Here is a 44889-nt window from a genome sequence, read left to right on the forward strand (position 1 = left end):
TGGGGGCCGGGGGCGGCCCCGCTTGGTTTCCACCCCCAAAAACGCTCGCTGGCACGCCAGCTCCCACACGTATCGTTGAACCGACACCATTTCGTACTGAGCCTGACTCGCTACACGGGAGAATGATCATGCGTATCGGATTGGTAGGTTACGGCCGTGGCGGCCGCGTGTTTCACGCACCGCTGCTGGCCAGCCTGGGCAGCGCCCAGTGGGTGGGCGTGGTGACGCGCTCGGCCGAACGCCGCACGCAACTGGCGGCAGATTACCCCGGGGTACCGGCCTTTGACACCCTGGCCCAGTTGGTGGAGGCGGGCGTTGATGCGGTGGTGATTTCCACCTCGCTGAAGGGCCGCCCGGCACTGGTGCTGGAGGCCATCGAGCACGGTGTGGCGGTGGTCAGCGACAAGCCTTTCGCCGCCGACGCCCAGCAGGCGCAGGTACTGGTGGACTCCGCCGAGCGCCAGGGCGTGCCCCTCAGCGTGTACCAGAACCGCCGGTGGGACTCGGACTTCCTCACCGTGCGCAAGCTGGTCGACAGCGGCGTGCTGGGCCAGGTGCAGCGCTTCGAGTCGGCGGTGGAACGCTATGAGCCGGATAACCTGGGCAATGACAGCGGCGGCGGCTGGCTGCGTGACCTGGGCAGCCACCTGGTGGACCAGGCCCTGCAACTGTTCGGCCCGGTGACCCGGGTGTACGCCGAATTGGCCCAGCAGCCGGGGCAGGCGGTGGACCACGGTTTCTTCGTGTCCCTGACCCACGCCAGCGGCACCATCAGCCACCTGCACGGCAATGGCCTGCAAAGCGCGCCACGCCCTCGCTTCCGCGTGTGCGGCGAGCATGGCAGCTACAGCGTCGAAGGCCTGGACGTGCAAAGTGAACAGGCCGAGGCCGGGCTGACCCCGGCCAGTGCCGGCGACAACTGGGGCGTGGAGGAACATCGGCGCTGGGGCTGGTTCGAGCAGGGCGCGGAACGCGAGAAAGTGCCGTCGGAACGCGGCAACTGGCTGCAGTTCTACCAGCAGTTGCAGGCGGCCGTGGACCAGGGTGCGGAACTGCCCGTGGACGCCCGCGACGCGGTGCAGGCGCTGGTGGTGCTGGACGCCGCGCGCCGCAGCGCAACCCTGGGTGAGGTGGTGAAATTATAGGATGCAATAAAATTCTAAATTCATTTGATATGGAATTTATTTTCTACTAGAGTCAATTGCAGGTTCCGACTTTCACATCCGCTGCCCAACCGGCGCGGCGGATGAAAAAAACCAAGCACAACAATAAAAAGGTGCCGTCGATGAAAACCTTCACCCCGCAAGCCTCCCGGCTGCGTTCCACCCGCACGTCCCCCGTTCGCCGCCTCTGCCTGGCAATCGCCCTGACCATGGCCAGTGGCGTGGCCCTGGCCGATATCAAGGTTGGCGTGGCCATGTCGCAGTTCGATGACACCTGGCTGACCTACCTGCGCGAAGCCATGGGCGCCAAGGCCAAGGCCATGCCCGACGGCGTCTCGCTGCAGTTCGAAGACGCCCGCGGCGACGTGGTCAAGCAGCTCAGCCAGGTGGAAAGCTTCATCAGCCAGAAGGTCGACGCCATCATCGTCAACCCGGTGGACACCGCCGCCACCAAGCGCATCACCGACGAAGCCACCCAGGCCGGCATCCCGCTGGTGTACGTCAACCGCAGCCCCGATGACCCCAACCAGCCCAAGGGCGTGGTGGTGGTAGCCTCCGATGACATCAAGGCCGGCGAAATGCAGGCCCAGTACCTGGCCGACAAGATGGGCGGCAAGGGCAGCGTGGTGATTCTGCTGGGCGACCTGGCCAACAACTCCACCCAGAACCGCACCAAGGGCGTGAAGGAAATACTGGCCAAGTACCCTGGCATCAAGATCGATCAGGAACAGACCGGCATCTGGCTGCGCCAGAAGGGCATGGACCTGGTCAACGACTGGATTACCCAGGGCCGCGAGTTCAACGCGGTGCTCTCCAATAACGACGAGATGGCCATCGGCGCCGCCATGGCGCTCAAGCAGGCCGGTGTCGAGAAAGGCAAGGTGCTGATCGGCGGCGTCGACGGTACGCCCGACGGCCTCAACGCGGTGAAGAAGGGTGACCTGGCCGTCTCCGTGTACCAGGACGCCAAGGGGCAGGCCGACGCCTCGGTGGAGGCCGCGGTGAAAATGGCCCACAAGGAAACCGTGGCGCCCCGGCTCATGGTTCCGTACCAGCTGATTACCGCGGACAACGCCGACCAGTTCAAACACTGATCGCTCGCCCAGCCTGTGGAGTGCACCTCGATGCTTGCCTTTGCCAACGATCCAATCGAACACGAATGCCTGCTGGAAGTGACCGGCGTGACCAAGCGCTTTCCCGGCGTCACCGCCCTGGACAACGTGCGCCTGAGCGTACACCGCGGTGAGGTGCTGGCGCTGATGGGCGAGAACGGCGCCGGCAAGTCGACGCTGATGAAGATCATCGCCGGCATCCACCAGCCCGACAGTGGCGAACTGCGCCTGCGTGGCGAGCCGCTGGTGATGGACAACCCGCTGGCGGCGCAACTGGCCGGCATCGCCATGATCCACCAGGAACTCAACCTGATGCCGCACATGAGCATCGCCGAGAACATCTGGATCGGCCGCGAGCCGCTGACCCCCTGGCACCTGGTGGACCATGGCGCCATGCACCGGGCCACGGCGCAGTTGCTGGACCGCCTGCGCATTTCGCTGTCGCCCGACGACCTGGTGGGCGAGCTGAGCATCGCCGCCCGGCAGATGGTCGAGATTGCCAAGGCGGTGAGCTACGACTCCGACATCCTGATCATGGACGAGCCCACGTCGGCGATCACCGAGAAGGAGGTGGCCCACCTGTTTTCCATCATCCAGGACCTCAAGGCCCAGGGTAAGGCCATCGTCTATATCACCCACAAGATGGACGAGGTGTTCGCCATCGCCGACCAGGTAGCGGTGTTCCGCGACGGCTGTTTCATCGGCCAGTACCCGGCGCACAGCCTCAATGGCGACCAGTTGATCACGCTGATGGTAGGCCGCGAGCTGACCCAGCTGTTCCCCCAGCGTACCCAACCGCTGGGCCCGGTACGCCTGGCCGCGCAGAACCTGGGCCTGGCCGGGGTGTTCGAAGGCGTGTCCTTCGAGCTGCGGGCCGGTGAAGTGCTGGGCATCGCCGGGCTGATGGGGGCAGGGCGCACCAACATCGCCGAGACCCTGTTCGGTATTACCCCCAGCACCCAGGGCGAGATTTTCGTCGACGGCAAGGCGGTGCGCATGAGCGACCCGGGCCAGGCCATCCACCTGGGCCTGGCGCTGCTGACCGAGGACCGCAAGCTGACCGGGCTGTTCCCGTGCCTGTCGGTGCTGGAGAACATGCAGGTGGCGGTGCTGCCACACCATGTGGGCCACGGTTTCGTCCACGAGAAGACCTTGCGTTTGCTGTGCGAAGACATGTGCAAGCGTTTGCGGGTCAAGACCCCGTCGCTGGACCAGTGCATCGACAGCCTCTCGGGCGGCAACCAGCAGAAGGCCCTGCTGGCGCGCTGGCTGATGACCAACCCGCGGGTGCTGATCCTCGACGAACCCACCCGTGGCGTCGACGTCGGCGCCAAGGCTGAAATCTACCGCTTGATCGCGCAACTGGCCGACGAAGGCCTGGCGGTGATCATGATCTCTTCGGAACTGCCGGAAGTGCTGGGCATGAGCGACCGCGTGCTGGTGATGCACGAAGGCCACATGACCGGCATCCTCGACCGCGCCGACGCGACCCAGGAGCGCATCATGCACCTGGCCTCCGGCGTGACCGCAGCGGCACCCAACCCTGCCGCGTCCGCGCACGCCTAATAGGAACCTTGCCATGACTACCCTGACTGAAAACAAACCTGTCGCCGCACCGCCCAGCCGCTCGCGCCGGCGCATGCCTACCGAGCTGAGCATCCTGCTGGTGCTGATCGGCATTGGCCTGGTGTTCGAGGTGTTCGGCTGGATCGTGCGCGACCAGAGCTTCCTGATGAACTCCCAGCGCCTGGTGCTGATGATTCTGCAGGTGTCCATCATCGGCCTGATCGCCATCGGCGTGACCCAGGTGATCATCACCACCGGTATCGACCTGTCGTCCGGCTCGGTGCTGGCGTTGTCGGCCATGGTGGCGGCCAGCCTGGCGCAAAGTTCCGACTACGCCCGGGCAGTGTTCCCGCACCTCACCGACCTGCCCGTGTGGGCGCCGGTGATCGCCGGCCTTGCGGTGGGGCTGCTGGCGGGGGCCATCAACGGCAGCATCATCGCCATGACCGGCATCCCGCCCTTCATCGCCACCCTCGGCATGATGGTCTCGGCGCGCGGCCTGGCGCGCCTGTACACCGAAGGCCAGCCCATCAGCATGCTCTCGGACAGCTACACGGCCATCGGCCGCGGGGCCATGCCGGTGATCATCTTCCTGGTGGTGGCGGTGATTTTCCACATCGCCCTGCGCTACACCCGCTACGGCAAGTACACCTACGCCATCGGCGGCAACATGCAGGCGGCGCGCACCAGCGGCATCAACGTCAAGCGCCACCTGATCATCGTCTACAGCATCGCCGGCCTGCTGGCCGGGCTGGCAGGCGTGGTGGCCTCGGCACGGGCGGCCACCGGCCAGGCCGGCATGGGCATGTCCTATGAGCTGGACGCCATCGCCGCGGCCGTGATTGGCGGCACCAGCCTGGTGGGCGGGGTAGGGCGCATCAGCGGCACCGTGATCGGCGCGTTGATCCTTGGGGTAATGGCTTCGGGCTTCACTTTCGTGGGGGTGGACGCCTACGTGCAGGACATCATCAAGGGCCTGATCATCGTGGTGGCAGTGGTGATTGACCAGTACCGCAACAAACGCATACTCAAACGCTGACTTCGCTGCGGCTTTTTGCCCGCCTGCCACCGCTCCCGGTGTCAGGCGGGCTTTTTTACATTTGGCCACTGGTTGCCGGCCTGTTCGCTGCCATTTCCTGCAAATTATCCGAGCACAATCCACCTGCCGGGTGTATTTTTGGCGTCCGCCATCCACCCGATTGCGTTTATATAACGGTTATTGGTCAAATCTACCGTCAATTCAGTTGCTGCGCGCGAAAACCGGCCTTAGACTGCCGCCCCTCATAAATTGAGTGCCAGTTGGCGCTTGAAGAATTCCGTGAGGTCGGGCCAGGCCCGGTCACACCTTTTGATTCGCCTTAATGCACGTATTTTTTATAGAGAAATCAATGACAAAGGAAAAGTTGCTGGCCATGCCGGCCGATGACTACATGAATGCTGCGCAACTGGCATTCTTCACCGAGCTGCTGCAGGCGCTGAAGGTGGAAACCCACGAGCGCATCGAGCAGAGCCGCATCGCCATCGAAAGCCTGGACACCCCGGCCGACCCGGCCGACGCAGCCTCGGTGGAAGAAGAGCGCCACTGGCTGGTGAACGTCATCGACCGCGACCAGCGTTCGCTGCCGCAGCTGGAGCAGGCCCTGGGCCGCATCGCCGACGAAAGCTTCGGCTGGTGCGACGACAGCGGCGAGCCGATCGGCCTGAAGCGCTTGCTGATCAGCCCGACCACCAAGTACTGCATCGAAGCGCAGGAACGTCACGAGCAGATCGACAAGCACCAGCGCCAGGCGTGATGCTTCGGACGCGGCCTGCGGCCGCTGCTACGGGGCCCCTGTAGCAGCGGCCGCAGGCCGCGTCAAAAGGGCATAACACGCCCACCCGTTGCTCCCAAGTGGTCATAGCCAATTGCCATCACTTGACGTTTAATGACGTCAAAACAACGACAATAGCTATGGAGTACTTGCCATGACGAGAGACGGATCTCTGCTTGACGCTGCCCGGCCTTCAGCCCCGGGGGGCGTATTTGCCTGGCTGTCGCGCGTGCTCAAGCCTGCTGCCGCGCCTTCTGCCGCCACCGCGCCCGACCCGCTGGCCACCTTGACCCGCGACCTGTCGCACACCACCAGCCACAATGCCCTGTCCGCCGCCGGCGTGGCCTTTTCCGTGCGCCAGTTGGCTGCGCGCGTGCAGTCCCAGCTGGGCGCCGCAGCGCAGATCGTCAGCAGCGCCGAGGTGATGATCGGCACCGAGCAGGCCACCTCGCAACTCAGCCAGCAAGCCCTGGGCGCCGCCAGCGAAGCCCACCGCCACAGCGTGGCCGGGCGCGAGGTGCTGGCTGAATCCATCAGCCGCATGCACCAGCTCAGCGAGCGGGCGACTGCCAGCCGCGAATTGATCGAGGCCCTGAGCCAGCGCAGCGAGGACATCCAGCGGGTGACTGCAGTCATCCAGTCCATTGCCAGCCAGACCAACCTGCTGGCGCTCAATGCCGCCATCGAGGCCGCCCGCGCCGGTGAGTACGGCCGCGGCTTCGCCGTGGTTGCCGACGAGGTGCGCGGGCTGGCCGGGCGCACGGCCACGGCCACCGAGGAGGTGGGGCAGATGGTCGCCGACATTCAGTTGCGCACCGCGCAGGTGGTGGAACAGATTCGCGAACTGGCCAGCGACCTCGGCGCCGGGGTGGTGCAGGTCGAACACACCGGCGAGCAGTTGGACACCATCGCGGCGCTGGCGGCAGGGGTGGAAACCCAGGTCGGCGAAATTGCCCGCGGCGCCGAGACCAACCGCGAGCAACTGGGCAGCCTGTTCCAGGCCGTGGAGCAGATGCGCAGCGACCTGGCGGTCAGCGATGGCCAGACCCGCAGCCTGGCCGAGGCCGCCGTGCAGATGGAAGCCCAGGCCGAACGCATCAGCGAACGCCTGGCCGAAGTGGGCATGGACGACTACCACCAGCGTATCTACGACCTGGCCCGCGAAGGCGCGAAACGCATTGGCGAACGGTTCGAGCAGGACGTGGAGCAGGGCCGCATCAGCCTGGAAGATCTGTTCGACCGCCAGTACCAGCCCATCGCCAACACCCAGCCGGCAAAATTCCACACCCGTTTCGACCGCTACGCCGATCAGGTGCTACCGGCGATACAGGAACCGCTGCTGGCGCGTCATGAAGGGCTGGTATTCGCCATTGCCTGCACGCCGCAAGGCTATGTGCCCACCCATAACCAGGCGTTCAGCCAGCCGCTTACCGGTAACGCGGCGCATGACGCCGTGCACAACCGCACCAAGCGCCGTTTTGACGACCGCACCGGGGCCCGCTGTGGCAGCCATCAGCAGCCGTTGCTGCTGCAGACCTACACCCGCGATACCGGTGAGCTCATGCATGACTTGTCAGTGCCGATAACCGTGAAGGGACGGCATTGGGGCGGGCTTCGGCTGGGATATACGCCGCAAAAGGCTCGAGGATAACGGCCTTTTGTTACCGTTGCTGTAACGAAGCTGTACCAGGTTTGGCTGTTTCTTGAGCAATGGAGGCATTAAGATGGCCATATTGTTAGTTTGCTAATGAAATCTCGGGAGGGAAATCATGCAAAGCAAAGTCGATGTGGCCGTGATGATCGGCAGTGGTGTACCCGAAGGCCTCCAGGCCCTGGGCAAGCGCGTGTGCTGGGTGGTGCTGGTGAACGGCGAACGGCGCGGCACCGCCTACGCGAGCCGCGCCGAAGCCGTGGAGTGCCGCGACGCCTGGCTGGCACAGCTGGCGGTAGACCCCAGCCTGCTGCCGGCGCGTCAGGCCTGCTGATGCAGGCGCACGTTCAGTTCGTCGATGGGAATGGCCCAGTCGCCACCGTCGGCACGCAGTTCCTCCTTGAGGAAGGTTGCCTGGCGTTCATTCCAGAACGGCGCATCAATCAGTTTCACGTCGGCGGCCAGCGGGTGCGCGGCGATGAAGCGGTCGATGCTGGCGGGGTCGCCGTCCAGGCCCAGTTGCTCGAATAGCGTACCCAGGTTGGTTTGTTCGGTTTCCATGTCATCTCCTTGGCGGGTGGCGTACCTATTCTCTGAAAGGTTTGCGAGCCAGGAGTTCACGCCGCCGCGAAGCGATGCATCGGCATCAGGCGTCGGTGTCGATACTGCGTGAATCAATATTCTGTATGGGCGCGTCCTGTTGGGGGCGTGCGGGTACCGAGGTGGCCAGGTCGCTGGCGATGCGCGCGGCCATCATGCTCGCCCTGGCGCGGATCAGCGCCAGGTTGCGGTCGGCCACGCTGTGGTATTCGGCGTTCTGCACGGCCATGAACTCATGCTGTTCATGGCGGGCCTGGCTTTTCAGGTTGGCTATCTGCTGATTGTGCTTGCGCGCGCGCCGGTTTGCGGCTACTTGTTGCGCCTGGCGCTTGGCGGCTGCGGCCTTGTCGGCGGCAGCCTCTGCTTCGGCGCGCAGTTTGGCCGGGTCATCAGGGGCGAGGCCGAACAGCGCGGTAACCGGATTGATATCCATCATGGGCGACCACCTCCTTGGGGTTCTATTATTGTATCGGCACTGCTACAAACTCCTTGAGGGCAGCAGTGCGTTCCAATTGCCGGGCTAGCAGGCAAGCGGCGAGGTGGCCACGGCGAAAGCCCAGGGTTCGCCCCGAGTATTGTTCGCGTATGTGAAAAAAGTCGCGACCGGCGGCAATTACCTGGCAACGCGGCGTTTGGCGGTAGCCCCACGGGGCTTCGAGCCGGTACAATGCAACGCCGAAGTCGATAGCCGCGTCAGCCTTGTCGATATTCTCTCGACGGCTTTCCATTGAATCGTGCATATTCGTTCCTTCCCGAGAGGTACTGGCTGCAAACTGCGCTGACCCTCATGGTCGAGCGAGTTGCATAGCTATCGCACTTTTTACTTCGTCACGATGTAGGAAATGGCGCTTTAACCTGCGGCGTATTGCTGATTTCAGCGTTTGGGCAATGGCCGACCTGTTCGCGTGCCTTTTCCTTCAAGGGCAGTCTCTATCTGCGAGCGTCCCAGCCGGGGGCTTTCTTGTAGGCTTGCGCCGCGCGCCTGCCCATGGACTTGTTTTTCATAGTGTTCCGCTCCTTCATCTTCGGGGGCGGACAGGTTCAGTTCAGCTGCCCATGTCATTACCGGCAGTCTTTTCATTTCGAGGATTTTTTAATTGGCAGTAAGCAATCTGGAAATGCACGCTCTGTTCGTGCTGGGCGATCTTCGCGCCAAACTGGTGAAACTCTTTCAATCGCGTTTCGTGTATGTCACCGAGCAAACGGCCGAAGGTATCTACATGGCCGAAATCGACACTGAAAGTGCATTGGTGGTGGACGACAAGCAGCGCCTGGAGCTCAAGGTAGGCGACCACTTCCGCGCCGCGGTATTGCCCAGCCGTGAAGGCGGCAAGTTTGAAATCAAGTTCCGCGAGATCAAGTTGGCGGTGTACGGCCTGGGTGAATATGCCTTCGTCAGCACTGCGGACGGTGAAGGCATCGTGTTCAAGGAAAGCCAGACCGTGGTGATGGTCTTCGCGGCAAAGGAACAACTGCAGGTTGGCCTGGCCAAGACCCTGAAAGCGGCGTCGTCGAAGGCCGCCAAGTGGCGCAAGGGCGAGTTGACCTTCAAGCCCAGCGAATGACCTGGCGGCACTGGTCTACAGTCAACGAGTCATGATTGTAGAGGCTGTGCCCGATGAAACTGATCGTTCCCGTTGTACTCTGGTGCCTGGCGCTGGCGGCGGCGCCTGCGCGCGCGGCCCCGGCGCCCGTGCACTTCGCCGACCTGAACTGGGAAAGCGGCAGCCTGATCACCGAGATGCTGCGCATCATCGTGGAAAAGGGCTTCGAGGTGCCCACCGACACGCTGCCAGGTACCACCATCACCCTGGAAACCGCCCTGGCGAAGAACGACATTCAAGTGATCGCCGAGGAATGGGCGGGGCGAAGCCCCGTGTGGGTGAAGGCCGAGGCCGCAGGGCAGGTCAAGGGCCTGGGCAACCTGGTGGCCGGCGCCACCGAAGGCTGGTGGGTGCCTGAATACGTGATCAAGGGCGACCCGGCGCGCGGCCTCAAGCCACTGGCGCCGGACCTGCGCAGCGTCAGCGACCTGCCGCGCTACAAGAGCGTCTTCCGTGACCCGGAAAACCCTGACAAGGGGCGCTTTCTCAATAGCCCCATCGGCTGGACATCGGAAGTGGTCAACGGCCAGAAGCTCAAGGCCTATGGGCTGACCGACAGCTACAGCAACTTCCGCTCGGGCAGTGGCGCGGCGCTGGACGCCGAGATCACCTCGCAGATCAAGCGTGGCCAGCCGGTGCTGTTCTACTACTGGTCGCCGACGCCGCTGCTGGGGCGCTACAAGCTGGTGCAACTGCAGGAGCCGCCGTTCGACCCCGAGGCGTGGAAGACCCTGACCCAGGCTGACAACCCGGCGCCGAAGCCGACGCGTTCGCCGCCTTCGATTCTCTCGGTGGGCGTGTCGTCGGCGTTCGCCCAGCAGTATCCGCAGCTGGTGACGTTCTTCCAGGGCGTGCAACTGCCCATCGATGACCTGAACAAGGCGCTGGCCACCATGAGCGAGGGGCATCTGCCGCCGCGCCAGGCGGCTACCGAATTCCTCAAGGCCCACCCCGACCTGTGGCGCAGTTGGGTACCGGCGCCGGTGGCCGAAAAAGTCGCGGCCGCCCTGGCAAACCCGTAGCAGCAACTGTACTTGTGGGAGCTGGCTTGCCAGCGAGCCTTTATGGCCCCAACAGCTCGCTGGCAAGCCAGCTCCCACAGTGCATATCCCGATGACGTAGCTGCCGCAGGCTGCGTTTTAACGGCGGCTGCTGACTTCGCCCGGCACCGCCTCGCCGGCCATGCGCTTGCGGAACAGCGCCGTGCGCGCCAGCAGCAGCGTGGTCACCGGCACGGTGATGGCCAGCAGAATGGGGATCAGCCAGGCGTGCAGCACCGGGCTTTGTTCGCGGAACGAAAACAGCAGTATCGACGCCAGCGACACGCACCAGGCTCCAATGGTCGAGGCCAGGGCCGGCGGGTGCATGCGCTGGAAGAAGTCCTGCAGGCGCACCATGCCGATGGCCCCCAGCAGCGCGAACAGGCTGCCCAACAGCAGCAACGCACCTATGGCCACCTGCACCCAGATGGGTAACTCGTTCATTCGATCACCTCGCCGCGCAGCAGGAATTTGGCCAGGGCGAACGAGCCGACAAAGCCGAACAGGGCAATCAGCAATGCGGCCTCGAAGTAGGTTTCGCTGCCGTAGCGGATGCCCAGGGTGAGCATGGTCAGCATGCCCAGGATGTTCAGGTAGTCCAGCGCCAGCACGCGGTCCTGGGCGGATGGGCCCTTGAACAGCCGGTACAGGGTCAACAGCATGGCCACGGCGAATATCGCCAGGCTCAGCACGACGACGTGGTCGAGCAGGGCACTCATTCGAAGATCTCCATGAGTGGGCGTTCGTAGGTGTCCTTGAAGTGCTGGATGAAGCGCGCCTCGTCGTCCAGGTCGAACACGTGAAGCAGCAGGACGCTGCGGTCCAGCGCCAGCTCCGACCACACCGTGCCGGGCACCACCGTGGTGATGGTCGACAGCGCGGCCAGGCCGTTGGCGTCACGCAGGTCCAGCGGCACCTTGACGAACGCCGAGCGCGGCGGCTTGCGCCCCAGGTTGAGCACACCCCAGGCCACCTGCAGGTTGGACATCACCACGTCGACGCCCACCCGGCACAGCAGGCGCAGGATGGTGCCGGGCTTGCGGATGCGCACCGGCAGCGGCCGCAGCGAGGTCATCAGCAAGGGGGCCAGTACCCCCAGCAGCGCCGCCAGCAACAGGTTGCCGGCGCTCAGGGACAGATTCAGCAGCAGCCACAGCAGCGCGCAGGCCAGGCTCAGCAGTGGGGCGGGAAACAGGCGCTTCATGGGCGCACCTCGGCGGCCATCACTGCCTCGATGTATTGGCTAGGGTCGTCGAGCCGCTCGGCGGTGTCCTGGGTAAAACGCAACAGCGCCTCACCCTGCACGGTCAGCAGCAGGCACAGGCCCAGCAGCACAACGATGGGCACGCATTCAAAGCGCCGCAGCAGCGGCGATGGCCGCTCCTGGGGTGTCCAGAAGCGCTGGATGCCGACGCGGGTCATGGCCAGCAAGGTCGCAAGGCCCGAGAGGATGAGCAGCGCTACCAATGCCCAGGCTGCCGGGCTGGCGTCGACGAACAGCACGCGGATCAGGTTCAGCTTGGCGATGAAGCCGGACAGCGGCGGCATGCCGATTACCAGCAACGCGCAGGCAATGAAACTCAGGCCCAGGAACGCCATGGTCCAGGGGATCACCTGGCCCACCACGGCCTTCTGCTCATCGTCCAGGTTGATGCCCTTGGGCGGGTGCAGTGACTCCACGGGGCGTGGCAGCAGGTCGCCGTCGTCATCCAGGGAAATTTCGTTCGCCGAGCGCGAGCGTTCTATCAGTTCGGCCAGCAGGAACAGCGCTGCCAGCGCCAGGGTCGAGCTGACCAGGTAGAACAGCGCGCCGCCGGTGATGGCCGGCACGCCGAAGCCGATGGCGGCCAGCAGGGTGCCGGCCGATACCAGGATGCTCAGGCTGGCCATGCGCTCCAGCCGCTGCGCCGCCAGCACGGCGATGCCGGCCACGGCGATGGTGGCCAGGCCGCCGTAGAGCAGCCAGTCGCCGCCAAAGTGCGCCGAGGCCCCTGCCTGGGTGGAGAACAGCAGCGTCCACAGCCGCAACAGGGTATAGACCCCCACCTTGGTCATGATCGCGAACAGCGCCGCGACCGGCGCACTGGCCGAGGCGTAGGCGGGCACCAGCCAGAAATTCAGCGGCCACATGCCAGCCTTAGCCAGGAAAGCCGTGGCCAGGATAGCCACGCCGGCGTGCAACAGGCCGCGGTCGGCTTCGGGCACCAGCGGGATTTTCAGCGCCAGGTCGGCCAGGCTCAGGGTACCGGTGACGCCGTAGATCATCGCCGCGCCAATCAGGAACAGCGACGAGGCGAGCAGGTTGATGGCGATGTAATGCAACCCCGAGGACACCCGCGCGCGGCCCGAGCCATGCAGCAGCATGCCGTAGGAGGCGGCCAGCAGCACCTCGAAGAACACGAACAGGTTGAACAGGTCGGCCGTCAGGAAGGCACCGTACAGACCCATCAGCTGGATCTGGAACAGCGCGTGGAAGCTGGCCCCGGCGCGGTCCCAGCGCGCCATGGCGAACAGCAGCGCAGCGCTGGCGACGATGCCGGTAAGCACCAGCATCAGCGCCGAAAGGCGGTCCAGCACCAGCACGATACCAAACGGTGCCGGCCAGTTGCCGGGCAGGTACACGCCGATGGCGCTGGTCGGCCCCTGCTGCTGGGCGCCGTGCAACAGCAGCGCGGCGATGGCCAGGCCAGCAAGGGTGGACAGCAGGTTGATGCGTGCCTTCAGGGGCCGGTGCTTCTCGCCCAGCAACAGCATCACGGCGGCGGTCAGCAGCGGCAGCAGGATGGGCGCGATCAACAGGGAGGGCATCAGGTTCATTCCTGGCGCTCCCGGCCGTCCACATGGTCGGTGCCGGTAAGCCCGCGCGAGGCCAGCAGCACCACCAGGAACAGCGCGGTCATGGCAAAACTGATGACGATGGCCGTGAGTACCAGCGCCTGGGGCAGGGGGTCAGTGTAGTGCAGCAGGTCCTGGGGCACGCCGTCCTTGATGATCGGCTCCTTGCCGATGAACAGGCTGCCCATGCTGAAGATGAACAGGTTCACCCCGTAGGACAGCAGGCACAGGCCCATCACCACCTGGAAGGTCCGCGGCCGCAGGATCAGCCACACCCCCGAGGCGGCCAGCACGCCGATGGCAATTGCGATGACTTCTTCCATCAGGCACTCCCTTGCGGTACGGCGATGGGCTTGGGCAGCCCGGTGGGTTTGTGGCTGCGCACCGACTGGTGCGCCAGGGCAGTGAGGATCAGCAGGGTGGAGCCTACCACCACGCTGAACACGCCAATGTCGAAGAACAGCGCGCTGGCCACGTGCACCTCGCCCAGCAGCGGCAAGTGCAGGTGCGCGGTGTGGGTGGTGAGGAACGGATAGCCCAGCAGCATCGCGCCCACCCCGGTGAGTGTCGCGAACAGCAGGCCCACGCCCATCCAGCGCAGCGGCCGCAGGCGCATCTGCGCCTCCACCCACTGGGTGCCGGCCACCATGTACTGGAGGATGAACGCCACCGCCATCACCAACCCGGCGACAAAGCCGCCGCCGGGCTGGTTGTGGCCGCGCATGAACAGGTACATGGCCACCACCACCGCGATCGGCAGCAGCAGGCGCACCAGCACCGCCGGCACCATCATGAAGCCCAGGGCCGTGTCGCTGGCCTGGCGCGGGTTGACCAGGTCGGTGACCACGTCGGGCGCCAGCAGGCGCTGCTGGGCCGGCAGCTGGATGCTCTCGCGCGGTGGCCGGAAGCGCCGCAGCAGGGCAAAGATGGCCAGGGCCGTGGCAGCCAGCACGGTGATCTCGCCCAGGGTGTCGAAACCGCGGAAGTCCACCAGCATGACGTTGACCACGTTGCTGCCGCCGCCCTCGGGCAGCGCCTTGCGCAGGTAGAACTCGGAGATGTGGTTGGGCGTGGCGCGGGTCAGCATGGCGTAGGACAGCGCCGCCATGCCACCGCCGGCGGCCATGGCCAGCACCAGGTCGCGCAGCCGCCGCACCCGTGCCCGGCCTTCGCTGCCGGGCAGCGGCAGGGCGTCTTCGATACGCCGTGGCAGCCAGCGCAGGCCCAGCAGGATCAGCACCGTGGTCACCACCTCCACCACCAATTGCGTCAGGGCAAGGTCCGGCGCCGAGAACCAGATGAAGGTGATGCAGGTCATCAGCCCGCACACGCTGACCATGGTCAACGCCGCCAGCCGGTGGTACTTGGCCTGCCACGCGGCGCCCAGGGCGCAGGCGATGGCTATCAACCACAGGGCGACGAACACCCCCGAGCCGGCTATTTTCGGCCGCAGGCCCCAGGTCAGGCCGCTGTGCAACAGGGGGATCAACCCGGCCACCACGGCCACCAGCACCAGCATGAACAGCTGCGGTTGCAGGCGCCGGGTGGTCAGCCAGCGTTCAGTGCGCCGCGCCAGGCGCATCAGCAGCACCAGGCTGCGCTCGAACAGGCGCTTGCCATTGAAGCGGCCCACCAGTGGCGGCCGTTGGAAGCGCCCGCGCTGCAACTGGCCGCGCAGCAGCAGGTACAGCAGCACACCGGCGCCCATGGCGATCAGGCTCATGATCAGTGGTGCGTTGAAGCCGTGCCAGATCGCCAAGCTGTACTCGGGCAGCTCGCCGCCCACCACCGGCAGCGCGGCGGCGGCCAGCAACGGGCCGACCGACTGCGCCGGAAAGATGCCCACCACCAGGCACAGCATCACCAGTAACTCCACTGGCGCGCGCATCCAGCGTGGGGGCTCGTGGGGTTGGTGGGGCAGGTCGGTGGCGGGTGGGCCGAAGAACACGTCCACGGTGAAGCGCAGGGCATAGACCACGCTGAAGGTGCCGGCGATGGTGGCGATGGCCGGCAGTGCCGCCTCCACCCAGGCGGTGGAGGTGATGAACACGGTTTCGGCAAAGAACATTTCCTTGCTGAGGAACCCGTTCATCAAGGGCACCCCGGCCATGGCGGCGCTGGCCACCATGGCCAGGGTGGCGGTGAAGGGTATCAACCGGAACAGCCCGCTCAGGCGGCGAATGTCGCGGGTGCCGCTTTCGTGGTCGATGATGCCGGCGGCCATGAACAGCGAGGCCTTGAAAGTGGCGTGGTTGAGGATGTGAAACACTGCTGCCACCGCTGCCAGCGGGCTGTTGAGGCCCAGCAGCAGGGTGATCAGGCCCAGGTGGCTGATGGTGGAATAGGCCAGCAGGCCTTTCAGGTCGTTCTGGAACATGGCGCAGTAGGCACCCAGCAACAGGGTGCAGGCGCCAGCGCCGCTGACCATCCAGAACCATTGCTCGCTGCCCGACAGCGACGGCCACAGCCGCGCCAGCAGGAACACCCCGGCCTTGACCATGGTTGCCGAGTGCAGGTACGCCGACACCGGCGTGGGCGCCGCCATGGCGTGGGGCAACCAGAAGTGGAACGGGAACTGCGCGCTCTTGCTCAGCGCGCCGAGCAGGATCAGCGTCAGCAGCACCGGGTACAGGTGGCTGCCGCGGATCAGCTCGCCGGCCGCCAGCACCGCGTCCAGGTCATAGCTGCCCACCACCTGGCCCAGCAGCAGTACGCCGGCCAGCAGGCACAGGCCGCCGGCACCGGTCACCGCCAGCGCCATGTAGGCGCCGCGGCGGGCATCGGCGCGGTGGTGCCAGTAGCCGATCAGCAGGAACGAGAACAGGCTGGTCAGTTCCCAGAAAAACACCATCTGCACCAGGTTGCCGGAAACCACCAGGCCGAGCATGGCACCCATGAACGCCAGGAAAAACGCGAAGAAGCGCGGCACCGGGTCGTCCGGCGACATGTAGTAGCGCGCGTACAAGGCCACCAGCGTGCCAATCCCCAGTACCAGCAGCGAGAACAGCCAGGCGAAGCCGTCCATGCGCAGGGTGAAGTTGAGCCCCAGGCTGGGCAGCCAGTCGTAGGTTTCGCGAATGACACCGCCGTGGGCGATTTGCGGGTACATCAGCGCTACGGCGACGGTGCCCGTGAGGGCCACCACGCCGGCCAGTATCGACTCGCGGTTGCGCGCGTCGTGGGGCAGCACCGCTGCCAGGCAGCTACCGATGAAGGGCAGAAGCAGTAGAACTATCAATGACATAGCGATCTGATCTGCTGGGAGGGATAAAGGATCATACGGTGCCGGGCGGGCATCACCAACCGCGAACCTGTGCCAGAACCTTACAATAGTGGTCTATTTGCCAGCTTTTTCATGACAAAATTTTACAAGCCTTCGGTTTTCGTTGGCGTTGACGGTATTTGTGGGAGCTGGCTTGCCAGCGAGCGTTCAGGGCCCCAACAGCTCGCTGGCAAGCCAGCTCCCACAAGGGGGGTAATGCAATATACTGCGCATATTTCGCCCCAGAGCCGAACGCCGTGCCCCCAGACTCCCCCTCCCGCGCCTCGGTATTGCAGCACGTCAGCCACAATGTGCGACGCCTGCGCCACGCTGCCGGCCTTAGCCAGAACACCCTGGCCGAACGTTCCGGGGTCAGCCGGCGCATGCTGGTGGCTATCGAGGCTGGCGAGAAGAACGTCAGCCTCGGCACCCTTGACCGCGTGGCCGAGGCGCTGGACGTGGTGTTCAGCGACCTGATTCGCGCGCCTGACAACCGCGACCCCAACCGCATCAACGAGCTGGCGTGGGCCGGCAGCCAGCCCGGCAGCAAGGCCGTGCTGCTGGCCAGCGCCCCGGCGCGGCGCGAGGTGGAGTTGTGGGAGTGGTGCCTGGCCCCCGGGGAAATCTATAACAGCACCTGCGACGCCGAGGGCTTCAGCGAGCAATTGTTCGTCTACGAAGGCTGCCTGACCCTGGAAATGGACGGCGAAAGCCTGCAAATCAGCGCCGGCGAGTTCCACATGTTCGCCAGCCAGCGCCCCCATGGCTATCGTAACGAGGGCGAGGTGGCCGTGCGGTTCGTGCGCAACGTAGTGTTTTAAAGCGCTTCTCTGCCCCCGCCTTGTTTCGGTAGCATGTGCACATTCGCGCAAAGGGCAGTGAAAAATGACAGAAATCCCCGAACCTTCCGTGTTGCGCCTGTGCCTGCTGCAATACCCGGGTGCCCAGCCGTCCAGCACGGCCGGGCTGCTCGACCTGTTCGCCTGCGCACGGCAGGTGAGGGCAGAGTTAGGCATGGCGAAAACGCCAGCGGTGCAGGTGGACCTGTTGGCGGACGTGGACGCCGGGCCTGCGCCGGCGGTGGTGTTCGTGCCGCCGCTGGCTGCCGGCGGGGTGCCCGATGCCGAGGCCCTGGGCGCGGTGCTGCGTGCCTTGCGCCGCTGGCACGCTGACGGTGCCATGCTGATGGCGGTCGATAGCGGTGCCTGGTTGCTGGCCATGGCTGGGTTGCTGCAAGGCCGTCGCGCCACCCTGCACTGGGATGCGGCCATGGCCCTGGCGGCCCATTACCCACAGGTGCGCTTGCAGCCTCATGAGCCCATGGTGGATGAGGGCGACGTCGTCACCGCCGCCGGCAGCCAGGCCTGGCAGGAGCTGGGCCTGGCCGTGCTGGCGCATTTTTTCGGTGCCTCGCTGGCGGTGGAAACCCACGCCATGCTCAATGTGCCGCTGCGCGACCAGCCGCTGCCGCCCAGCCCGTTCCAGCCGCGCCTGGACCACGGGCACGCGGCCGTGCTCAAAGTGCAGCTGTGGCTGCAGGACAACCGCGCCATGGGCGTCACCCTGGACGACATGGCCGAGTGTGCCGGGCTTGAGCCGCGTACCTTCCTGCGCCGCTTCCATGCCAGCACCGGCCTCAAGCCCACCGAATATTGCCAGCACCTGCGCATCGCCCGCGCCTGTCACCTGCTGGAAACCAGCCAGCGCAACGTTGACCAGATCGCCGCCAGCGTGGGTTACCAGGACGTCGGCGCGCTGCGCAAGATCTTCCTGCGCGTGACCGGGCATGCGTTGAGCGAGTATCGCGAGAAGTATGGCTTGCGCACCTTGTACCGCCCGATCGCGTTGCGCGGCCGGGCCTGACGGTACATTTTCACGTAGCAGCAACTGTCTTGTGGGAGCTGGCTTGCCAGCGAGCTTTTATGGCCCCAACAGCTCGCTGGCAAGCCAGCTCCCACAGGGGTGGTTATTTCAACGGCTCCTCTATCCGCAGCAACCGCCCCGCATTGCCCAGCACCAGCAGCGTGCTGAGGTTGTGCAGCAACGCCGCCACCACCGCGCCCGCCACGCCCAGCAGGCCGAAGGCCGCGGCGGCGACGATGGCCAGGGTCCAGCCCAGGCCGATGGCGACGTTCACCTGCAAGGTGCGGCGGCACTGGCGGCTAAGGCGCACGCAGGTGCCCAGGCGGCGCAGGTCGCTGCCAATCAGCACGATGTCGGCCGAGGCCAGGGCGATGTCGGCACCGCCGGCGCCCATGGCCACGCCCACCACGCCAGCCTTCAGCGCCAGCGAGTCATTGATGCCGTCACCCACCACCAACGGCCGGAAGCCATTGCTGATTTCGTCGGTCACCCGGTGCAGCTTGTCTTCAGGCAGCGCCTGGGCCACTACGTTGGTAATGCCCACCTCGGCCGCCAGGGCGTTGGCCACCGGCAGGCGGTCACCGGTCAGCAGCAACTGCCGGCCCAGGCCCAGTTCACGCAGGTCGGCCAGCGCCGCAGCGGCTTCCGGGCGCACCCGGTCGGCCAGCAGCAGCCAGGCCAGGAAGCGGCCGTTCAAGGCCAGCCCGGCGATCGGGCCGTCGTGCTCGGGCACCGGCGGCAGGTCCACGCCCAACTGCTGGAACAGCTCGGCACGGCCCAGGGCCGCTTCGCCCTGCGGAGTCTGGGCAATAACGCCCAGGCCCTGGCGTTCGCGCAACTGCTCCAACGGATGGTAGGCATCCTGGGGCACCAGGGTGGCCAGGGCGCGGCTCACCGGGTGGCTGCTGGCGGCGCCAAGGCTGGCGGCCAGGTGCAGCAAGGTCGGCTCGTCGGCGCTGCACTCGGCGGCTACCTGCAGACGCTGCAGGTGCAGGGCGCCGTAGGTGAGGGTGCCGGTCTTGTCGATCACCAGCGAGCTGAGGTCGGCGAATTCTTCGAGGAACGCCGAGCTGCGGATCAGGATGCCATGGCGCGCGGCCACGGCGATGCCGGCAATGGCCGTGGCCGGCGCCGACAGCACCAGCGCGCACGGGCAGGCCGCCACCAGCACGGCGAGCATTGCCTGCGGGTCATTGGTGATGAACCAGGTGACGGCGGCAATCAGCAGCACCAGCACCATGTACTGGCCGGCGTAGCGCTCCAGCAAACGGGTGATCGGCGGCTTCGACTGCTCGGCCTTCTGCATCAGCGCGATGACCTTGCCCAGGGTAGAGTCTTCGCCGGTGCGCGACACTTCAATGCGCAGCAGGCCATCGAGGTTGATGGCGCCGCCGAACACGTCCATGCCCGGTGCGGCCTGTACCGGCACCGATTCACCGGTGATGGGCGCGGTGTCCAGGCTGGCCTGGCCTTCCAGCACGCGGCCGTCGGCCGGCACGCGGTCACCGGCGCGCACTTCCACCTGGTCGCCGGCCTTGAGGCTGGCGTTGTCCACTTCGCGGATGCTGCCGTCGGCGGCGATCAGCCGCGCATGGCTGCGGGTCAGTTTGCCCAGGGACTCGATGGCCTCCTGGGAGCCGATCACGCTGCGCTCTTCCAGCACATGGCCGAATATCATCAGAATCGGCAACAGCGCCGCGGTCAGCAGGTCGCCCGTGGCCCAGGCGCCCAACAGGGCGATGGCCACCAACTGGTCGGTGAGGCCGTGCAGGCTGGGGTGGCGGATGCTGAACCAGGCCGAGCGCAGCACCGGAATGGCCACCAGCAGCGAGGCGACGCCGAAGAGGATCTGCGCCACGCCGTCCTGGGCCGGGTCGAACCAGTGCCAGCCCAGCCCCAGGGCCAGCAGGCCGAGGGCGACCATGGCCAGGGTCAGCTGGCGCGCGGCGCTGCGTTGCTCGTCGACGCTGAGCATGCCGCCGGTGAGGTGGCCATGGGAATGCCCGTGGTGGGCGTGGCCGTGATGATGGTGGGAATGCGCACTCATGGTTGGCTGCCTTGCAGAATCAGACGGGCGTCGTCGTGGGGGTCGACCGTGGTGACCGAACCTGCCTTCTGCAGGATGGCCGGGATGCGCTCACGGTACAGGCGTTGCAGCAGGCCGGGGTCGCTGTGGTCGCGCTGGGTCTGGGCCAGGCTGGCGATGGTGGCGGTATCGGCCTGGGCCTTGGCCAGGCGCTCGCTGGCCTGGGCGTGGGCGACTTGCAGGGTGCGGTCGGCGTCCTGGGTAGCGGCCTGGGTGACCTTGGCAGCGTCGTTGCGGGCCGAAGCGATGTTCTGCTCGGCTTTCTGGCTGGCGGTGAGCACGGCGTTGAAGGCGTTCACTGCACCGTCAGGCAGGCTCGACTGCAGGTCGACACGCTCGATGTGCACGCCAAGGCCCGCGCCTTGTGCCTGCAAGGCGTCGAGGCTGCGGTTGATGCCTTGCATCAGGTCGCCACGCAGGCGCTCGCGGCGCTCGGCGGCCTGGCTGTCGCTGCCCACCAGTTCCGGGCGCGCCACCAGAATGGTGTCGAGGTCGCGGGAGGCGGAAACGGCCACGGCGCTGCGGGCGACCAGGCGGTCTAATGCCGCGGTCATGTTGGCGCTTTGCAGCACGTACTGGTACGGGTCCACCACCTTGTAGAAGATGCGCACGTCCAACTGCACCACCCCGGCGTCGCCAGTCAGCAGGTAGCCGGCACCGGCCACCGCGTCGCTGTTGGGCGAGGTGTTGGCGTCGATGCCGCGGGTCTGGTTCTCGCGCAGCAGGGTTTCCACGCGCTGTTCGATGACGCGGTCAGCCGACGGCAGCATCACCACCTGCTCGAACGGCCGCGGCCAGGCCAGCAGCAGGCCGGCGCTGTGGATGCGTTCCAGGGCGCCCATGCGCAACACCACCGCGCGGCTTTCCGGGCCCACCTGGCGAATGTTCGACACCGCCCAGCCAAAGGCCGCCAGCAGGGTAACGCCGTACAGCGCCAGGAACGTCAGGCGGCCGGCTTGCAGCCAGGGGCTGGGCACCCGTGGTTCGGGGGCGGCACCACTCATGGCTTGGCACCGCTGGCGGCAGCGGGCGCGGGCAGCTGTGGCGGGCCGTCGACCAGGGCGCGGAACGGCGCGGCGTCGGTGCGCAGCACCAGGCGCGTGCCAGAGTTGACGATGGTGCCCAGGGTGTCCAGCGAGCGCAGCAGGTTGTACAGCTCGGGCGAGCCGGCGTAGGCCTTGCCGTAGATTTGCGCGGCTTCCACGCGCGACTGCGCTTCGACGTCGGCTGCCTTCACCGTCGCGTCGGCCTGCAGGATGCGCGCGTCACGCTCGGCGCCGGAACGGATCTCCGCCGCCTGGCGCTTGCCTTCGGCAGTGCGCTCGGTGGCGATGGTCTCGCGCTCGGCGCGCATGCGCTCCACCGTGGCGTTGAGGGTCACGGCGGGCAGGGTCAGGCGCTCGATGCCCACCTGCAGCACACGCACGCCGTAGGTGTCGAGCAGCTGCTTGGCGATCTGCTGGCGCACGTGGTCTTCGAAATCGGCGATCTGCACCTTGTTGGCGTCGGTGTTCACCAGGCTCGCCAGGTCGAAACCGCTGGCCGAGGTTTCCAGCGCCGAGCCGAGGAAGGTGCGGATCTGCCGCGCGGCTTCGTCAGGCTGGTTCTGTACCGCGCGCATGAAGCGCTGCACGTCGGTATTGTCGGCCTGCACCTGCCAGGCCACGTAGGCCTGGACGATGATGCGCAGGCCGTCGCGGGTACCCACGTCCTGCAGGCCGCTGGAGGTGGTGCGCAGGCGCAGGTCCACCGGCACCGCCGATTCGAACGGGATCGGCAGGCGCCAGTTCAGGCCGGGCTCAAGCAGCACGCGCGAAGGGTTGCCGAAACGGGTGATGACCGTGGCCTCGCCGCTGCGCACCTGCACCAGGCAGGCGGTGGCGATGGCGAACAGCACCAGCAGGGCGGCGATGCCGATACGCTTCCAAGGGCGCGACGGCGCGCCAGCGTCGTGGTCATGCCCGTGGTCGTGGTGGCCATGGTCATGATGGTCGTGGCCGTGGTCGTGGCCCGCGTGGTTGTGCGATGTACTCAAAATCAAAACTCCTGCAGGCCGTTAGCGGCGTGGCTGGCCGGGGTCGACCGGCGCGGCGAAGGTTCTCAGGTCCAGGGTCGGCGGCTCGTCCCGGGCAATGCGGTGGTCCAGGATCAGGGCCTTGGCATTGGCCAGGCCCTGGGCCAGCTGACTGAAGTACTGCTCGTCGATGAACGCCTGGCCGGCGCTGTGCCAGGCCTGCAGTTCAGCAGTGAAGCGCAGGTCGGCGGCCTTGGCGGTGCCCAGGTTCTCGGCGCTGGTGGCCTGCGCGTTGTCCGTGGCCATGCTGGCCTCGGTGCGCGCCTGGTTGCTGGTGACGCTGGCGTTGCCGCGCTCGCGGGAAATCAGCGCCTGGGCGCCGATCTGTGCGGCCTGCACGCCGTGGTAGGCATCGGCGGCGCCGGCCGGTGGGTGGATGGCTTCGACCACGGTGGCCAGCAGCTCGACGCCGCTGTCGAGGCGGTCGAGGTCGGCCTGTACCCGCTTGCCGATGTCCTCGCCCAATTGCGCGCGGGCCTCGCCGAGCATGTCGTCCAGCTCGCGGCCGGCCAACTGGTGTACCAGCACGCGGCTGGCGGTGCTGCGGATCAGCGCCGGCACGTCGGCACTGTTGTAGGTGGCGGCCAGCGCGGCCTTGTCGGTAAGGCCGATGCGGTAGACGAAGCGCACGTCCATGTTCACGACCTGGAAGCTCTGCTTGTCACCGGCGGTGCTGGCAATGACCTGGGACTTTTCCGCGCGGTGCGAGGCGTCCCACAGGCGGTTGGCGGTCACCGGGGCGGGGCCGTCGGCGCTGCTGCTGTCATCGCCCGGGCCGCCCTCGTTGCTGGTGGCCAGTTCATGGATGACGCCGTTCTCCACGGTGCGCACCTGGCCGAACGGCCACGGCAGGCCCACATGCAGGCCGGGGGCGTAGACGGTCAGGGGCTTGCCGAACTGCTCGTACACCGCGCGGCCATTCATGGGCACCTGGGTGACGCCGCTCAGCAGCCAGCCGATCAGCGCGATCAGGCTCAGCACCGGCAGGCTGGCGCGGCGCATGAAGCCCAGCGCCCAGATCTGCCGCAGGTCGATGCCGAAGCGTTGCTGCATTTCATCCTGCAGGCGGCGCAGCGGGCGTGGCGGCCAGTTCAGCAGGCCGGCGAACAGGCTGTCGGCGACGATCTGCGGTTCCAGCGTAGGGCGCTGCGGGCTGAATACCGACAGCAGCGCGCGCACCAGCAGCTCCAGCGCGGCCAGGGCCGGCAGCAGGCCGGCCAGCACCGCCAGGCGCAGCGGCCACGGCGCCTCGCCGTTGGCGAAGAACAGGCACACCGCCGCCAGCAGCAGGCTCGCCAGGGTTATGCGCAGTTGTAGCGCCAGGCCCGAAGCCTCGGGCCATTGCAGCGGGTCGGCGGCGCTCAGCTGGCGTTCCAGTACCAGCAGGGCGAAGGCGACCACCAGCAACAGCCCGGCGATGGCATAGGCGGTTTGGCCCATGGCCTGGGGCGCCAGGCTCAGGTTCCAGCCGTAATTCACCAGCAGCAGTGCCACCACGCAGCAGCCCATCAGCCACAGCGCCGATACGCCCAAGCGGTGCAGCCACAGGCTGAGGCTGTCGCCAATGCGGTCCAGCAGGCGGTCGTAGGCGCCGCGCGGTTCGTCCTGCACCCATTCCACGGCGGTCGGGTCCAGGGGCTCGCCGGTTAGCGCGGCGGCGCGCCACTGGGCAATGCGCCAGGCCCATTGGCTGGTGCCCAGCAACGTCAGGCAGCTGGCGCTGATGCCGCACAGCAGCGGCACCCACAGCGAGTCACGGGTGAACAGCTCGACGAATACGCCAGCCACCAGGGCCAGCATCAGCAGTGCCCCCAGCCCCAGCATCAGGCCGAACAGGCGGCGCGCCTGCGAGGCGGCGCGCACGAACCTCGGCAGGGCGTGCAGATCCCCAGCCGGGGCATCCAGATCAACTCTCATCACATCTCCATACGCTCGCACAGGCAGGTGCGCGGCCCGGCCAGGGCCGTTGCGGTTTACCGTTGAATAAAACTGACGCTCAGGCGACCGGGCAGTCTACCCACAAAAAGTAACTGTATAACGCTGGCCGTGAAATTTTCGTCCCGTGCCCGCGCCAGCACTGTTGCCAAGGCAACAGCGGCGCAACAGTTTGCTGGCCAACAGTAACCCCGTGCCGCCCCGGCATAGGGTCACGCCCCCGCAAACACGGGGCATGGCGGTGCGGCACGCACTGTGCAATGAGCCCTGCATGAAGTGTATGAATCTTTGTTCAGTTTGGAGAACTGCATGTCGCGTGAAATCCGCCTCAACGCCTTTGACATGAACTGCGTCGGCCACCAGTCGCCCGGCCTGTGGGCACACCCGCGTGACCGTTCCTGGGAGTACAAGGACCTGGCCTACTGGACCGACCTTGCGCGCATTCTCGAACGCGGCAAGTTCGACGGCCTGTTCATCGCCGACGTGCTGGGTATCTACGACGTCTACCAGGGCAACGGCGACGCCGCCATTCGCCAGGCCACGCAGGTGCCGGTCAACGACCCGCTGCAGCTGATTGCGCCCATGGCCATGGTCACCGAGCACCTGGGCTTCGGCCTGACCGCGTCGCTGTCGTTCGAGCACCCGTACCCGTTCGCCCGGCGCCTGTCGACCCTGGACCACCTGACCAAGGGGCGCGCCGGTTGGAACGTCGTCACCTCGTACCTGGAAAGCGGCGCCAAGAACATCGGCCAGGCCGCGCAGACCGAGCACGATGCGCGCTACGACTACGCCGAGGAATACCTGGAGGTCTGCTACAAACTGTGGGAGGGCAGTTGGGAGGACGGCGCCGTGCTGCGCGACCGCGAGCGGCGCATCTTCAGCGACCCGAGCAAGATCCACCCCATCAACCACCACGGCAAGCACTTCCAGGTGCCCGGCATTCACCTGTGCGAACCCTCGCCGCAGCGCACGCCGCTGCTGTACCAGGCCGGCGCTTCCAGCCGTGGCAAGCAGTTCGCCGCCGAGCATGCCGAGTGCGTGTTCGTCGCCGCGCCGTCCAAGGTGCTGTTGAAGAAGACCGTGGCCGACATCCGTCGCCGCGCCGCCGAGGCCGGGCGCGACCCGCGCAGCGTGCTGATCTTCAACCTGCAGACGGTGATCGTCGACGAGACCGATGCCAAGGCCCGCGCCAAGTTCGAGGAGTACAAGTCCTGGGTCAGCTACGAAGGCGCCATGGCGCTGATCAGTGGCTGGACCGGCATCGACTTCAGCCAGTTCCAGCCCGGCGAGGCCCTGCGCCATGTGAAGACCAATGCCATCCAGTCGGCGGTGGAAGCCTTCAGCACGGCCGACCCCGACACGATCTGGACCCCCAACGAGCTGGCGGACTGGGTGGGCATCGGCGGCTTCGGCCCGCTGTTCGTCGGCGGCCCCGAGACCGTCGCCGACCTGCTTGAGGAGTGGGTGGCCGACACTGACGTCGACGGTTTCAACCTGGCCTACGCGGTCACCCACGAAACCTTCAGCGACGTGGTCGACCACCTGGTGCCCGAATTGCAGAAGCGCGGCGTGTACAAGACCGAGTACCGCCGCGGCACCCTGCGCGAAAAACTGTTCGGCGCAGGCGCGCGGCTGCCTGGCAATCACCCGGCGGCGGGCTATCGAAAACCGTGAAGCTGTTTATGATGTTCCCGGCAACCCCACTGCTAACAGTGAGCACCCCATGCAAGACATCCTGATCATCGGCGGCGGCCTGTCCGGCACCCTGCTGGCCGCGCAACTGCTGCGCCAACCCGGCCAGCGGCGGCTGCGGGTGTTCGAGCCGCGGCCCGAGCTGGGCCGCGGCGAAGCCTACAGCGCCACCGAGCTGGGCCACACCCTGAACGGCAATGCTGCGCGCATGAGCGTAGACCCCGACAACCCCGATGACCTGACCCAGTGGCTTGGTGCGCACATCGCTGCCGGTGGCTGGCCCGAGTCCGATCGCCAGCACGTGCCGGTGGCCGAGCTGTTCCCGCCGCGCGGGTTGTTTGGCGTATACGCCCAGCAGCACCTGGCGGCAGCGCGGGCGATCGGCGCCGCGCAGGGTTCGACCCTGGAGCATGTGCGCACTGAAGTCGTCGACCTGCAGGTGCAGGCCGACGGCGTGCGCCTGACCCTCGCCGACGGCAGCCAGGTGCAGGGTAGCCAGGCGGTGCTGGCCACTGGCATGTTCCCGGCGGCGCGCACCCGCCAGCGCCAGTCCAGCGGCCTCAACGCGGCGGCGGTGGACCCTTGGGACGTGCAGGCCATGGCTGGCCTCGACCCCGACGGCCGGGTGCTGATCATCGGCTCCGGGCTGACCATGGTCGACGCCGTGGTGTCACTGGAGCAGGCCGGGCACCGTGGGCCGATCCAGATCTATTCGCGCCATGGGCTGCTGCCCCAGGTGCGCCGGCAGCCGCCTGCCTGGCCAGACTTCCTGGCCGCCGACCACGCCATCGCCACGCCGTTGCAGGTGTGGCGTGCGCTGCGCCGGCAATGCCGTGAAGCCCAGGCCGCCGGCATTGACTGGCAGGCGCCGCTGGACACCGTGCGCGCCCACATTGGGCGGCTGTGGAGCGGTGCCAGCGACTGGCACAAGCGCCAGTTCGTGCGCCATGCGCGGCCGTGGTGGGAAAGCCATCACCACCGCTCGCCGCCGCCCAGCGATGCGCTGCTGCAGCGCTTGTTGCACGAGGGCAGGGTGCGCATTGACGCCGCGCAGCTACTGGGGTTGGCACCGGCCGAGAACGGGCAGGTGGGCATCCGCCTGCGTGACCGTGGCCAGGCCGCCGAGCGTATCGACACCGGCGTGGCGCTGATCAACTCGACGGGAATCGAGTACGACTGGCGCCGCGTGGACCGGCCACTTCCCCGACAGCTGCTGGCGCGCGGCCTGATCCGCCCGGGGCCGTTGGCGCTGGGCATTTCGGCCCAGGCCAACGGCGCCGTGCACGCCGCCGACGGCCAGGCTTCGGCCCGGCTGTTCGCCATGGGCCCGCCGTTGCGTGGCCTGTGGTGGGAAAGCACGGCGGTCACCGACGTGGCGCTGCAAGCCAAGGCCCTGGCCAGGACGCTGGTTACACCATCTCTGTAACAGCAACTATCTTGTGGGAGCTGGCTTGCCAGCGAGCTTTTATGGCCCCAACAGCTCGCTGGCCAGCCAGCTCCCACAGGATGTAACAGCCGCGAAGGATGGATTATGAAACCGCAGGCCCGTTGCCGATCTGCCACACGAACGGCGGTTCGGTGCCATTGATCGCCCAGTCACCGACGATGCGCGCCTTGTAGATGGTGGGGTTGTGCGAGGACACGGTGCGGGCATTACGCCAGTGGCGGTCCAGCGATTTGCCGGTGCGCACGTCCGAGGCGCCGAGGGCGTTGAACAGCGTAGTGGTGGCGCGCTGGATCAGTTCGGTGACCGCGACCTGGGCGCGCGCCGATTCCAGCTCGGCGTCGACGTTGGCCTGGTGCTCGGCGGCGGCATCATTGCCGAACCGGGCCAGGTAGGCGCGCTGCGTCGGTTGGGTAGCGCGCAGGGTGGCGGCTTCGGCGGTGTATACCCAGGCGGCTATTTCACCCACCACCTGCTGCACCTGGGCATCCTGGCTCACCTGCGGCGCGTTGCCGTGGCTGTAGATGCGCCGGCGCTGGCTGACGCCCTGGGCCACGTCGCGCAGGGCGGCGCGGCCGATGCCTGACAGGGTGGCCAGCAGCACCAGCTGGTAGAACGCGGTCTGGTACTTGAAGCGGCTGGCGAAATCGAACACCTGCTCGGCCTCCACCACTGCGTCCACGAAGCGCGAGCTGCCGCTGCCGGTGGTGCGTTGGCCGAAGCCGTCCCAGTCGTCGGTCTGGACAATACCCGGCTGGTCGGTGCGCACCGCGGCGATCACGTCGGTGCCGGTGTCGCTGCGGCGCGCGAACACGTCGATCCAATCGGAAAACAGGCTGCCGGTGCTGTAGAACTTCTCGCCGTTGAGGCGCCACTGCTCGCCGTCCGGGCTGACCTGGGTGATGACGTCGCCGATGCTCACCGCGCCGATCTCGGTCCAGGCGCAGCCGACGATGTCGCCGGCCACGAAGCGCGCGAACCAGCGGTCACGGGCCGGCGAGGGCGTGGCGTTGAGGCGGTCCTCGGCAAACGCGAAGTGCCCGCGCAGTGCCTGCGGCACGTTGGCGTCGGCCTCGGCCAGTTCAATCAGCAGCTCGAACAGCTGTGGCAACGATGCGCCGCCACCGCCGTATTCCACCGGCACGCGCACGGCGCCGAAGCCGGCTTCCTTCAGCCAGCGGATCGGTTCGAAGGGCAGGGTGCGCTGCTGCTCGCGGGCCACGGCGCCTTGGGCGATGCGCGCGAAAACAGGCCGGAAGCGTTCGGCCAGGGCGTGGTAGTCGGTGCCGGTGGCCAGCGGGTTGATGATGTGATGGTCGGTCATGGCAGGGGTCTCTGGTTCGATGCTTGGGTTGTTGCAGGCTTCATGCCGACCGCGGCGGCGCGGTGTGCGGGGCCTTTCAGGCGCGTTGCGCGGCGCCGGGTGTTGGCCCGGCAACAGTGCATCAGCAATCCGTTGGCAGCCGGTCACCGGCGGTGCCAGCAGCATCAACGGCGAGCGCGTGGGCGCGGGGGTCGAGGCGGCTGGCATGGTTGCTGCTCTGCTTGAGTTCAACGTCCTGCCGAAGAGTGAACCGACATGAGCCATCCCGAACCCGTGAAATTTGCCTACTGGGTGCCCAACGTCAGTGGCGGCCTGGTGGTGAGCAAGGTCACCCAGCGCACCAGCTGGGACATCGACTACAACCGCAAGCTGGCGCAGCTGGCCGAGGCCGCCGGCTTCGAGTACGGCCTCACGCAAATCCGCTTCACCGCCGGCTACGGCGCCGACAACCAGCACGAGTCTGTGGCGTTCAGCCACGCGCTGCTGGCCGCCACGCAGAAACTTAAGGTGATCGCGGCGATCCTGCCCGGCCCCTGGCAGCCGGCGTTGGCGGCCAAGCAGCTGGCCACCATCGACCAGCTCACTGGCGGGCGCATTGCGGTGAACATTGTCAGCGGCTGGTTCAAGGGTGAGTTCACCGCCATCGGCGAGCCGTGGCTGGAACACGACGAGCGCTACCGCCGCTCCGAGGAGTTCATCACTGCCCTGAAGGGCATCTGGACCCAGGACAGCTTCACCTACCGCGGCGACTTCTACCGCTTCAACGACTACACCCTCAAGCCCAAGCCCTTGCAACAGCCGCACCCGGAGATTTTCCAGGGCGGCAGCAGCCGGGCGGCGCGCGACATGGCTGCGCGGGTGTCGGACTGGTATTTCACCAACGGCAACACGGTGGAAGGCATCAAGGCCCAGGTCGATGACATTCGCGCCAAGGCCGCAGCCAACGGCCATTCGGTGAAGGTGGGCGTCAACGCCTTCGTCATCGCCCGCGACACCGAGGCCGAGGCCCGTGCGGTACTGGCCGAGATTATCGACAAGGCCGACTTCGATGCCGTGAGTGCCTTTGGCGCGGCGGCCAAACAGGCCGGCAGCGCCTCGCCCGAAGGCGAGGGCAACTGGGCCAAGTCCACCTACAAGGACCTGGTGCAGTACAACGATGGCTTCAAGACCAACCTCATCGGCACGCCCCGGCAGATCGCCGAGCGCATCGTGGCGCTGAAGGCGGTGGGCGTGGACCTGGTGCTGGCGGGGTTCCTGCACTTCCAGGAAGAGGTGGAGTATTTCGGCAAGCACGTGCTGCCGCTGGTGCGCGAGCTTGAAGGCGCGCGTGTGGCTGAGCCTGCCTGAATCCTGTGGGAGCTGGCTTGCCAGCGAGCTGTTTGCCCCTAAAAGCTCGCTGGCAAGCCAGCTCCCACAGATGCCGGACGGAGGGCGGTGTCAGATTGAAAGCTGAAGCACCCGGTCCTGCTGGATAGTCTCGCCGGGCCGGCGCTTGTTTACCGCCAGCTCGCCGATCTTGATCAGCCGCGTACGCGTGACGTTGCGGGTCAGGCCCAGCAGGTTGGCGGTGTGCACCTGGTTGTAGTGGCTGAACTTGTAGGCTGCGCGCAACAGCGCGTCCTCGACCTTCTCGTGCAGCGCCCCGGCCTGTTCGGCGAACAGCTTCTGGAAGGCCCGCTCCAGCAGCGCCTCGGCCGAATCATCACTGGCCTGGCCGTCGTCCTGACGCTCGATGCGCATGTGCGACAGGCGCAAATCCTCGGGCTGGATCACGCCGTTGCGGCAGATCAGCAGGGTGTGGTGAATCACGTTCTCCAGCTCGCGGATGTTGCCCGGCCACTGGTAGGTGCGCAGCTTGAATTCGGCTTCCGGGCTCAGGGTCACGGTGCCGTAGCCCAGGCGCTGGCTGTAGGCGTTGATGAAGTGCCGGGTCAGCGGCAGGATGTCACCCGGGCGCTCGCGCAGCGGGCTCAGGTCCATGCTCACCACGTCCAGGCGGTAGTACAGGTCTTCGCGGAAGTGCCCGGCGTTGATCGCCCGTTCCAGCTGCACGTTGGTGGCGGCCAGCACGCGCACGTCGATGGGGATGGACTTGCGCGAGCCCAAGCGCACCACTTCACGTTCCTGCAGCACCCGCAGCAGCTTCACCTGGATGGCCATGGGCAGGTCGCCGATCTCGTCGAGGAACAGCGTGCCGCCGTTGGCTTCCTCGAACCAGCCGGCCTTGGCCGCCAGCGCGCCGGTGAAGGCGCCTTTCTCATGGCCGAACAGCTCGGCCTCCACCAGCGACTCGGAGAACGCCCCGCAGTTCACCGCCACGAACGGCCGGTTGCAACGGCCGCTGAGGTTGTGGATGTGGCGGGCCACCAGCTCCTTGCCCGTGCCGGTCTCGCCAATGATCAGCACGCTGGCCTCACTGGGGGCGATCTGTTGCAGGTGCGCCAGCAGGGCCCGCGACTTGGGGTCTTCGAACACCTGGGCGGTGGCGCGGATAGAGGTCGCGAGGGCGGGCGAGGGCGGCAAGGTCAATAGCTGCATGGGCTTCTCTAGGAATAAAAAGTGGGAATCGGCAGCGTCCGGTTCAGGGCCCAGTCGCCGAGTTCGTGAAGCTTGTAGTCAATGGGGTCATGCAGGCTCTGGGTGCGCAGGTTGCGCCAGTAGCGGTCCAGGCGCAGCGAAGCGTGGGTGGCGCGGGCGCCGGTGGCTTCGAACAGGCGGCTGCAGATCTCCAGGCCGTGGCGGCTGGCGGCGACCTTGGCGGTGGCGATGGCCACGGCCAGGTGCCCGCGTTCGTCTGCGGTCAGCGCCGGGCCGCGGGCCCAGGCCTGGTCCAGCAGGGTGGTGGCGCGTTCCACCAGCAGGCGCACCGACTCCAGGGCCACCCAGAACTCGCCGTAGTGGGCCAGCACGTACGGGTCCTGGCGCGCCTCCTGGCTGCCGGATTTGAACCACGGCCGGGTCTCGTGAAGGGTGTAGTGGCGCGCCTCTTCCACTGCGCCCTCGGTGAGGCCGAGGAACATGTGGGTGAGGGTCAGCTGCGCGATCAGCGGCCGCAGGCAGGCGAATGGCGTGCTTAACGGGCCCGGGTCCAGCAGCAGTTCCGACTGCTCCACCCGCACCCGCTCGAAGCTGGCGCTGCCGCTGTCGGTCTGGCGCTGGCCGAAGTTGTCCCAGTCGTCGTGCAGGGTGATGCCGCTGCGGCTGCTGGGAATGGCGGCGATCAGCAGCTTGCCGCCCGCCGTTTCATCTACCGCCGAGGCAATAAGCATCTGCGAGTCGCTGGCGCCGGAGCAGAAGCTCTTCTTGCCGGAAAACTCGCACCAGCCATTGAAATGGCGCACTACGGTGCGGGTGTCCAGCGGGTTCAGGGCGTTGCCCCAGAACCACTGTTGGCGCGCGGTCTGCTCGAACCAGGGTTGCCATTGTTCGGGCCGGGCGAACAGGCGCACGGTGGCCAGCATCAGGTGATGAAAGCCGAACACGTGGGCAATGGAGCTGTCGACCCGCGCCAGTTCGCGCACCACCCCCAGGGTGTCGGTCCAGCTGGCGCCCTGGCCACCGAACGTCTGGGGAATGCTCATGGCCAGCAGGCCGCTGCGGCGCAGGGCGTCGCGCTCGGCCTTTGGCGTGCCGCCGCGCAGGTCGCGCTCCACGGCGGTTTCGGCGAAGTCGGCGGCCAGGGCGCGGGCAATCTCCAGCGGCGTATTCAGGTCGCTCATGGCTTGGCCTTGGCGGCGGGCAGCACGTCGTTGGCGATCATCTCGCCGAACGGCCCGGTGAGGTTGGTGATGCCGCGCCCGGCCAGGCTGGCGTAGGGCTCGGGCAGCAACGGGAACACCAGCTCGGCGAAGCGGTAGGCCTCTTCCAGGTGCGGGTAGCCGGAGAAAATGAAGCTCTCGATGCCCAGGTCCGCGTATTCCTTGATGCGTGCGGCCACTTCCTGCGGGTTGCCTACCAGCGCAGTACCGGCGCCGCCACGCACCAGGCCGACGCCGGCCCACAGGTTGGGGGCGATTTCCAGGCCGTCGCGGCTGCCACCGTGGAGCGCCGCCATGCGCCGCTGGCCTTCGGAGTCGAAGCGGGCGAAGGATTGCTGGGCGGCAGCGATGGTGTCGTCGCTGATGTGTTCGATCAGGCGGTCGGCGGCCGCCCAGGCTTCTTCGCTGGTGGGGCGCACAATCACGTGCAGGCGGATGCCGAAGCGCACTTGGCGGCCGTGGCGGGCGGCGCGTTCGCGAATATCGGCCAGCTTGGTGGCCACTGCGGCCGGGGGCTCGCCCCAGGTCAGGTAGACATCCACCTGCTCGGCGGCCAGGGCATGGGCGGCTTCCGAAGAGCCACCGAAGTACAGCGGTGGGTAGGGCTTCTGCACCGGTGGGTAAAGGGCCTTGGCGTTCTGCACGTGCAGGTGCTTGCCTTCGAAATCCACGGCCTCGCCCTGCAGCACACGCCGCCAGATCTGCAGGAATTCGTCGGTCACTTCGTAGCGTTCGGCGTGGGTCAGGAAGCTGCCGTCGCCACGGTTTTCGTCGGGGTCGCCGCCGGTGACCACGTTGATCAGCAGGCGGCCGTTGGACAGGCGGTCGAGGGTGGCGGCCATGCGCGCCGAGACGGTGGGCGAGATGATGCCCGGGCGGATCGCCACCAGGTAGCGCAGGCGTTCGGTGAGCGGCACCAGCGCCGAGGCGATCACCCAGGAGTCTTCGCACGAGCGGCCGGTGGGAATCAGCACGCCGTGGTAGCCCAGGTCGTCGGCGGCCTGGGCCACTTGCTTGAGGTAGTTGAGGGTAACCGGGCGGGCGCCCTGGGTGGTGCCCAGGTAGTGGCCGTCACCGTGGGTGGGCAGGAACCAGAAAACATCCATGTCAGACCTCAGGCAATTTTCAGCAGGTGTTTGGACAAACCGCCGAACAGCGGCGCGGCACGTTCGGCGGCCAGGCGAATACGCGCCTGCAGCAGTTCGCTGGTGATCTGGTAATTGCTGAAGTCGGCCTCGGTGGCGTACACGCCAATGGGCAGCGTCAGCGCCTGGAAGAAGCTGAACAGCGGCCGCAGCTGGTGGTCGAGCACCAGCGCGTGGCGGTCGCTGCCACCGGTGGCGGCGAGCAGCACCGGGGTGTCGATCAGGGCGTTGAGGTCGACCAGGTCGAACAGGTGCTTGAGCAGGCCCGGGTAGGAACCGCGGTACACCGGCGAGGCGACGATCAGCAGGTCGGCGTTTTCGATGGCCGCAAGGCTCGCCTCTACTTCCGCACTGGCTTCCTGGCGCGACAGGGCCGCGCCCAGGGGGCGGGCGATGTCGGTGAGTTCGATGACCTGGGCAGTGATGGGCAGCAGCTCACCCAGCTGGGCGACGATGGCCTGGGTCAGCACCAAGGTGCGTGACGGGCGCCAGGTGCCCCCGGAGACGGCAACAACGTTCAATGGGCGTGACATGTGTATTCCTCAACAGTGGCTCAATGGACAGTTAAGGCTCCGGAGCAAGCACCGTACCAATCCCTGGAAGCCGCGCCCCGCCTGGGCTGGCGCGATATGGCCGGCCCCCGCCGATGTCGCTGGTGCGACGTGCTGTGGAATGGCTGTTGCTGGGGCAACAGTGGCTGGCGCAACAGCGGCGGGTGCGGCAGCCACTGTTATAGAGGAAGCAGGCTTATGCCGTAAAAGACCAAGAAGTAATCCAAATAGATCGCCTGGGAATATAAGGCCCGCCCCCAAACCATCAGGGCAAAAATTCCAATAGCCACTATTGAGAGCAGTGATTGTTCCTGCAGGGGGGCCGGGCAGTAACCTTTCTACATCGAATCAGCCACATGAAGCACCCCAGGGTGCAGGAGGCCCCTCATGAAAACCGCCCTCGCGTTCAGCCTTGTGATCCTTACCGCCGCCCTTGCCGGTTGCGCCGACAACCACCCCGAAACCCGCGGCTACAGCGTCGAGGAACAGCACGAGCTGGCCCTTGAAACCCTCAGCCGCCGCGGCCTGTCCTACGACGAATACCAGCGTGAACGCGCCCGTATCGAACGTGCCCAGACCCGCGAAGTGATCGGCCAGCATGCCGCCTCCAGCAAAGGCCTGAGCGAAGGCTGATCAGGAGTAATGCGGTGAGTGGTGCGGATACTTTTCCAGCCGCGCGCCAATCACCATCTCGCTGACCCACTGGGTCAGGATGGCGCTATAGGCTTTCTGGTTGGCATCGGTGGACAGCGCATGATCGGCGCCGTCGACGATGCGATGGGTCAGCGAATGCGCGCCCACGAACGCCGAGCGGTAACTCATCAGGGTAGTGTGCGGCACATAGTCGTCCTGCTCGGATTCCACCAGCAACACGTCCCCTTCGAATTCTGCGCACGCCGCCAGGGCGCGATTGTCTGCGGGCCCCAGGTTTTCCCGCCGGTAGATTTGCAGGCCGCTGCGGTCCAGGGCGTACTTGGGCACGTTCCATTCGTTGTCCCAGTACAAAGCCGGCACCCGCAGTGCCAGCCAGCGTACCCGGCGCATCCTGCTGAGAATGGCGGCCAGGTAGCCGCCGTAGCTGCTGCCGATCACGGCGATGGCGCTGCTGTCCACGGCCGGGTGGCTGACCAGCAGGTCGTAGGCCGCCAACAGGTCTTCGAGGTTTTGCTCGCGGGTCACGCTTTCGCGCTGGCTGGCGGTTTTCTCGTGGCCGCGCAAATCGAAGGTCAGGCACACGCAGCCAAGGCCCGTGATGTTCTTCGCCCGCGCCAGGTCGCGCTGCTGGCTGCCGCCCCAACCGTGCACGAACAGAATGCCGGGGACCTTGCTGCTGGGGCTCAGCAGCGTGCCGGCGATGGTCTCGCCTTCTACCTTGATGTCGACCTTCTCGCTATGGACGCTCATAGTCGCGAATCCTTGCATATTTGCTCAAGCGGCCGAGTTCGGTGTCGTCGCCCTGGTAGAACAGGGTGGCGTCGGCCGGGATAGGGCTGTTGTCGAAAACTTCGTGGGTGGAGGCCAGCACGCAGGCCAGTGCCGGGTCGGCGGCGAAGGCCTGCAGTGCGAGGATTTCGGCGCTGCTGGCACCGCCCACCCGCCAGGATTGCTCCAGCACGCCGCTGCGCGGCTGGCCGCGATGGTCCAGCCCGCGCGCCACGTCGTAGTTGCGGCGCGAGGCGACGAAGCCGGGGAAGGTGTTGCGCGCCGCCTGTTCATAGCGCATCGCCTGACTGACGGCCAGGCGCGTGTCGTCGTCCAGGGCCAGGGCCAGCAACTGCGGGTAGTCGCCCCGCACTACCACCAGTTCCGAACCGCCGTAGACCAATTCGCCGCGGTGGTCCTGGGTGAGCTGCTGGGTGCCGTGGTAAGAGGCGGTAATGCCGGCTACCTGCACCTGGCCAACGCTGTAGGTGCGCACCTCGGTAAGGTTCTGCTCAAGCACTAGGCCCCACAGGCGAATCTCTTCGTCGTTCATGTGGTTCAGCACGGAGTCCAGTTCCTGGCTGTCGCGGATGATGGTCTGCCCGCGGCCAGCGGTGGCGCGCACGGGCTTCAGGCGCAGTGGCGCTTCCTGCAACAGGTGCGCTGCGGCCTTGCGTGCATCGTCCAGGCTGAACACCGTACGCCCGTCCAGCAAGGCGTCGCCTGCGTGTTTGGCAAAGGCGTCGGTCCAGCCTTGCGGCGCGGCACCGTCCGCCACCCGCGGGTGGGAAATGGCCTTGGTAACCATGAACGGCTGGCTGACCAGGCCGCCGAAGAAATCCTCCACGCCGCTGATGCCACAGCGCTCACGCCAGGCCTGCGGGTCGATCAGCGTGTCGGCGGGCAGGTAATACAACTCGTGGTCCGGCACCCCCTGGCGTTCGTCCTCAGCGAGGAAACGCGTGCCCAGCAGCGTGGCGATGCGGATCGCCAGGCTCTGGTGCACGGCGCGTTCGTGGTCGGGTGTCGGCGTGGCGCCAGGCAACAGGACAACCCCGGTTTTGCGTGACGTGCTGGGCATGGGCGGCTCCCGTGGAGTGGGGCGGGCGGTCTTTGCTGTGTTTGAATGGTGGGGTGGGGAGATAGTTCAACCGAGGCAGGCGTGGAAGGACGCAGCCTTCGGCAGCTGCTACGGGAAGCGGTAGCAGCGGCCGTAGGCCGCGTCCTGAACTCAGTAGCGGTATTCCACCCCCACGTACGCGCCAATCCCGTCGCCGGGGTACAGCGCCGCGGTGTCCTGGCCCTGCACGTTGTACGCCGGCTGCACCGCCGTGACGTACTTCTTGTCGGTCAGGTTCTTCAGGTCCAGCGAGACCTTCCACTTTTTGCTGGGGGCCTCGTAGCCGACGTTGGCGCCGTAAATCGTGTAGGAAGGCGCATAGAAGGTATTGGCGTAGTCCACCGCCGTGCGCGAGCTCGATTGCACGTTGACGCCGGTATAGAACCCGCTGGGTTGCTGGTATTGCAGCTCGCCCTGGTACACGTGCTTGGGTATGCCCGGCAGCTGGTTGTCGCCGAAGGTGGCGTCGTGGCGGTAGTGGAAGTCGCTGTAGGTGTACACCTGGCGGAAGTTGACCTTGTCGCCGTTGGCGCCTTGCCACAGCTGGGTGTTGAGGCCCGCCTCGATGCCCTGGTGGATAGTGGGCGAGGCGTTGAAGGCACCGGTGACCGCAGCGGCGGTGGAGGTGGCGGCGATCAGTTGCACGTTCAGCAGCTCATCACGCAGCCAGGAGCGGTAGAAGGTCAAGCTGCCATCGAAGGGCCCGGACGAGCCCTTGATGCCGAATTCCACGGTGTTGGCTTTCTGCTCCACCAGTGGGCGCACATAAGGCTGGGTGGGGCCCGAACCCGCGTATTCCCAATCCGCCGGCGGGTCGATGGAACGGCTGACGTTGGCGAACACCTGCAGTTGCGGGGTCAGTTCGTAGCGCAGGCCGATGCGCGGGGCAAGGCTCCAGTTGTTGTAGTCGACCGAGCCTGGGTATTCGCTGGTGTTGGCCACCAGCGAGGATTTCACCTCGACGTCGCGCTTGACGTTGATGGCCGACAAACCGGTGGTCAGCCACAGGCCATCGGTCAATTCCAGGTCGTTGCCCAGCGCGAATACACGGTCGAACGAGCCGTTGTAGTCGACGAACTTGCGGCTGGCCTTGTTGGCGAATGTGGAGTCGACCTGCCCCTTGATGTGGTCGGTGGTGGTGAACGACAGGCTGGAACGGGTCTGGTGCCCCAACAGCTCGTCGCTGCGCTCGTAGTCGATCAGCGCGCTCAGGTCGGTCCACTGCCAGTAGCTGGGGTTGGTCGGGCTGTTCGGGTTGTTGTTGTGGTTGTACTTGTAATAGGTGAAGCCCACCGCCAGGGTCGAGTCGTCGTCGAAGGTGTAGGTGGTCTTGCTGCCGGCCCACAGGCTGCCCGGGCGGCGGCTGCCGGCGCCGCTGGAGGCCGCCGTCGCGCTGGCCTGGGAGGGGTGGTGCAATACCTGGGAAAGGGTGGTGGGGCTGGGGTCGTCGTGGAATTCGTCGCGGTAGCGCAGCAGTAACTCGGTTTTCAGGTTCGGGTTGATCTGGTAGCCGAAGTTGGCTACCACGCCCTGGCTCTTGGCCAGGCTGTAGTCGCGGTAGCCGTCGTTGCGGTAGTTGTCGACGTTGATGTAGTAGTCCAGAGGCCCTTCGACACCCCCGTAGCTGGCGCTCTGCTTGTTGTAACCGTAGCTGCCGGTTTCCGCGCGCACGCGCAGGCCCGGGGCGGTGTAGCCGGTCTGGTTGACGAAGTTGATTGCCCCGCCCAGGCTCAGCGCCCCGTACTGGAAGGCGTTGGCGCCGCGCAGAATCTCGGTGTAGTTCACCCCCGCGCCGCCCAGCAGCTCATAAGGTGTGCCGCCAGGGCCGGTGATGGGCAGGCCGTCGAAGAGAAACTTGATGCCCTCGCGGAAATAGCCTGGTGAGGTGTTGGCGCCCGAGCCGCGAATGGAGATTTTCGCTGCATCGGTGCCGCCGGTGGATTGCGCGAACACGCCAGGCTGGTAGGCGAGGGTGTCCTGCAGGGTTGCGGTACGGCCCTTGGCGACTTCTTCGCTGTCGACCACGCTGGTGCCGCCGGGCACTTCGCTCAACTGGCTTTTGGCTGCTTCCACCGCTGTCTGTTTTTGCACCTCGACGGTGACGGTCTTGAGTTGCGGCGTGGCGGTGGCGTCGTCGGCGCACGCCGTGTTGGCGAACAGCATCGCCGAACTGAGGCCCACCGTGGCCAGTCGAACCGCCCGGGCCAGTGCCTGCCATTCTCCCCGTGAAACTGAGTGCATAAAAAGTCGTCCTGCTGAATAGATGATTGGGCTTCAGCTTTCTATTCGTATAGTCATGCTTGATAGGTGAATGGCATTTTTTATGCCAATTCGTTTGGGGCGGGTTTTCGCGGGGATGGCGGCTGGCACCGGCAAGGCGGCTGTTGAAATTGCCGGGTTATGTGGAACCACTGTTGTTCGGCGAACAACCGGACACATGTGGCAAGCAGCGCCACGGTTGCCCCCCAGCCGGCGCTGCTTCATTATCGGCTTCTTATAATGATGAACACCGTGGCCGCAGGAGTGAGCATGAGCACGCAGTCTTCAACCCATAACCAGGTGCCAGCCCGCCTGGCGCAAATCCGCGCCGTGATGGCCCGCGAAGGCGTCGATGCACTGCTGGTGCCGTCCGCCGACCCGCACCTGTCCGAGTACCTGCCCGGCTATTGGCAGGGGCGCCAATGGCTGTCCGGTTTCCACGGTTCGGTCGGCACCCTGGTGGTTAGCCAGCAATTTGCCGGCCTGTGGGCCGACAGCCGTTACTGGGAGCAGGCCGAGAAGGAACTGGCCGGCAGCGGCATCGAGCTGGTGAAGCTGGGGCCGGGCAAGCCGGGGCCACTGGAGTGGCTGGCCGACAACACCCCCGACAACGGCACCGTGGCCGTGGACGGTGCGGTGCTGGCCCTGGCCTCGCGCCGCACCCTGGATGAAAAGCTGCGCAGCCGCGGCGCTACCCTGCGCATCGACAGCGACCTGCTGGGTGAGATCTGGCACGACCGCGAAGCGCTGCCGGATGCCCCGGTGTACGCGCACCTGCCGCCCTACGCCACGGTGGCGCGCACGGATAAACTGGCTGGCGTGCGTGCCGCCTTGAAGGAGCGCGGCGCCGACTGGCATTTCATCGCCACCGTCGACGATATCGCCTGGCTGTTCAACCTGCGCGGTAGTGACGTTTCCTACAACCCGGTGTTCCTGTCCTTCGCCCTGATCAGTCAGGACCAGGCGCTGCTGTTTGTCGGTGCGGGCAAGGTCGACGCCGAGCTGGCGCGCACCCTGGCCGCCGACGGCGTGACCTTGCGTGACTACCACGCGGTCGACGGCGCCCTGGCCGAAGTGCCGGCGGGCGCGCGCCTGCTGGTCGACCCGCTGAAGGTGACATGCGGCCTGCTCGACAACCTGGGCGCCGACGTGGTGCTGGTGGAAGGCATTGCGCCAAGCACCTTCGCCAAGTCGCGCAAGACCGAAGCCGATGCGGTGCACATTCGCCAGGCCATGGAGCAGGACGGCGCCGCCCTGTGCGAGTTTTTCGCCTGGCTGGAACCGGCGCTGGCCCAGGGCTCGGTCACTGAAGTGGATGTCGATACCCACCTCACCGCCGCCCGTGCCCGCCGCCCGAACTATGTTTCGCTGAGCTTCGCCACCATTGCCGCGTTCAACGCCAACGGTGCCATGCCGCACTACCGCGCCACGGACGAATCCCACGCCGTCATCCAGGGTGACGGCCTGCTGCTGATCGACTCCGGCGGCCAATACCTGGGTGGCACCACCGACATTACCCGCATGGTGCCGGTCGGCACGCCTACCGCTGCGCAAAAGGCGGATTGCACGCGGGTGCTCAAGGGCGTCATTGCCTTGTCGCGCGCGCACTTCCCCAAGGGCATCCTGTCGCCGTTGCTGGACGCCATCGCCCGGGCACCCATCTGGGCCGACAACGTCGACTACGGTCACGGCACCGGCCACGGCGTGGGCTACTTCATGAATGTGCACGAAGGCCCGCAGGTCATCGCCTACCAGGCGGCGCCTGGTCCGCAGACGGCCATGCAGGCTGGCATGATCACCTCCATCGAGCCGGGCACCTACCGCCCGGGGCAGTGGGGCGTGCGCATCGAGAACCTGGCAATGAACCAGGAGGCAGGCAGCAGCGAGTTCGGTGATTTCCTCAAATTCGAGACACTGACCCTGTGCCCGATCGACACCCGTTGCCTGCTGGTGGAGAAGCTGACAGCCGAGGAGCGTGACTGGCTGAACGCCTACCACCGCCAGGTGCTGGAGCGCGTGGCGCCATTGGTGCAAGGCGCGGCGCTGGCGTGGTTGCAAACCCGTACCGCAGCCGTTTGACGCAGCCTGCGGCAGCTGCTACGCAGAACCCGTAGCAGCGGCCAAAGGCCGCGTCCCCAGCCGCCCCGGTATCAGGTGCGCAGCAACGCCTCGCGCACAAACTCCAGCCGGTCCTGGCCAAAGTACAACTCATCGTCAACGAACAGGCTGGGCGCACCAAACACCCCCCGCTGCAGCGCCTGCTCGGTGGTGTCCTTGAGCTGCTCCTTCACCGCCTCGTCCAGCACCAGCGCCTGCAACGCCTGGCTGTCGAAACCATCGGCCTCCAGCACTTCCTGCACCACCGCCGGATCCCCCAGGTCCAGGCCGCGCACCCACAGCGCCGAGAACAGGCAATCCAACAGGCTGATGAAACGCTCGGGCTGGCGCATCTGCACGCCAGTGACCATGCGCATCAGCGGCAGGGTATTGATGGGGAAATGGGCGCTGAAGCGCAGTGGCACCTGGTAGCGCTCGGCATAGCGCTGCAGGTCGCGGTTCATGTAGCGGCCCTTGGCCGGAATGCTGGCGGGCGAGGCATTGCCGGTGGCCTTGAATACACCGCCCAGCAGCATGGGCCGGTACACAAGCTGGCCGCCGGTGTCGGCGCACAAGGTTGGCAGTTGCGTCCATGCCAGGTAACTGGCGGGGCTGCCCAGGTCGAAATAGAACTCAACGGTCTTGCTCATGGAGGTGGCTCCCGGTAAGTCGTGGGTGGGTTACCAGCGTTCGCCCCAGGGGCGCAGGTCCAGTTCGAAGGTCCAGGCATCCCGTGGTTGGGTGTGCAGGAACCAGTAGTTGTCGGCGATGTGGTCGGGGTTGAGGATACCGTCCTGGTCTTTCTCGGCATACTTTTCCGGGAACTGGGTGCGGATGAATTCGGTGTCGATGGCGCCGTCGACAATCACATGGGCCACGTGCAGGTTCATCGGGCCCAGCTCACGGGCCATGCTTTGGGCCAGGGCGCGCAGCGCATGCTTGGCCCCGGCGAAGGCGGCGAACCCGGCCGCCCCACGGGTGCCGGCGGTGGCGCCGGTGAACAGCAGGGTGCCGCGTTTGCGGGTGACCATGCGCTTGGCCACTTCGCGTGCAGTGAGAAACGCCGAGAAACAGGCCATCTCCCAGATCTTGAAGTATTTGCGCGCGGTTTCATCGAGGATGCTGCAGGGCACGTTGGCGCCGATGTTGAACACGTAGGCGTCTATCACGCCAACGTCGCGTTCAATGCGGGCCACAAGGTCAATGACCTCTTCTTCCTTGCGCGCATCACAGGCAAAACCGATGGCTTGGCCACCTTCTGCAAGGATGGTGTCTACCAGGGGTTGCAGTTTTTCAGCGCTGCGGCGTACCACGCAGGCGATGTAGCCCTCACGGGCAAACCGACGGGCAATGGCGCCACCGGTCGCGTCGCCGGCGCCGATCACCAGCACGACCTTGTTGTTATCGGGAGCAGAAACCATGGGGCTGTTCCTTCGAGTGTCGAGGGAACTAGCCTAGGCGGGTACTGGCGGGCCGGCAACCAGTGGCCGGCCCTTTCTGAAGGGTGAATCCGCTATTTTGCAGGGCTACTTGCAGAGCACGATCATGCTGCGGCTGGTGTAGCCGGCAGGGTTGAGGCCGAACGGGTAGTCGCCCGGGTCTTCAACGGCGTCGCCGGATTTGGCCAGCACTTTATAACCCTTGGTGCCGCAGGCGTCGGTGGCGGCCTGGGTGCATTTGTCCCATGACGAGGACAGCCCCGAGCAGTTGATGTGCAACCCCTTCCTGCCGTGCTTGACGGTGGTGTGCGAAGTGGCAGCGCAACCGGCGATTGCCAGGATCGCTGCCATGATCAGCAAATGTTTCATTGATGTCCTTAGTGGCATGCCCGGATCTTGTGCCCAGGTCTGAGTATCGGCTTATCACCTGATCCGCTTGGGACATCCTTGTCACGGTCGAAAAACTTCAAGTTTGACGAAGGGTTACAGCCTAAAGGGGCTGGCCCTTTGCCGCAATTGCCAATGTCGACTTTTCTGTATCGATTTTCAATTCAATCCGCCACCGGGGTCGGGTGTGGTTCGCGTTGCAGTGTCAACGTAGCGCCGACAGAGGCGGTAATGATCGCGGCAATCGCCAGCCATTGGGCCAGCGACAGCACCTCGTGCAGGAACAGCAGGCCGGACAGGGCGCCGAACGCCGGTTCGATGCTCATCAGCGTGCCAAAGGTGCGCGCGGGCAGGCGGGTAAGCGCCACCATCTCCAGGCTGTAGGGCAGGGCGGTCGACAGCACCGCCACCCCCAGTGCTACTGGCAGCAGGGCGGGGGAGAGCAGGGCGGTGCCGGCATGCACGATGCCGATGGGGGCAATGAACAGCGCGGCGATCACCACACCCAGCGCGGCGGTCTGAATGCCGTTGTCATTGCCGGCCTTCTGCCCGAACAGGATATACAGCGCCCAGCAGGCACCGGCGCCCAAGGCGTACGCCGCGCCAGTCAGGTCGATACCGGCCTTGGCATCGCCCATGGGGATCAGCAGGACAAGGCCCACTACAGCCAGGGCAATCCACACAAAGTCCAGCGGCTTGCGCGACGCATACAGCGCCACTGCCAACGGCCCGGTGAACTCCAGCGCCACGGCGATGCCCAGCGGCACGCTGCGCAACGCCATATAAAAGAGGAAGTTCATGCCGCCCAGGGAGATGCCATAGATAACCACGGTCAGCAGCGAGCGCGCCGTGAGCGTGGCGCGCCAGGGGCGCAATAGCAGCACCATGATCACCGCGGCGAATATCAGCCGCAGGGTTGTGGTGCCTTGTGCGCCGATGACCGGGAACATGCTCTTGGCCAGCGAAGCGCCGGACTGGATGGAAGCCATGGCAATCAGCAGCAGGCCGATGGGAAACAGCGAGGAAGCCAGGCTGCGGGTCTTGTTGTTCATCGCGCAGGGGGTCCGTCTATATAGAAGAAGGGATCAGGTGTGAGCATGATGGGGGGGAAATGGGGTTTGGGCAATATATTGCGCAATTCAGGCCGATCGCTGGCACCGGGATCGCCTGGTGTGTTCACTGCACATCTATGTGGGTGCAACTGGCATGTAGCACCGGCCGGAGGCCGGGTCGCGCCGCGCGGGCGGCGCTCGATGTGGTGAGGCTTGAAGATCCCCGGCATGCACCTGGTGGCCTTGATCCGGTCGCCTGCAGGGATGCTTTTGATCTATATGGCATTTATGTGAAATCAACGCTTGACGCCACTACAGATCTCCTTATAATTCGCCTCCCGCTAACGAGAGATCGAAGCGAGTCAAGTGGTTGAAGTTGTTAGAGATTCTCTGAAAAACTTCAAAATAAACGCTTGACAGACTCTGAGGAAAGCGTAGAATGCGCGCCTCGGTTGAGACGAAAGAATCAACCAACCGCTCTTTAACAATTGAATCAAGCAATTCGTGTGGGTGCTTGTGACTCAGACTGATAGTCAAAAAGATTATCAGCATCATAAGTTACTCCGCGAGAAATCAAAGATGTAACCAACGATTGCT

Annotated in this window: 41 protein-coding genes; 16 read left to right on the top strand and 25 right to left on the bottom strand. The window is 66.0% G+C overall.

Annotated features, from left to right (window positions below; all coding sequences use genetic code 11):
* Positions 1 to 128: 128 nt before the first annotated feature.
* The 7 genes from AC0SZ7_RS24210 (at position 129) to AC0SZ7_RS24240 (ending at position 7637) form a co-directional block, all read left to right on the top strand.
* Entirely contained in the window at positions 129 to 1145 is a 1017-nt protein-coding gene (locus AC0SZ7_RS24210) for a Gfo/Idh/MocA family protein (protein ID WP_475506745.1), read from the top strand.
* A 227-nt stretch (positions 1146 to 1372) separates the two neighbouring features.
* Complete coding sequence (locus tag AC0SZ7_RS24215) at positions 1373 to 2257, top strand: sugar ABC transporter substrate-binding protein (protein ID WP_475506784.1); 885 nt, start codon at positions 1373 to 1375, stop codon at positions 2255 to 2257.
* 30 nt (positions 2258 to 2287) lie between these two features.
* Positions 2288 to 3841, top strand: a complete 1554-nt coding sequence (locus tag AC0SZ7_RS24220) for a sugar ABC transporter ATP-binding protein (protein WP_475506746.1) — start codon at positions 2288 to 2290, stop codon at positions 3839 to 3841.
* Between the two features lie 13 nt (positions 3842 to 3854).
* On the top strand, positions 3855 to 4880 hold the full coding sequence (locus tag AC0SZ7_RS24225; RefSeq protein WP_475506747.1) for an ABC transporter permease: 1026 nt from the start codon (positions 3855 to 3857) through the stop codon (positions 4878 to 4880).
* A gap of 349 nt (positions 4881 to 5229) precedes the next feature.
* The gene (locus AC0SZ7_RS24230; RefSeq protein WP_475506748.1) at positions 5230 to 5634 is read left to right on the top strand and encodes a TraR/DksA family transcriptional regulator; all 405 of its coding nucleotides are present in this window, start codon (positions 5230 to 5232) and stop codon (positions 5632 to 5634) included.
* 172 nt (positions 5635 to 5806) lie between these two features.
* The gene (locus tag AC0SZ7_RS24235) at positions 5807 to 7303 is read left to right on the top strand and encodes a methyl-accepting chemotaxis protein (RefSeq protein WP_475506749.1); all 1497 of its coding nucleotides are present in this window, start codon (positions 5807 to 5809) and stop codon (positions 7301 to 7303) included.
* 118 nt (positions 7304 to 7421) lie between these two features.
* The gene (locus AC0SZ7_RS24240) at positions 7422 to 7637 is read left to right on the top strand and encodes a hypothetical protein (RefSeq protein ID WP_475506750.1); all 216 of its coding nucleotides are present in this window, start codon (positions 7422 to 7424) and stop codon (positions 7635 to 7637) included.
* Here the strand turns inward: AC0SZ7_RS24240 and AC0SZ7_RS24245 are convergent.
* From AC0SZ7_RS24245 to AC0SZ7_RS24255, 3 genes are all read right to left on the bottom strand, one after another.
* Positions 7625 to 7864 carry a DUF2789 domain-containing protein gene (locus AC0SZ7_RS24245; RefSeq protein ID WP_475506751.1) on the bottom strand — a complete coding sequence of 80 codons (240 nt, stop codon included), beginning with the start codon at positions 7862 to 7864 and terminating at the stop codon, positions 7625 to 7627. The genes AC0SZ7_RS24240 and AC0SZ7_RS24245 overlap by 13 nt on opposite strands.
* An 85-nt stretch (positions 7865 to 7949) precedes the next feature.
* Entirely contained in the window at positions 7950 to 8339 is a 390-nt protein-coding gene (locus AC0SZ7_RS24250) for a hypothetical protein (RefSeq protein WP_475506752.1), read from the bottom strand.
* Between the two features lie 25 nt (positions 8340 to 8364).
* Complete coding sequence (locus tag AC0SZ7_RS24255) at positions 8365 to 8643, bottom strand: hypothetical protein (protein ID WP_475506753.1); 279 nt, start codon at positions 8641 to 8643, stop codon at positions 8365 to 8367.
* A 357-nt stretch (positions 8644 to 9000) separates the two neighbouring features.
* On the opposite strand from AC0SZ7_RS24255, the gene AC0SZ7_RS24260 reads away from it, so the two are divergent.
* Both AC0SZ7_RS24260 and AC0SZ7_RS24265 read left to right on the top strand, forming a co-directional pair.
* Positions 9001 to 9468, top strand: coding sequence for a hypothetical protein (locus tag AC0SZ7_RS24260; protein WP_473006184.1), 468 nt, complete (start codon positions 9001 to 9003; stop codon positions 9466 to 9468).
* A 53-nt stretch (positions 9469 to 9521) separates the two neighbouring features.
* Positions 9522 to 10529, top strand: a complete 1008-nt coding sequence (locus tag AC0SZ7_RS24265; RefSeq protein WP_475506754.1) for an ABC transporter substrate-binding protein — start codon at positions 9522 to 9524, stop codon at positions 10527 to 10529.
* Positions 10530 to 10646: 117 nt separating this feature from the next.
* Here AC0SZ7_RS24265 and AC0SZ7_RS24270 read toward each other — a convergent pair whose 3' ends face one another.
* The 6 genes from AC0SZ7_RS24270 to AC0SZ7_RS24295 are packed head-to-tail and all read right to left on the bottom strand — an operon-like array spanning position 10647 to position 16626.
* Positions 10647 to 10991, bottom strand: coding sequence for a Na+/H+ antiporter subunit G (locus AC0SZ7_RS24270; protein WP_475506755.1), 345 nt, complete (start codon positions 10989 to 10991; stop codon positions 10647 to 10649).
* Positions 10988 to 11266: a K+/H+ antiporter subunit F gene (locus AC0SZ7_RS24275; protein ID WP_475506756.1), complete on the bottom strand. Its 279-nt coding sequence runs from the start codon at positions 11264 to 11266 to the stop codon at positions 10988 to 10990. The genes AC0SZ7_RS24270 and AC0SZ7_RS24275 overlap by 4 nt, the downstream gene beginning before the upstream one ends.
* Positions 11263 to 11751 (bottom strand): Na+/H+ antiporter subunit E, encoded by a 489-nt coding sequence (locus tag AC0SZ7_RS24280; protein ID WP_475506757.1) that lies wholly within the window; start codon positions 11749 to 11751, stop codon positions 11263 to 11265. Before AC0SZ7_RS24280 ends, AC0SZ7_RS24275 begins: the two co-directional genes overlap by 4 nt.
* Positions 11748 to 13364, bottom strand: a complete 1617-nt coding sequence (locus tag AC0SZ7_RS24285) for a monovalent cation/H+ antiporter subunit D (protein WP_475506758.1) — start codon at positions 13362 to 13364, stop codon at positions 11748 to 11750. The genes AC0SZ7_RS24280 and AC0SZ7_RS24285 overlap by 4 nt, the downstream gene beginning before the upstream one ends.
* Complete coding sequence (locus AC0SZ7_RS24290) at positions 13361 to 13705, bottom strand: Na+/H+ antiporter subunit C (RefSeq protein ID WP_416423628.1); 345 nt, start codon at positions 13703 to 13705, stop codon at positions 13361 to 13363. The genes AC0SZ7_RS24285 and AC0SZ7_RS24290 overlap by 4 nt, the downstream gene beginning before the upstream one ends.
* Positions 13705 to 16626, bottom strand: coding sequence for a monovalent cation/H+ antiporter subunit A (locus AC0SZ7_RS24295; protein ID WP_475506759.1), 2922 nt, complete (start codon positions 16624 to 16626; stop codon positions 13705 to 13707). The genes AC0SZ7_RS24290 and AC0SZ7_RS24295 overlap by 1 nt, the downstream gene beginning before the upstream one ends.
* 275 nt (positions 16627 to 16901) lie before the next feature.
* On the opposite strand from AC0SZ7_RS24295, the gene AC0SZ7_RS24300 reads away from it, so the two are divergent.
* Together AC0SZ7_RS24300 and AC0SZ7_RS24305 are read left to right on the top strand one after the other, a co-directional pair.
* Positions 16902 to 17465: a helix-turn-helix domain-containing protein gene (locus AC0SZ7_RS24300; RefSeq protein WP_475506760.1), complete on the top strand. Its 564-nt coding sequence runs from the start codon at positions 16902 to 16904 to the stop codon at positions 17463 to 17465.
* Between the two features lie 64 nt (positions 17466 to 17529).
* Entirely contained in the window at positions 17530 to 18507 is a 978-nt protein-coding gene (locus AC0SZ7_RS24305) for a GlxA family transcriptional regulator (RefSeq protein ID WP_475506761.1), read from the top strand.
* A gap of 103 nt (positions 18508 to 18610) precedes the next feature.
* Here AC0SZ7_RS24305 and AC0SZ7_RS24310 read toward each other — a convergent pair whose 3' ends face one another.
* The 4 genes from AC0SZ7_RS24310 to hflK (AC0SZ7_RS24325) all read right to left on the bottom strand — a co-directional run bounded on the left by AC0SZ7_RS24310 (position 18611) and on the right by hflK (AC0SZ7_RS24325) (position 24584).
* Entirely contained in the window at positions 18611 to 20482 is a 1872-nt protein-coding gene (locus AC0SZ7_RS24310; RefSeq protein ID WP_475506785.1) for a cation-translocating P-type ATPase, read from the bottom strand.
* A gap of 68 nt (positions 20483 to 20550) precedes the next feature.
* Positions 20551 to 21597, bottom strand: coding sequence for a protease modulator HflK (gene hflK / locus AC0SZ7_RS24315; RefSeq protein ID WP_475506762.1), 1047 nt, complete (start codon positions 21595 to 21597; stop codon positions 20551 to 20553).
* Entirely contained in the window at positions 21594 to 22634 is a 1041-nt protein-coding gene (gene hflC / locus AC0SZ7_RS24320) for a protease modulator HflC (RefSeq protein WP_475506763.1), read from the bottom strand. The genes hflK (AC0SZ7_RS24315) and hflC overlap by 4 nt, the downstream gene beginning before the upstream one ends.
* Before the next feature lie 15 nt (positions 22635 to 22649).
* Positions 22650 to 24584, bottom strand: a complete 1935-nt coding sequence (gene hflK / locus AC0SZ7_RS24325) for a protease modulator HflK (protein WP_475506764.1) — start codon at positions 24582 to 24584, stop codon at positions 22650 to 22652.
* Positions 24585 to 24911: 327 nt separating this feature from the next.
* On the opposite strand from hflK (AC0SZ7_RS24325), the gene AC0SZ7_RS24330 reads away from it, so the two are divergent.
* Together AC0SZ7_RS24330 and AC0SZ7_RS24335 are read left to right on the top strand one after the other, a co-directional pair.
* Complete coding sequence (locus AC0SZ7_RS24330; RefSeq protein WP_475506765.1) at positions 24912 to 26276, top strand: LLM class flavin-dependent oxidoreductase; 1365 nt, start codon at positions 24912 to 24914, stop codon at positions 26274 to 26276.
* 49 nt (positions 26277 to 26325) lie between these two features.
* Entirely contained in the window at positions 26326 to 27720 is a 1395-nt protein-coding gene (locus tag AC0SZ7_RS24335) for an FAD/NAD(P)-binding protein (RefSeq protein ID WP_475506766.1), read from the top strand.
* Between the two features lie 103 nt (positions 27721 to 27823).
* Here the strand turns inward: AC0SZ7_RS24335 and AC0SZ7_RS24340 are convergent, their stop codons facing one another.
* A complete protein-coding gene (locus AC0SZ7_RS24340) occupies positions 27824 to 29062 on the bottom strand; it encodes an acyl-CoA dehydrogenase family protein (protein WP_475506786.1) in 1239 nt (412 codons plus the stop codon).
* A 255-nt stretch (positions 29063 to 29317) separates the two neighbouring features.
* Here AC0SZ7_RS24340 and sfnG point away from each other — a divergent pair, with 255 nt between their 5' ends.
* Complete coding sequence (sfnG, locus tag AC0SZ7_RS24345; RefSeq protein WP_475506767.1) at positions 29318 to 30409, top strand: dimethylsulfone monooxygenase SfnG; 1092 nt, start codon at positions 29318 to 29320, stop codon at positions 30407 to 30409.
* Between the two features lie 90 nt (positions 30410 to 30499).
* Here sfnG and AC0SZ7_RS24350 read toward each other — a convergent pair whose 3' ends face one another.
* From AC0SZ7_RS24350 to msuE, 4 genes are read right to left on the bottom strand one after another with little or no spacing between them, the layout of a single operon-like run.
* A complete protein-coding gene (locus AC0SZ7_RS24350) occupies positions 30500 to 31600 on the bottom strand; it encodes a sigma-54 interaction domain-containing protein (RefSeq protein ID WP_475506768.1) in 1101 nt (366 codons plus the stop codon).
* An 8-nt stretch (positions 31601 to 31608) separates the two neighbouring features.
* Positions 31609 to 32781, bottom strand: coding sequence for an acyl-CoA dehydrogenase family protein (locus AC0SZ7_RS24355; protein WP_475506769.1), 1173 nt, complete (start codon positions 32779 to 32781; stop codon positions 31609 to 31611).
* Positions 32778 to 33926: an FMNH2-dependent alkanesulfonate monooxygenase gene (ssuD, locus tag AC0SZ7_RS24360; RefSeq protein WP_475506770.1), complete on the bottom strand. Its 1149-nt coding sequence runs from the start codon at positions 33924 to 33926 to the stop codon at positions 32778 to 32780. Before ssuD ends, AC0SZ7_RS24355 begins: the two co-directional genes overlap by 4 nt.
* 8 nt (positions 33927 to 33934) lie before the next feature.
* Entirely contained in the window at positions 33935 to 34498 is a 564-nt protein-coding gene (gene msuE / locus AC0SZ7_RS24365; RefSeq protein ID WP_475506771.1) for an FMN reductase, read from the bottom strand.
* A gap of 405 nt (positions 34499 to 34903) precedes the next feature.
* Between msuE and AC0SZ7_RS24370 the strand changes: the two genes are divergently transcribed.
* Entirely contained in the window at positions 34904 to 35149 is a 246-nt protein-coding gene (locus AC0SZ7_RS24370; protein ID WP_475506772.1) for a hypothetical protein, read from the top strand.
* Here the strand turns inward: AC0SZ7_RS24370 and AC0SZ7_RS24375 are convergent, their stop codons facing one another.
* The 3 genes from AC0SZ7_RS24375 to AC0SZ7_RS24385 form a co-directional block, all read right to left on the bottom strand.
* Positions 35150 to 35920: an alpha/beta hydrolase family protein gene (locus AC0SZ7_RS24375; RefSeq protein WP_475506773.1), complete on the bottom strand. Its 771-nt coding sequence runs from the start codon at positions 35918 to 35920 to the stop codon at positions 35150 to 35152.
* Complete coding sequence (locus AC0SZ7_RS24380; RefSeq protein ID WP_475506774.1) at positions 35907 to 37019, bottom strand: DUF3182 family protein; 1113 nt, start codon at positions 37017 to 37019, stop codon at positions 35907 to 35909. Before AC0SZ7_RS24380 ends, AC0SZ7_RS24375 begins: the two co-directional genes overlap by 14 nt.
* 150 nt (positions 37020 to 37169) lie before the next feature.
* A complete protein-coding gene (locus tag AC0SZ7_RS24385; RefSeq protein WP_475506775.1) occupies positions 37170 to 39299 on the bottom strand; it encodes a TonB-dependent receptor family protein in 2130 nt (709 codons plus the stop codon).
* Positions 39300 to 39587: 288 nt separating this feature from the next.
* Here AC0SZ7_RS24385 and AC0SZ7_RS24390 point away from each other — a divergent pair, with 288 nt between their 5' ends.
* Positions 39588 to 41396: an aminopeptidase P family protein gene (locus tag AC0SZ7_RS24390; protein ID WP_475506776.1), complete on the top strand. Its 1809-nt coding sequence runs from the start codon at positions 39588 to 39590 to the stop codon at positions 41394 to 41396.
* 71 nt (positions 41397 to 41467) lie between these two features.
* Here the strand turns inward: AC0SZ7_RS24390 and AC0SZ7_RS24395 are convergent, their stop codons facing one another.
* The 4 genes from AC0SZ7_RS24395 to rhtA form a co-directional block, all read right to left on the bottom strand.
* Complete coding sequence (locus tag AC0SZ7_RS24395) at positions 41468 to 42064, bottom strand: 2-hydroxychromene-2-carboxylate isomerase (protein ID WP_475506777.1); 597 nt, start codon at positions 42062 to 42064, stop codon at positions 41468 to 41470.
* Between the two features lie 30 nt (positions 42065 to 42094).
* Entirely contained in the window at positions 42095 to 42835 is a 741-nt protein-coding gene (locus tag AC0SZ7_RS24400) for an SDR family oxidoreductase (protein ID WP_475506778.1), read from the bottom strand.
* A 105-nt stretch (positions 42836 to 42940) separates the two neighbouring features.
* A complete protein-coding gene (locus AC0SZ7_RS24405; RefSeq protein ID WP_475506779.1) occupies positions 42941 to 43222 on the bottom strand; it encodes a hypothetical protein in 282 nt (93 codons plus the stop codon).
* A 182-nt stretch (positions 43223 to 43404) separates the two neighbouring features.
* The gene (rhtA, locus tag AC0SZ7_RS24410; RefSeq protein ID WP_475506780.1) at positions 43405 to 44292 is read right to left on the bottom strand and encodes a threonine/homoserine exporter RhtA; all 888 of its coding nucleotides are present in this window, start codon (positions 44290 to 44292) and stop codon (positions 43405 to 43407) included.
* Positions 44293 to 44889: the final 597 nt, after the last annotated feature.

This window comes from Pseudomonas sp. JC1203 (genome assembly GCF_056175065.1).

Excerpts from the sequence above, each read along its gene's own strand:
- AC0SZ7_RS24295 (WP_475506759.1), bottom strand. The coding sequence starts at position 16,626 with ATGTCATTGATAGTTCTACTGCTTCTGCCCTTCATCGGTAGCTGCCTG.
- AC0SZ7_RS24275 (WP_475506756.1), bottom strand. The coding sequence starts at position 11,266 with ATGAGTGCCCTGCTCGACCACGTCGTCGTGCTGAGCCTGGCGATATTC.
- AC0SZ7_RS24255 (WP_475506753.1), bottom strand. The coding sequence starts at position 8,643 with ATGCACGATTCAATGGAAAGCCGTCGAGAGAATATCGACAAGGCTGAC.
- AC0SZ7_RS24370 (WP_475506772.1), top strand. The coding sequence starts at position 34,904 with ATGAAAACCGCCCTCGCGTTCAGCCTTGTGATCCTTACCGCCGCCCTT.
- AC0SZ7_RS24245 (WP_475506751.1), bottom strand. The coding sequence starts at position 7,864 with ATGGAAACCGAACAAACCAACCTGGGTACGCTATTCGAGCAACTGGGC.
- AC0SZ7_RS24265 (WP_475506754.1), top strand. The coding sequence starts at position 9,522 with ATGAAACTGATCGTTCCCGTTGTACTCTGGTGCCTGGCGCTGGCGGCG.
- msuE (WP_475506771.1), bottom strand. The coding sequence starts at position 34,498 with ATGTCACGCCCATTGAACGTTGTTGCCGTCTCCGGGGGCACCTGGCGC.
- AC0SZ7_RS24330 (WP_475506765.1), top strand. The coding sequence starts at position 24,912 with ATGTCGCGTGAAATCCGCCTCAACGCCTTTGACATGAACTGCGTCGGC.
- AC0SZ7_RS24225 (WP_475506747.1), top strand. The coding sequence starts at position 3,855 with ATGACTACCCTGACTGAAAACAAACCTGTCGCCGCACCGCCCAGCCGC.
- AC0SZ7_RS24240 (WP_475506750.1), top strand. The coding sequence starts at position 7,422 with ATGCAAAGCAAAGTCGATGTGGCCGTGATGATCGGCAGTGGTGTACCC.
- AC0SZ7_RS24380 (WP_475506774.1), bottom strand. The coding sequence starts at position 37,019 with ATGCCCAGCACGTCACGCAAAACCGGGGTTGTCCTGTTGCCTGGCGCC.
- AC0SZ7_RS24290 (WP_416423628.1), bottom strand. The coding sequence starts at position 13,705 with ATGGAAGAAGTCATCGCAATTGCCATCGGCGTGCTGGCCGCCTCGGGG.
- rhtA (WP_475506780.1), bottom strand. The coding sequence starts at position 44,292 with ATGAACAACAAGACCCGCAGCCTGGCTTCCTCGCTGTTTCCCATCGGC.
- AC0SZ7_RS24215 (WP_475506784.1), top strand. The coding sequence starts at position 1,373 with ATGGCCAGTGGCGTGGCCCTGGCCGATATCAAGGTTGGCGTGGCCATG.
- AC0SZ7_RS24375 (WP_475506773.1), bottom strand. The coding sequence starts at position 35,920 with ATGAGCGTCCATAGCGAGAAGGTCGACATCAAGGTAGAAGGCGAGACC.
- hflK (WP_475506764.1), bottom strand. The coding sequence starts at position 24,584 with ATGAGAGTTGATCTGGATGCCCCGGCTGGGGATCTGCACGCCCTGCCG.
- AC0SZ7_RS24270 (WP_475506755.1), bottom strand. The coding sequence starts at position 10,991 with ATGAACGAGTTACCCATCTGGGTGCAGGTGGCCATAGGTGCGTTGCTG.
- AC0SZ7_RS24385 (WP_475506775.1), bottom strand. The coding sequence starts at position 39,299 with ATGCACTCAGTTTCACGGGGAGAATGGCAGGCACTGGCCCGGGCGGTT.
- AC0SZ7_RS24405 (WP_475506779.1), bottom strand. The coding sequence starts at position 43,222 with ATGAAACATTTGCTGATCATGGCAGCGATCCTGGCAATCGCCGGTTGC.
- AC0SZ7_RS24355 (WP_475506769.1), bottom strand. The coding sequence starts at position 32,781 with ATGAGCGACCTGAATACGCCGCTGGAGATTGCCCGCGCCCTGGCCGCC.
- AC0SZ7_RS24335 (WP_475506766.1), top strand. The coding sequence starts at position 26,326 with ATGCAAGACATCCTGATCATCGGCGGCGGCCTGTCCGGCACCCTGCTG.
- AC0SZ7_RS24400 (WP_475506778.1), bottom strand. The coding sequence starts at position 42,835 with ATGGTTTCTGCTCCCGATAACAACAAGGTCGTGCTGGTGATCGGCGCC.
- AC0SZ7_RS24210 (WP_475506745.1), top strand. The coding sequence starts at position 129 with ATGCGTATCGGATTGGTAGGTTACGGCCGTGGCGGCCGCGTGTTTCAC.
- sfnG (WP_475506767.1), top strand. The coding sequence starts at position 29,318 with ATGAGCCATCCCGAACCCGTGAAATTTGCCTACTGGGTGCCCAACGTC.
- AC0SZ7_RS24280 (WP_475506757.1), bottom strand. The coding sequence starts at position 11,751 with ATGAAGCGCCTGTTTCCCGCCCCACTGCTGAGCCTGGCCTGCGCGCTG.
- AC0SZ7_RS24340 (WP_475506786.1), bottom strand. The coding sequence starts at position 29,062 with ATGACCGACCATCACATCATCAACCCGCTGGCCACCGGCACCGACTAC.
- AC0SZ7_RS24390 (WP_475506776.1), top strand. The coding sequence starts at position 39,588 with ATGAGCACGCAGTCTTCAACCCATAACCAGGTGCCAGCCCGCCTGGCG.
- AC0SZ7_RS24305 (WP_475506761.1), top strand. The coding sequence starts at position 17,530 with ATGACAGAAATCCCCGAACCTTCCGTGTTGCGCCTGTGCCTGCTGCAA.
- ssuD (WP_475506770.1), bottom strand. The coding sequence starts at position 33,926 with ATGGATGTTTTCTGGTTCCTGCCCACCCACGGTGACGGCCACTACCTG.
- AC0SZ7_RS24250 (WP_475506752.1), bottom strand. The coding sequence starts at position 8,339 with ATGATGGATATCAATCCGGTTACCGCGCTGTTCGGCCTCGCCCCTGAT.
- AC0SZ7_RS24395 (WP_475506777.1), bottom strand. The coding sequence starts at position 42,064 with ATGAGCAAGACCGTTGAGTTCTATTTCGACCTGGGCAGCCCCGCCAGT.
- AC0SZ7_RS24235 (WP_475506749.1), top strand. The coding sequence starts at position 5,807 with ATGACGAGAGACGGATCTCTGCTTGACGCTGCCCGGCCTTCAGCCCCG.
- AC0SZ7_RS24285 (WP_475506758.1), bottom strand. The coding sequence starts at position 13,364 with ATGAACCTGATGCCCTCCCTGTTGATCGCGCCCATCCTGCTGCCGCTG.
- AC0SZ7_RS24310 (WP_475506785.1), bottom strand. The coding sequence starts at position 20,482 with ATGCTCAGCGTCGACGAGCAACGCAGCGCCGCGCGCCAGCTGACCCTG.
- hflK (WP_475506762.1), bottom strand. The coding sequence starts at position 21,597 with ATGAGTGGTGCCGCCCCCGAACCACGGGTGCCCAGCCCCTGGCTGCAA.
- AC0SZ7_RS24220 (WP_475506746.1), top strand. The coding sequence starts at position 2,288 with ATGCTTGCCTTTGCCAACGATCCAATCGAACACGAATGCCTGCTGGAA.
- AC0SZ7_RS24350 (WP_475506768.1), bottom strand. The coding sequence starts at position 31,600 with ATGCAGCTATTGACCTTGCCGCCCTCGCCCGCCCTCGCGACCTCTATC.
- AC0SZ7_RS24230 (WP_475506748.1), top strand. The coding sequence starts at position 5,230 with ATGACAAAGGAAAAGTTGCTGGCCATGCCGGCCGATGACTACATGAAT.